This is a genomic window from Brevibacillus centrosporus, from assembly GCF_003710815.1.
Taxonomy (GTDB): Bacteria; Bacillota; Bacilli; order Brevibacillales; family Brevibacillaceae; genus Brevibacillus; species Brevibacillus centrosporus.
Window position 1 is genome coordinate 57,672 of the sequence record NZ_RHHP01000017.1, and the last position, 44,816, is coordinate 102,487.

Here is a 44,816-nt window from a genome sequence, read left to right on the forward strand (position 1 = left end):
ATCGTCTTCTGCCGGCGCTCCTGTGAAGTCGTGGAGCAGTATGATCCGATTATCAGCTAGTAATTGATAATGGGCAAAGAATCAAAAGAGGGGTATTCGTTGGTGAATAGTCATATTCACTCGCGAATACCTCTCTTTGCTGTCGATTGAACACGAAAAGAATCGAAGCAGAGCCAAGCTCTCGCAAAACTATTCAATGCTGAATAGGCCAGGCGAGTGTAATCGGCAAAGATGAGGTGGCACGAAATTTGCAGAATATTTATATATCAACGATTGAAGACACTTAGGAGGGAAAACATGAAACGATCTTTCGCCATCATGAGTGTGCTCGTTCTGCTAACTGGACTGTTTGCAGGCTGTAGCAACAACAACACGAGCCAGCCCCAATCATCCCCATCCGCTTCTCAGACTGACCAAGCCAATGCCAAGCCGCAAATCTTGCGGATGAATGCAGCGGAACCGGAAACACTGGATTCCGGCATGTCCAACGATGTGATCTCCGGAGCCTTTATCCGCTCCCTGTACGATTCCTTGGTGCGTCTGGACAAGGATGGCAAGCCGGTAAACTCTGTTGCGTCAGACATCAAGATTTCGGACGACAAAAAAGTGTACACCTTTACGCTGCGCGACTCGAAATGGAGCAACGGCGATCCGGTAACGGCAAAAGACTTTGCCTTCGCCTGGATGCGCGTACTCGATCCGAAAACGGCGAGCGGTTCTGCTTATAAATACTACCCGATCAAAAATGCCCGTGCCTTTTTCCAAGGGAACGCCAAGGCAGAGGACGTCGGCATCAAGGTCATCGATGACAAGACACTTGAGGTCACGCTGGAAAACCCGACTCCGTACTTCCTGACGCTGGCGACCTTCTACTATCCGGTCAATCAAAAAGTGGTCGAAGGAAACGCCGACTGGGCGAAAAAGCCAGAGTCGATCGTGACCAACGGGCCTTTCAAGCTGTCAGTCTGGGAGCATAAGAACAAGATCGAGCTGGTCAAAAACGATCAGTACTGGGAGAAAGACGTCGTCAAGCTGGACAAGATCGACTTCTCTATGATTGAGGATACCAATACAGAGCTGGAGATGTTCAACAACGACGATTTGGATTGGGCAGGTGCTCCTATCAGTGGTTTGCCAGCAGATGCGATCGGTCCTTTGCATGAGGAAGGCAAGCTGCAAACCATGGAGCGCGCGACGAACTACTATCTGTTGTTCCAGACGGAGAAGGCTCCATTTACGAACGAAAAGATTCGCAAAGCCTTCTCCTATGCAATCAATCGCAAAGACATCGCCGACAACATCGGTCAGGCAGGACAAACGCCGCTGATGGGCTTCGTTCCGCTGTCCGCTTCCCTGAAAAAAGAAGGCTACTTCAAGGATAATGACACACAGACAGCGAAACAGTTACTGGCAGATGGAATAAAGGAGCTGGGTCTTGCCAAGCTGCCTGAAATCACGTATCTGTACAACACCTCTGATTTGAACAAAAAGATCGCAGAAGCCCTGCAAGCACAGTGGAAGCAGGTACTGGGCGTAGATGTGAAGCTGGTCAACAAAGAGCTCAAGGTCATGTTTGACGACCAGGAGCAAGGAAACTACATGATTTCCCGCTCGGGCTGGACCGGCGACTACAACGATTCCGTCAACTTCCTCGAGCTGTTGATGGAAAAGAACAGCTCCAACAACTCGACTCTCTGGCATAGCGAGAAGTACGTCGAGCTGGTGCAAAAAGCCTACGCAGAGCCGGATGAGAGCAAACGAAACGAGTACCTGGTAGAAGCAGAGGGGATTTTGATGGATGAAATGCCTGTTACGGGTATTTACAGCAGCGTCAACTCGTGGGTGCAAAGCGAAAAAGTAAAAGGCATTACCGTCGATCCATTGGGCTACATCGACTTCAAATGGGGCTACAAGGAATCGTAAGGCACGTGAGGATTGGCCGACACTTTGCGGAGTGTTGGCCTTTTCATAGCAGCTACGAAACACATAAGCAAGGTCCAGAGTTCTTCACCACCAAAGTTGGAGGGATTGTTATGGGGACATGGCAGCAAGTCATCCAGGAAACATTGATCGACGCTCCAGGCGTGTTTGGCGTGGCAGCCACACATCTGGAAACAGGGGAGACAGCGGGAAATCTCGAGAATGAGCTTTTTCAGCTGGCAAGCGCCTTCAAAATTCCGATTCTCGTCACGCTCATGCGCGATGTAGAAGCGGGAAAGATCACACTCGACCAGCGCGTGACATTGAAATGGGAGGAGCGCGTACCTGGCTCAGGTATTCTACAGGAGCTGGATGCGGGAGCTGCCTTGACGGTAAAGGATCTGGCGACGCTCATGACAATCGTCAGCGACAATTTCGCCACGGACCTCATTCTCCAATTGGTTGGGCTGGACAATGTCAATGCGCATATGCGCGAGCTGGGTTTCTCGCAAATCCATCTGCGTCACAACTGCTGGCAGCTGCTCAACCATTGCGTTGGCATGGAAGAACCTGTAGCTTCTTCAGAAGGCTTCGCTGAATTTGAACGGCGTGAGGAGACAGACGATTATGAAATTTTGCTGGATGTTTCCCAAGGCACTCTGGAAAATAACGTAGCGACTCCAGCAGAATTAAACCGTCTTTTGGTGATGATCGGGAAGAAGGAGATTTTGACGCCCGCTTCCTGCGATTTGATGCTGGATATCCTGCGCCGTCAGCATTACAACAGTCGTTTGCCGTATTTGCTGCCGCCAGGGACCAAGGTAGCTCACAAGACAGGTACGGTAAATGAAGTCGTCAACGATGCCGGCATCATTTATTTGCCTGATAACAAAGGGGCGATCGCCGTCACGGTTTTGTCGCGCGGGATCAAAGACAAGCAGGCAGCAGAGCTGACGATAGCCAAAGTGGCAAAAGCAGTTTATGACGTAACCGTAGGGAGCAAAGAATAATGAGTCAATGGATACCTGCTTTTGAGGAATTTGCGGAGAAATTGCTAAAGGATGCGAAGGCTCCCGGAGCGGCCATCGGCATGATGCAGGATGGGGAATGGGTGTATGAGCGTACCTTTGGCTTTCGGGATGAGGAAAAGGCGCTGCCGCTGTCGATGGACACCGTTTTCGGGATCGCGTCTGTGACGAAATCCTTCACGTGCGTGGCGATCATGCAGCTGCAAGAGGCAGGCAAGCTATCCGTTCACGATCCGGTCGTAAAGTATTTGCCGGAGCTGACGATGGGCGAAGAGGCGTGGAGAAACAAGATGACGATTCATCACTTCATGACACATACGCCAGGCATGCCGCCACTGCCATTTCTGGATGGCGCGATGAGGCGCAGTATGGAAGCAGACCCCGCTATTCACGGTACGGAGTCTGAGCTGGAGCTGCAGAAGCTGCCTTATCTCGATACGTATGAAGAGGTGCTGCAAGCGATCTCCGGCTATGAAGGAAAACCGCTGGGAGACCCCGGAGAGGTGTTCAGCTACAACAACGATGCCTACGGACTCTTGGGAACAATCATCGAGCGTGTAAGCGGCAAGCCTTACGAGCAGTATGTCACGGACCATATTTTGCGGCCGCTGGGAATGACTCGGACTGTGTTTGCTGTGCAGGACTTAGATGATCAGGAGGATGTAACGATCCTGTACACCAATAAAAAGATCGAGGGTGTCAGTCAGGTAATCGCAGCCCCTTTGTGGCATGACGCTCCTGCCATGCGTGCGGCTGGGTTTCTCAAGTCGACGGTGCGCGACCTGTTGACGTACTTGAACGTCTTTTGCTCCCAGGGTGAGGGGGCAGGCTCGAGTGTCTTGTCACCGGAAAGTGTGCAGCAGATGAAAGGCGCCTATGCTCGTGTCGACGGCTATCGTTCGTACGGGTATGGTCTGATGGTCTCTCCTGCTTTTCCAGATGGTCTCCTGATTGAGCATGGCGGCTCATTGAAGGGGATTAGCTCCCACATTTTTGCTTTGCCTGAAAAAGGGCTGAGGGGCGTTGTTTTGATCAATCTGGACGGCGTGTCGGTGAGAGAGCTCGTGATGGGACTCCTGAATTCGCTCGCTTCCCGACCGGCAGCGGCAGAGCTATATCCGGTCGTGCCGATGCAATTGACCGAGGAAGCACAAAGGGCGTACATAGGCCGCTACGAGTCTGACGAATGGCTGAATGCGACCATTGACCAAAAGGAGGGGCAGCTGTTTATCGAAGTGGACGACGTTTCTTATCCTCTGATTCCGGTAGAAACGGACAGCTTCGTGTTCAAGAGAGGAAGCTCTGTGGTCTGGATCGACTTTTTCCGTTCTGAGTCAGGCGAGGTTCGCCGTATGAGCTATGCACTGCGCCAGCTGCAAAAGAAACAGACTGTACAACAACCGTAACCATTCAACCGAATAGGCTCCATAGAAGAAGGGACAATTCGCATTTCTAGCGAATTGTTCTTTTGTTTGCGTTTACCAAATTTTAGAAGAAGTGAAGAGTGCCAGATGAAGCCGGCAACTGCGACACCAAAGTGTTTGAAGAACCTGATGGCAGCACTGGACGCGATCGTAGACAAGCATATGGAAATCATGCTCTCCTTTGGAGAACCGATCTCGCGTTACTATCGGCAGTACGAGTATCAACAGCGAATGGGCATTCAAGGGCTTTTGACGAGGGAGCATCTTTGTTGAGTCCAAAGCAGGAGTGGGGACACGGGTAGATATTCACTTTCATCAAAAGCGGTAGTACGTTTTTAAATATTTTTTAAAGTGTACAAAAAATTGTTGAACTGAAATGTTCGGAATAGTATGGTTAAAGAAAATCTGCTGACAAGGAGCATACTAGAAAAAGCGAGGAAGTCATGAGAAAAACACATCCTATTCTAGCAAGCTATATCCCCGTGGTAGAAGGATTGGCGAGAACGTTCGGAGAGCATTGCGAAGTGGTTCTGCACGATCTGACAAATGATATTTCTTCGTCCATTATTGCGATACACAACGGCCACGTCAGCGGCAGGCAGATTGGTTCACCTGTCACCAATCTAGCGCTGCAATCTTTGCGCAATGCGAAGACATCGGAAGAATCGTTTGATCTCAATTACCGGAATGACACGATCAAAGGCAGACAGATCAAATCCAGCTCGATTTACATCAAGGATGAGGACGGTACGATCATCGGCAGCCTGTGTATCAACATCGATATGACACACCTCATGATGGCGCAGGCGGTCTTGGAATCAATGATGGTCATCGAGGACAAGCGTGGAACGCAGAGCAACGAAGAGAATTTTGCACCAACGGTCGCCATCCTCATGGAGCAAATGATTGAGGATTGCCTGAAGCGTACAGGAAAGCCGATTGCGCTGATGCAAAAAGAGGAAAAGATTCAGTTTATCCACCTGCTGGATGAGGTAGGTCTTTTTTTAATCAAGGGGGCCGTGCAGCATGTTGCTGATTTGCTGGACGTATCCAAGTTCACGATCTACAACTACCTGGACAAAAAAGATGGGAGATGAGCTTTATGGCAGAAGTGACGAAAGAGCAGGCACGAGAGCTTCACGACCGTTTTCACGTATTGGATGGGCATTTTGATCTGTTGATGGACGTGGAAATTCAGCGTGGCTATGGCAAGACGAAAATGATCGAGACGGAATATCTGCCGCGGTTTCAGCAGGGAGGCGTGCACTCGATCGTCGCAGCCGTGTTTGTCGAGGATGCCTTCGTACCCGAAATGAGCATGCGCAAGGCACTCAATCAGATCAGCGCCTTGCACGCAGAAGCAGCCGAATCGCCTGAACATATCGTCATTGCCAAAAGTTTGGAGGACATCCACAGGGCAAGAGCAGAGCAAAAGGTATCCTTTATCCTTTCTCTGGAAGGAGCAGAGCCGCTGCACAACGACCTGAGTCTTCTGCGCATTTACTATGAGCTTGGTGTGCGCATGATGGGACTTGTCTGGAGCCGCCGCAACTTTGCGGGAGATGGCAGCTTTTTCGCCCCGGTGAGAGAAGGGAAAAAGGGGGGCATCACAGATTTCGGGGTGCGCCTGATTGAAGAAGCAGAGAAGCTGGGGATCGTGATTGACGTGAGCCATTTGAACGACGAAGGGTTCTGGGATGTCATGGAAATATCGGAAAAGCCTGTGATAGCGTCCCATTCCAACAGCCGCGCCCTGGTGCCAACGATGCGCAATCTGACGGATGATCAAATCAAAGCAATTGCGTTGAAAGACGGACTGATCGGGTTGAACGCTTTCAGTATGTTTACAGCGAGCACGAGTGCGGAAGCGACCATCGAGCGTTTGGTCGATCACGTCGACCATATGAGAAAGCTGGTCGGAGCACAGTATATCGGCTTGGGGCTGGATCTGTGCGATGATCTGACCAAGTATTTGCCGCTGGATAGAATAGCGAAGACAAAAGAAATGCCTTTTGACGTGGTAAAGGGACATGTCTCGCTTCCGGAGATCACGCGCGAGCTGATGAAGCGCGGCTACAAGGATGAAGAAATCGAAGGAATTCTCGGCGGGAATTACCTCAGAGTCTATCAGGAAGTGTGGAAATAGAAGCAGATCTCTCAAAGGACGCGGGTGATGTTTCCCGCGTTTTTCATATGCGTGACACGAAAAAAACTTTTTCTACCCGTACAAGTAGGAGATTTCTGTCAAAGATGATAGGATAGGAGCATCATAGAAATAGCAGGAAATTATTCAGGATGTGAAACAATCATGCAAATCATTGTGTTTGACTTGGAAACGACTCTTACTCATCAAAGAGATAAAATACCGGAGATCATCGAGATCGGAGCAGCGAAGGTCGTGCCCGGCAAAAATGGCGTGGAAGTAGATACGTTTCAGCGGTACACCTTTCCTGCGATCGAGCGGAGAATTTCTGACCGTACTCGCAAGTTCATCGGGCTGGATAAAGAGAACATGCCGACGTTTATCCCCTTCCGCAAGGCGTTTGCTTCCTTCATGGAGTGGATCGGGGAGGACCAGGACTTTTATTTGTGCACGTGGGGAATGGATGACAAAAGGCTGATGATCGAGCATTGCGCTCGCTTTGGTCTTCCCTTTGACTGGATGCGCAACTACAATGATATCCAGCCTCCTATCAGCATGATGCTGGCTGATCGCAAACAAATGAGCTTGAAGGAAGCGATCGATACAGCAGGCATCGTTCAGGAAGGCCGGCTGCACTCTGCCCTCGTCGATGCGATTCATACGGCGCATCTGCTGATCAAGTTCAACAAGCAGGTCCACCTGGCGAGAAACACGCCTGAGGAAAACTACAATCTGTCCAGCTCCCTGTACATTACCTGCCGCTCGTGCAAAAAGAGCAAGTACTATACCGATTTCGGGCGAAAGAGCAAACGCTGCATAGCGTGCTTGCAGCACAAAAAACAGCAGGAGCAAGCTGCTTCCACTGTGGTGCCGCAAACATAAAGAGAATCTGATAGAGCGGAAAAACAAAAAATGCCGAGGGCGAGGAAGCCAGCGGCATTTTTATGTTTGGGTAAGATTCACAAAGCCTCGTCAAACCCCAAGCAGCAGCAAAATAATAGAGGTCAAGCTGAAGCATACGCTGATCAAGCAGAGGAAGGCAACAACCTGCTTGGGATTCAGCCCTGTGCGCAGCAAGCGATAGTGTACTTGACTGGCATCAGCCTGATAGATGGGCTTGCCTTGCAAGAAACGCTTGGTCACCACGAAGAGATTGTCAAAAATCGGTACGCCCAGCGCCAAAATCGGAATGAACAGCGAAAGAATGGTCGCTTGCTTAAAGGCTCCGTCGAGTGCAATCACGGCGAGTATAAAGCCAAGAAAGGTCGCGCCGGCATCGCCCATGAAGATTTTGGCGGGCGGCTTGTTGTAGCGCAAGTAAGCCAGTGCCACCCCGATGAGACTGATGGCCATCACAGCCGAGGTGCTCTGTCCTTTTGCCAAGGCTACCACGAACAGGGTTCCCGCCGAGATCGCCGAGAGTCCGCCGGCAAGACCGTCCATCCCGTCAGAAAAGTTGATGACGGTCGTGACACCAAAAATCCACAGAATGGTGAGGATGAACTGCAGCCAGACGGGGAGTAGGATATATTCCCCGCTGAACGGGTTGTAAAAGCCCGAGAACGTGATGCCAGATAAGTAAACAAGCACGGCTGCCGATACTTGTACGATCATTTTTGGCAAAGCCGAAAAGTCTTTCCCTTGGGTCTTGTACCAGTCATCGATTGTGCCGATGATCAGGAGCAGAAGAGAGCCTGCCAAAACAGCCAGGGTCTGTACGGTCGATTCCTTGGAAAAGAGCAGAAAGGAAGCGGCGAATCCAATGAAAATGGCGTAGCTGGCAGTCAACGGAATCGGTTCGCGATGTATTTTTCGTTCAACGTCTTTGCGGGGCTTGTCCACAAAATCCAGTCGAAAAGCCAGTTTCCCCAAAGGCGGGATCAACACGAGCACGATACAAAACGAAAGTAAAAAGGATAGAGCGTATGTAATCGTAACCATCTCCTATGAATGATAGAGAGCTGTTTTTCCACATGTTCATTATAGGGAGTATTCCAAAATTTGTCGACTCTTGGTAGAAGAGAAGTTAATGTAAGAAAACCTAACATTTACCTATGCAAACGGGTACTCCTCCCTTATAGTAAAAGAAAGAGTTTTCTGTTTTCCTAAAAAGCTAAGGGGAGTGTCGCGATGTCTGCCGAACTGGTTTTTGAGGAGATTACGGAAATGAGTATCGAGGATGCCAACGATCTGACGCAGCTTTTGGTTGATGTGGTGGCGGATGGTGCATCAATCGGGTTTTTGCCCCCACTCGATCCGCATGTGGCGCGTGTGTACTGGTCAGATGTCCTGGCAGATAACGTAGTGGTATGGGTAGCGCGGCTGGATGGAGCCGTAGTCGGCAGCATTCAGTTGCATCTCGCGACCAAGCAAAACGCCCAGCACCGGGCCGAAATCGCCAAGCTGATGGTTCATCCGACCCAGCAGCGAAAAGGAATGGGCAGGACGCTGATGGCGATCGCAGAGAAAAGGGCGCGAGAGGAAAATCGGACACTGCTCGTCCTAGATACACGGGAGAAAGATCCGTCTAATCTGTTGTACCAATCCATCGGCTATATAGAAGCAGGGCGCATTCCGTTCTACGCAGAATCGCCTGGCAAAAAATTTGACGCTTCCGTCTTCTACTACAAGATTTTGGAGAACAGGTAAGCGAAACGGTTGGAAAAGGGAGACTGCTGATGATCGGATCGGCAGTCTTTTTTGTATGGCTGGGAAGTAAACGATATAGAATAGGAATGAATTGCGCTAAAATAAGTGGAAAGGAGAAAGGGGGTACAGTAGTGTGAAAAGGCTGTATACTGCGCTTTTTTTCTGTACATTGCTCTTTTTTGCAATAAGCGGGTGTACAGATGGCGGACACCAAAATGAGCAAGTGCGGGAACCGGAACACGACAGTAAGCCTGCTGTTACTCACGGCCCCATTTCGTACGAAAATGATCCGTATGGCTTTCGCTTTTCTTTGCCAGAGAGCTGGAAGGGGTATTCGATTGTCACTGGCACATGGGAGGGCTTGGCTGCAGGCAATGAGACCGGTGAAACCATTGTAGAAACGGGCCCGCTGATTTCGATCAGACACCCCCAGTGGACTCCCCAAAACCAGCGGCAGGATATTCCCATCATGATCTTTACTCTTGAGCAATGGAACGCTCTTTTAGAAGGGAAATTCCACATCGGAGCAGCGCCTATCGGACCTACGGAGCTTGGTCGCAACAGCAAATACGTATTTGCACTGCCTGCACGCTATAACTTCGCATTTCCGGAAGGGTACGAAGAGGTAGAAGAGATCATAAAAAAGAATCCTCTTCAGGCAACTTTAAGCAATTAAGGAGAAAAGTAGCTCAACAAAAGAGCAGCAGTCACATGCTGTTCTTTTTTTATGGAACCTCATATCACTTCTCATTTGACAAACCGCCAGTCGGTTTGTATAGTAGATGTAGAAGAGGGAAAGGGCTTACGACGCACATAACAGGAGGAGCTATGCAATCGATTCATCAAAATCCGACTTTCCAGCTGCTGCTCTCGGTCACGGAAGAATTGGTCGTGGAAAAGGGCTGTCACCAAACGACTCTGCAGGACATCATTAAGCGCTCCGGGGTTTCCAAAGGAGCCATTTATCACTACGTCAAAAGCAAGGATGAGCTGCTCGGGTTCGTGCTGAGAAAGCGCTTGGACCAGATTGGCAGAGACTTTTATCAAAGCGTCGATCAAGGGAACCAGAGCCTGGAGGGTGCCTTGAAGGCCATTTCCGGTGCCTTGGGTCATATTCACGACCCGAAGGACATAACCAATCTGATTTTTATTTACTTGCTCAGCAAAAAGGAGGACCCAGCAATCGCGGAAATGCTGGAGACGCTGTATGAGCGCAGCATACAGAACTCCCAGGAGTGGATTGAGGTCGGTCAAAGAGCAGGAGAGATCCCTGCCACTCTCGATGCGAAAAAAACTGCGGCATTGTTTTCGATCCTGACTTTTGGTGTCCGCGTGCAAACGGTAGTTTCTCCCAACATAAAGGCTTTTACGGGAGAAGATGTGTTTCAGGTCATGTATGACACGTTGTCGAAGGGTTAAAAAGAAAGGGTGAAAGCTCAATGTTCTTTTTCACGCTCTTCAAGGTATTGCACATCCTTGCTGGATTTACCGCTTTGGCTGTCTTCTGGATTCCGATTGTAACGAAAAAGGGAGGAAAAGCGCACAGCCGAATTGGCTGGGTGTACGTCGCTTCCATGGCGATCGTGGCGATCTCCGCATGGTTCATGGGAATGTGGCGAATTGGATTTGACCCCGATGGAACGGTGGAGTCTGTAGCGTTTGCCTGGTTTTTGATTTTTATCGCGATTTTGAGCTCGGCGACAGCCTGGTATGGACTGCGTGTGCTGCGCTTCAAGAACCGCAAGACCGGGCATCGTCAGTGGGGGGATCTGCTGTTTCCCGCAGTCCTGCTCATCTCGGGGATCTGCATCTCCCTCTATGGAGCGAGCATCGGCTTTACGCTCCTTACATGGTTCCCGCTGATCGGAATTCTGCTCGGAGCATCACAGCTTTTGTATTGGCTGCGGCCTCCTGCGAAAAAGATGCATTGGTGGATGGAGCATTTGGGAGGCATGCTGGGCTGCTGTATTGCCACGATCACCGCTTTTACTGTGTTTGGCGCTCCCAGGCTGCTGGGCGTAAGTGCCGTGCATCCGATCGTATGGTTTATCCCAACCATCGTTCTCGTCCCTGTGATTGCTGGATTCTCCGCGTATTATCGCAGGAAGTTTAACCAAACCAAGCAAATGTAAGTAGGGAATGAAGCCGTCTGGACAGCCAGGCGGTTTTTTTGTGTGCAGAACGGACAACCATTTCAGTTTGAAATGCCTGCCATAGCAGCTTGTAATTTTCGAAGAATTCCAAACTCGCTACTATTACTTTTATACCGAATGAAATAAAGAGTGTCAGGGGGCGAGTCATCTGAAGCGTAATTCTTTGGCGAAACTTACGGAAATCAATGTGTTTGTGCTCTTATTGGCTATCTTAGCTATCTGCGTGGTTTTCACTTATATTGTACCTTCTGGTGAGTATGCGAGGGTGGAGGTAAACGGGAGAAGCGTCGTACAATCGGACTCCTTCCAATACACGGACGCATCACCGATCAGCTTTATGGGTTTCCTAAACAGCATTCATACCGGGATGGTTGATTCCGCGAGCATTATGTTTTTCGTGCTCATCATCGGGGGCTCCTACGGCATTCTGAGTGCAACGGGAGCGATGGAAGCGTTCATTGTGACGTTGGCACGAACGCTCGGTCATCGGGAAAAATGGTTGATTCCTATTATGATGCTGTTTTTCGCAGCTGGCGGCTCTTTGATCGGGATGTTCGAGGAGACGCTGCCGTACATAGCGATTCTCGTGCCTTTGGCAGTCGCACTTGGATTCGATGCGATGACTGGAGCCGCAATCGTTCTGTTGGGCGCATCAGTTGGTTTTACATCGGCAGTCATGAATCCGTTTACAATCGGGATTGCCCAAGGTATCGCTGAGCTGCCGCCCTTTTCGGGGATGGGCCTGCGGTATCGTCATCTTTATCGTCATGTACTTGACCGCCGTCGCGTTTGTGTACCGGCACGCGATGAAGGTAAAGAAGAATCCTGCCCTTGGTATTTACGGCTCCTACGATCCAGCCAATATCGACCAGATGATGAGCAAAGGCGTTGTTTTTGAAAGGCGCCACAAAGTGATTCTGACCTGCTTCATGCTGAACATGGTGACGATTGCCATCGGTGTCATCGAGTTTGGCTGGTACATTACGGAGATTGCCGGATTGTTCATCCTGCTTGGTGCCATTGTAGGGATCATCGGCCGCCTGTCTGCGAATGAGATGGTCGATGCCTTCATGAAGGGGGCAGCTGCGTTGCTTGCGGGGGCCATGATTATCGGGGTAGCAAGAGCGATTGTCGTGGTGCTAAACGATGGTCATATCATGGATACGATTCTTTATTACTCGGCTTACATGATTAAAGAGCTGCCACCGTCTCTCACAGCAGTAGGCATGCTCGGCTTCCAGACTCTGCTCAGCTTCGTCATTCCATCAGGAAGCGGTATGGCCGCTCTGACCATGCCAATCATGACACCGCTGTCCGAGCTGGTGGGCATTACCCGTCAGACAGCTGTGCTTGCGTATCAATTCGGGGATGGGATCTCCAACATCATCATACCGGGGATCGCGGTTGCTGGTGTAGGAATGGCAGGCATCTCCTATATCCGCTGGCTCAAGTGGATATTCCCGCTGATCATGATTCAGTATGGGATTGCCATTATCGCAGTCATTGTTGCACACGCCATCGGTTATGGCCCATTTTAACAAAAAGGGATGAACAACGTTGAGACGTTTTCCCCAAAAAGGAGTGAAGCAAATGCGTACAGTCGTTGATAAAGAGCTGGCCGATTGGGCGGTTGCCCATCGCCGTTATTTGCACGAAAATCCGGAGCTGTCCGGTCAGGAATACGAGACATGCGTGTACATCAGAAGGTGCCTGGAGGAGCTCCAGATTGAGATTCTGGATTACCCGGCGCCGAATCTGGTAGGATTTTTGCGGGGAACCGAAGGACAGAAGACGATTGCACTGCGAGCAGACATCGATGCCTTGCCGATCGTGGAGGAAGGGGAGAAGCCGTACCTTTCCAAAGTCGCTGGGGTGGCGCATGTTTGCGGACATGATGGACATACGGCGATCTTACTCGCTGTGGCAAAATGGTTGTCGGAAAATCGCAGCATGATTCGCCACAACATCCTCTTCCTGTTTCAGTCCTCGGAGGAGATGTCGCCTAGTGGAGCGGAAGCCCTCGTTCAGCAAGGGGCGATTGATGGGGCAGACGCCGTGTTCGGCATGCATCTGATGCAATCGCTGGAGAAAGGCAAGATCGGGTATCATTACGGAGCCATGATGGCATCCTCGGATGACTTTCGGATCAAAATCACAGGCAAAGGGGGGCATGGATCATCCCCGCACGAAACGGTAGATCCTACCTACGTAGCCGGACACATCCTGCTCGGTCTGCAGGCTATCGTCAGCCGTAAAGTGAATCCTGTGCAGCCTGCGGTGATTTCGGTGGGCCAGGTACTGGCAGGCTCCAACTACAATATCATCCCAAACGAGGCGGTCATGACGGGAACGATCCGTACGTTCTCGGAAGAAACGCGGCAGTTTATTTTTGAGGAAGTCAAAAGGCTGGCGGAGGGCATGAGTACGACTTTCGGTGCCGTAGGGGAAGTCTCGTACATTCTCGGCACGCCTCCCCTCGTGAATGACAAAGAGATGAGCCGCTTTGCAGAAAGCGTCATTCGTGAAAGCTACGGCGAGCATGTGGCCGTTGAAATCGAGCCAGTCATGGGGGCAGACGACTTCTCCTTCTACGGACAAAAGCGTCCAAGCACCTATCTCATGTTCGGCATGGGCGGGGAGAAGAGCCAGTACCCGCATCATCATCCGCGTTTTGACATCGATGAAGAAGAGATCGGCACGGCCATCGATTTGTTTTTACAGCTCGTAAGTCGGTTTGAATAAGACAGAAATCAAAGGAAAGGCAAGTGATCTGAGAAGGATTGCTTGCCTTTTTTGTGAGGATTGGGGATGATGAAAGGAAGAATATGGGTTATGGAAAGGAGTGAGGTCGTTGAAGTTTCGGAGGGTCATCCTGCAGCAGACGCCGATGCGCTGTGGCTATCCGTGCAGGAGATGGGATTGCCTATAGAAATTGACCTTCCCAATCATCCGTATCGAATCTCTCAGTAAGTCCCGGCGCCATGTGGTACGATAAATGAAACAAGCGATGCTGGCAGAGGGAAACTGAGCTGTGCCGCAGCGTTACAGCAGGGAAGCGAGTGAGTCAGCGAGATGGAGTTGCGCCATTTAAAAACGTTTCAGGTCGTAGCGGAGCAGTAGCATCGATTCGGGCATTTGTTTCCTTGGTACAGAAAGAATGGACCCAGTCGAGAAAATCAGGGCTTGTAAAATAAAGAGAGAAGCTCCCAAGCCAAGAGAGGGGAAACAGAATGAAAGTCGACTATCATGTTCATTTAGAGGAAGGGCCGTACTCGCTGCGCTGGTGGAATCGGACGGCAGATGCACTGCTTGCCTTTCGCCATACTGGTTACGAACGTCACACGCGTGAATGGATGGAGCAAATTTCAGAGTGGATGGCAAGCCGCATCCAGCAGGGAGCGTTCCACTCGCAATGGCTCGACCTCTACCGCATGCGTGCCAAGCAGCAGGGCTTGAAACAAGTCGGGATTGTCGATCACCTGTATCGCTTTCGAGAGTTCAAACCGTATTTTGAACAGCACATTCTAGTCGGCGATGATGAGCTGGGGAAGCTCCAGAGAACGTGGCTGGATCAAGTATGCACGAATTCGATCGATGAGTTCGTGTCGTTCATCGAGTCACAAAAGCCTGCGTGGGAAGCGGACGGCATACAGCTGCACCTCGGGATGGAGGCTGACTATTTTGACGGAGGTGAAGACGTACTTGCGCCCATGGTTGCTGCTTATCCTTGGGATTATGTCATTGGCTCCATTCACTTTGCCGATGGCTGGGGATTTGATAATCCGGATACCCAGGAACGCTTTGAGCAGCAAGACCTTCTGGGTCTGTACGAGAGGACCTTTCACGTGATCGAAAAAGCGATCAGAAGCAAACTGTTTGAGATCGTCGCCCATTTAGACAATTTGAAAGCCTTTGGCTATCGTCCCAAAGAGGAACAGCTTTTCCCGCTTTATCAGCGAATCGCCCGTGCCCTGCAAGAGAGCGGCGTCGCAACAGAGATCAATACGGGCCTCTATTATCGCTATCCAGTCAAGGAGATGTGCCCGAGCTACAGCTTCTTGCAAATCCTGCATGAGCATGGGGTGCCTATCACGACTTCCTCCGACTCTCATTTTCCGGATCACATTGGGAGCTATCTGGCAGGGGCACGGCAACAGCTTCGCAAAGCTGGCTACAACCAGATCGCGACGTTTGAAAAACGAGTCCGTAAGCTGGTTGCTTTGGAGGATATGGAGTAATGAGCAAAGGCATTCCTGCTATGGTAGGGGTGCCTTTATGTATTTGCATTCGTCAGGAAGTCTGGTTGCTCGCTGCAGAGAGAATAGCGTAAGATTAGGAGAATATTGGAGCGATTGGGAAAGGGGAGATGAGAGATGAAAGTGCCTTATTTCAGTCAATTCGAGTCTCGCGAGCGGGTTCTGGATTTGATATCTGGAAAAATGAATGCTGAGGATGACCCGCTGTGGCAGCTGTCAGGGGCAGCAGATCCACAAGAGTATGCGCGCTGGAGCTCTCATATTTGTGGAATGGCTTGCTTGAAAATGCTGCTCGCACATGAGCAGGGCCGTGTCATTCCCACGCTTGCGCTGATGCGTCCGTGCAGAGAGTACGGTGGCTATGTAGTCGAAGAGGATGGTTCTATCAAAGGATTGATCTATCGGCCGTTTGTGACCTATATCAACGAGCAGTTCGGGCTTTTGGCCGAAGTAAAGGAACAAACGCCGATCGAAGAAATCTACGATCTGCTCGATCAGGGCTATGTGTACATCGCTTCTGTTCATCCTGCCATTCGCACACCCGAGGTAACGCCGCCAAGACTTGGAGGTCATCTTGTGTACGTGTTCGGCAAAAACAGCGAGAGGCGGGAGCTCATTTTTCACAATCCATCCGGGCATACGGCGGCTACCCAGGAAAACGTCCATCTGGGCCTCGACGACTTTTCTCGTTTTTATGCGAAGCGTGGGGTATTGATCGCATTGTCGGATCGCAAGTAAAGCTGCGAAAGACGTGGAATCTAGCAAAGTACTAACTTTCGTTAGATGCGCTTCGCTGAATCATTTTGCTAAGGTAGAGAAGGAACTCGAATAAGCTGCATGGGAGGGGACAACCCAGGTATGTATGAATCGCTTCTTTTCTCGCTGCAATCTTATTTGCTGACTTTTGTGATGACGCCTTTTGGACTGGTTTTTATTCCACAGGGGATGAGCACGCTCTTCCAGCATACGTCCTTAGCGCTGATTTTTTACGGCTATTTGCTGATCAATCCACTTTTTTATCGATTTTTCCTCAACTGGCTGAAAAAACGAGAGCTTCGACAGCAAGCGACGTCTGCCATTCACCGGAAGCATTGGATAGTGGCGGGGGGCTGGGCGCTGTTCTCCCATTTTTGGCTGTTTCAGATTCTCCATGCCTATTTGCACAGCGGCAGAGAGGGAGAGGTGGCGTTGACCCCTTCGATGGAGCTGGTAGGGCTTTCTGCCATCGCCTTGTTTGTCGGGGCGGGGAGTACAGCGTTTTTATCCTACAAGTACACGGTGCTAGGAAAAGAAGGCCGCTACGACAGTTTGTCTTCTCTCTTTCGGAAATAGCTGTTCTTCACTACTTCAGCTTGAAAATGATCAGACCTGCGATCATGATGCCTATACCCATGACCTTGTTTAGATTCATAGGTACCTTTTCCACGCCAAAAAGGCCGAGGGAATCGATGATCAGCGCGACGAGAAGCTGCGAGATAAGCAGGATGGATACGGAGTACGCAGGACCGATTGAAGTAATCCCTTTCATCACAGCAAATACAATCAAAGCTCCGAACACGCCTCCGAGCAAATAAACCTTGTTGACCTCCCCGATTTTTTGCCACTCTCCGTCACGGACAAACAGGAAGATCGAAAAGGATACGAGAAAGCCTAAGCCATGTACGATGGCATTTGTCTGCCACAGTCCCAGCTTCTCGCTTGCTTGCGCGTTAAACACACTTTGCAAGCAAATGAATACGCCAGCCAGTAAAGAATACAAAATGCCCTGCAAGAACATGACCTCCTGAGCGTGCTATTCGTAGATACGGTTTTCCACCGGATACAAAAGATTCAGGCTCGTAGAGTTGGAAGAGGTGTACAGCTTATGACTTATTTTTTGCAGGATAAACTGGAGAAAGGGAGGATGATTCAAATAGCGCTCCTGCAAAGTCTTGTAGCTGATCGCGACCAGCAAGCTGGGGTAAACGAATTCCACCGTGTTGCGGACCTCGCAGGGGGTAAAGAATTCGATATCGCCAATGATGGCAAGCGGATTATTGAACCGCAGCAGCAACGATCGGCCATCGGGTGAGGTCGTATATATCTTGATTTTTTGTGCAAGAAGGGTACCTTGTTTTTTCTTCGACAAAGCAGAGAGAAATGTGGTTAATCATTCCAGATGCACAGGCGTAGCAGGAATAATAGAAGGATTCAGAGAAATAAAAGAGTCGGATAGAGATGAACGAAGAGGAGTGGCGAAATTGACTTTACAACCAAAAGAGACCGTAATCGGATTTGTCGGAACTGGCGTAATGGGTAAAAGCATGGCATCTCATTTCTTGAAAGCAGGCTACCAGGTTGTCGTGTACACGAGAACGAAGGCGAAGGCAGAAGACCTGCTGGAGCAAGGGGCAGTGTGGAAAGAACATGTTTCACAAGTCGCAGAGGCTTCTGATGTAATCATTACGATGGTAGGATACCCGAGCGATGTAGAAGAAGTGTATCTCGGTGCAGAGGGAATCGTTACTCATGCAAAGCCGGGGTCTTTTTTAATTGATATGACGACCTCCAAGCCATCCTTGGCGGTGAAAATTTACGAGGAAGCGAAAAAGCGCGATCTGCATTCGCTGGATGCACCCGTGTCCGGCGGAGACATCGGTGCTCGTGAAGCGCGTCTGACGATCATGGTAGGCGGCGATCAGGAAGCGTTTGACGCTGTAGAGCCGCTGCTGAAGGTCATGGGGACAAATGTCGTTCTCCAAGGAGGACCGGGTGCCGGTCAGCATACGAAAATGTGCAATCAAATTGCAATTGCCACCAACATGATCGGTGTGTGCGAAGCAATCTCCTATGCGAAAAAGGCAGGACTCAACCCGACACGCGTGCTCGAAAGCATCGCTGCTGGTGCCGCAGGAAGCTGGTCCCTCAGCAATCTGGCACCGCGCATGATCGCAGGGAACTTCGAACCGGGCTTTTACATCAAGCATTTTATCAAAGACATGGGGATCGCCCTGGAGGCAGCGAAGGAGATGGGCCTCCTGACGCCAGGTTTGGAGCTGTCCAAATCGCTGTACGATGAGCTGGCGGCAAACGGCATGGAGGACAACGGTACGCAAGCCCTGATTAAGTGGTTTGAGAAATAAGTAAGGCAGTATCGATATAGCATTAAGGAAAAGCCACTGCTGACGGTGATGGAAAACGGCCGTTCTGCTGTGGCTTTTTCTCAACGTATAGGAATTAATAAGCGTTATGCTTATTAATTCCGGAGCGCATGACGATGTGGGAGATCGTTTGGAAGCAGGCTTGGGGAAATTGAAACCTTTTCCACCTTCCTTCGTCTGATTAATAGCAAGAAGAGATGAGGGAGAGGGGACGACTGGATGAATAGAAAGATATTCACGGCCTGTACGGCCTTCCTGCTCGGTGCAAGCGTCGCGTGGCTTCCCACTGCGCAGGCAGCAAGCTTTTCCGAGGTGCAGCCGTATATCACCGACTATCAAATTGGTTTTACCGATGGGACGAAGCTCGTAACATCTCCTGTCTATGATGGATACAGCCGATATTCCAGCTACACAACTGTCACAAAGGCCGGAAAATACGGTCTTCTCGATAACAAGACTGGAAAAGAAATGACCCCAGCCATCTGGGACAGCATCGAGTTGATTCCCTCAGGAAAGATCGCCATCGTTCAAAAGGGCGGATGGTTTCAATACCTGGACCTGACCACAGGAAAACTCTCAGCCACAAAATACGCTGGAGGACATGCGTACTATTTGTCAGATGAGCATGACACTGTTGTTGCGATGATTGGTCAGACATCCACGCTGCTGGATTCGTCAGGAAAAGTGCTGATCCCGCCTTTTGCAGGCAAGCTATCGATGGTACAGCTAATGGACCCGACAATGGAGAGCGACCAGTCAGCTGAGCCGGTTCGGTACTTCCTGGGAAGTACAACTAATCAAATCACCCTGTATGATCCGGTTACATTTGCGCCAACATTTACGCTGAAAAATGCGTCGCTGATCCCCAATGAGGGTGGTCCGAAAACGGCGTATCTGAAAGTCCAATCAGGGGGCAAGGAGGGGCTGGTGGATGTCGAAGGGAAATACGCGCTGGAACCGAACTACAAAGCCTTGTATTTCCTGAATAACGGGTTTGTGCGAATAGAAGGGCCAGATGGTGTGGGGCTGTGGAAAGGCGGAAAAATGCTGGTCGAGCCGCAATACGCCGACGTTGGCACTGAGTTTAACCAACCAGATGTTTACACTACCATGACAAAAGACAGCATCACCTACCATTCCCTGTCCAAAGGAACGGCGCAAACCTTTAAAAAGGGAGCAGAAATACTGGCCAACCACCACGTGCTGGGACAGGATCCGAAAACGGGGCTCTACGGCATTGCCGAGATCGGAGGAAAAACGATCGTGCCCTATACCTATCCACGGGTAGAAGGGCCGCCGGCAGCTCGATTGCTGATTCGTGCGGATGGCAAAAAAGGGCTCATTCCCGGGTGGGAGCAGCCGATGGCAGAGCCTACCGTCTGGTTTGATTCCGTTACCACGATCGGCGGTACGTACAGTATGCTGAGCATACAAGACGGTAAGCGCATCGGCCTTTATTCCGAGAGTAAAGGGTGGATCTTTGAACCGCAGGAGAGTACGGTGATCCACTACGATCAAAAATCCAATCGGGTGATCGTTGAAAACACGGCGGATGGTACGACGGCGGCATACGGATTCGATGGCCGAATCATCAATGACACAGAGCCAAGAAAGGAAGCGCTGACGGATTATGTGACGACCGCTGGCAGCACCGAAAAAGGGTTCGTTCTCGTAGATATAAAGACCCAGCAGCCAATCAGCAAGGCATATCGCTCCCTTTATTTTGAGGGTGGAGAGATGAAGCTGATCGTCGCGATGGACGAAAAAGTGGCTGATTTGTACACGCCGCAGGGAGAGCTGCTGACAAAGGACATTCAAATTCCTTTGCAGCAAGGACAGATGGATCAGTCACCTGTTGTATTTACGAAAATGGACAATAACCTTTATTCAGCGGGCGCAAAAGCGGGTTCCGCTTATGTGGCATTGGTTCGGATCGCAGACGGTCAGCTGCAGCCGGTAAGCGATTTCGATTATGTAGGCGTTTCAGCGAGATTCACGGCTGAAAACAGTCTTATGCTGCTTCAACGACCGGATGGTACCTATGACGTGTGGACCAATAAAAATGGGCAAATAGCGCGAACGCTTGACAAAGTAAGTGCGATCGAAACGTCAACCGGATTGGATAACGTATTTGTACAGCGAGGAACTGACTGGGACGTTTATTCCCCGGAAGGTCAACGCTTGACCAGCAAAAGCTATCATGCACTGAAGTACCTGACTGCGGGAGAAGACAAATTAGGTGCGATCGTTTACCAGGATCAACAGACAGGATTGTATGGACTGTTGAAAGTCGATGGTACGATTCTGACAGAGGCCAAATTTGAGTCGATCGCTTTAATGAAGGACGTGTTTCCGGGGCTATGGAATGAGGCAGGAGTGGCGCCGACCTACGTGTACACCACAAACAAGCAGTTCGGTTATCTCGATCGGGAGGGACAGGAGCTGTTCCAGACAGCCTTCCTCACGAAAAAGCCGGCGATAACCTATCGACCGATGTCGCTGCAGAGCTTTCCTTCTTACGCGAGCCAGATGCGGCAAAATCCGCTGGAGCTGCTTTCTTTTGACAAACCGTACAGCTGGCCAGCAGATGTGCCAAGCGAGCAAAAATTCTTCGGGAATCTGGCATTGTACCTTGGGCTGCCAAAAGAAGCAGGGAAGCAAGAGGTGCTGACAGAGCTGGTGGGGAAAGGAATCATCCCAGCAAACCCGGATCGGGTGGCATTAAACGATGAAGATATGTTTGCTCTCTCCTATTTCATGGAGACTGGGCAGGTAAGCAAAATGACAGCTGCCCAACTGTGGGAATGGGCCGGCAAGCGCGGTTTGGTGGTGGAGCGAGGCAAAATGAGCTACTACCAGACGATGGACCTGTACAGAGAGTATCATGAGATGTTCTTTCGGGAGCTGCTGCGTACCACGGCAGGGAAACAGGCTGCCAAGGCAAAGAGCCTATCGGCGGCAACGCTCACTGCAGCACAGCAACAAATGCTCACCCCGATGATTCTCGTCAACGGGAAAGCATGGGAAGAGCTCGCGCTGCCTTTGCCACAGGCGGAGAGGGCAAATGTGTCAAGCACCTTGATCGACCAATACAACAAACAGGCTGCTCAGCTTCTGGCTGCCTACCTCAAGCAAAATCCATAACAACAGCCCACTTCTTTGAAGCGGGATTTAGCAGTTGTAGGAGGAACCGTCCATTCTTTAACTCTCGGATAGCGAAAGGAAAGCTTGCCTTTCCGCGAGTTGAGACGTAAGCAATCATCCAGTCAAATTCACAAGGCTGCTTGGAGCATCTCCAGCAGCCTTTTTGTGTTTGGTAAGCAAACGAGCAGAATCGTTTCAGACGAATAAGCGTTACTCTCGATAATAAGAAAGCACCCAGCATACTCCGTTTCGGTCGGAAACGATAGCCAACAGCCCATTGAACGGAGCTTCATATACTTCTGTATGCACAGTGCCATCGGTCGCAAATTCCCCGTAGATCTTTCGGAACTCTTCCTCTGTCTCTATTCGTAAAAAGACTCTCACGTAATCGCCTTTTCCTATCGGCTTTGCTGCTTGAGTATCGGCAAACTTTAGGGTAGCTCCCTCAACATGCAGGTCTGCATTTAGCACCACATCCCCTTGCTTGCGCAAAATCACAATCTCGCCGCCAAAAACGCTCTGATAGTACTTGATCTCCTCACTGCAGTTGTCCACGACAATGAACGGATTCACGATCATCCCTTACGCCTCCTCTTTGTCAGTCAGATTGTGAAGCACGGTTTTCAGCATGCCTATCAACAAATCATACTCGTCGTCGGTAATACCTTGACGGGTTTTGTTCTTGACGCGTCCTAGCGCTTCTTGTACTTCCGGCACCACCTCATGACCTGAATCTGTCAAAAAGAGCAGCTGATAGCGGTTGTCATTCGGATCGGCCTCCCTGCGTACGTATCCTTCTGCTTCCAGCTATTTTTCGGTAAAAATATCCACCATCTGATTCTTCCCGATATGGAAGGCTGTCCGTCCCAAACTGCTCTCCTGTGGGACACGCTCGAATGGGCAGGCTTGCACATTACGATGCTGAAGGATTCATCGGAGCCAATCTCCCATTATTTTTCTCCTCCTGCAGGTGTTGCTGGTCAGACGCCAGAGGCAGCACAGACTGCCATGCGCTTTGCTTTTTTTCACTGGGGGCTTCATCCTTGGGCCATTTATGCTGTCATCGCTCTCTGTCTAGCTTACTTTCAATTTCGAAAGGGTTCCAAGGGGCTCATCTCTTCCACATTTTATCCTTTGCTCGGTGACCGGGTGAATGGCCCCATCGGCAAAGGCATTGATGTGCTCGCCATAATTGCCACCGCCTTTGGTGTCGCTACCTCGCTGGGATTGGGGACCCTACAAATTAATGGAGGTCTTGCCCATCTCTTTGGGCTCCCTTCCAACCCTACCGTTCAGATCATCATTATCGCAGTCATCACTGTGCTCTATCTTTTATCCTCTACATCTGGACTGGATAAAGGAATCAAATTTCTTAGCAATACCAATCTAGTTTTGGCTCTCGGCCTCTTGCTTCTCACCCTTTTCATGGGACCGACCGCCTTTTTGTTCGACACCTTTACGACTACTCTTGGCAGCTATTTAAATAATCTAATCTCGATGAGCTTGCGCCTCACTCCTTTCACGCAAGGAACCTGGGTGGCAAACTGGACGCTGTTTTACTGGGCGTGGTGGATTTCCTGGGCACCTTTCGTCGGCACTTTTATTGCACGTGTATCCAAAGGAAGAATCATCAAAGAGTTCGTCATTTGCGTCATGCTCGTCCCCAGCCTGCTCAGTTTTATCTGGTTCTCCGTATTTGGAGGAACTGCGCTCCACCTCGAAATGTTTGACCAAGCTCCGATCGGTTCTGCCGTTCATCAGGACATTTCCACTGCCTTGTTCTTGGCCTTGGAGCAGCTCCCGCTCGGGCAAATCCTGAGCTTTGTCGCCCTCTTTTTGATTACCGTGTTCTTTATCACTTCTGCCGATTCTGCCACATTTGTGCTTGGCATGCTGTCATCGGAAGGGAATCTACACCCGACCAATCGCGTTAAGATCACTTGGGGCATTCTCCAGTCAGCTACAGCCGTAGTATTGCTTCTGAGCGGCGGTTTGGAAGGACTTCAGACGGCTTCGATCGTCGCTGCACTGCCTTTTGCTGTAATCATGGTACTGATGTGTTACTCGCTGCTGAAGGCATTAGGAGAAGAGGCTCGCCACGAACGAAAAAGGCGGAAGGAGCAGCAGAAAAAGTTGGAGAGACTTTTGAAAGAGGTGTAGAGGCATTAGGCTAGAGGACTGCCATTCAGGGAGTCCTCTTTTTTAGCTGTATGTTTGAAATTTTCCGGAAACACGATCCTAAAATCCATAATCAGTCAAAAGGCACAACACCACTTTTCCGGTGGGCTGTGCCTTTTCTTGTTTTACAACGCAGGCCAGTATTTTGCCATGATGACATAAAAGAGAACAGCCAGTACAGCCGTTGCAAGCAGAGCGATAATAAGTCCGAGCAGGGAAAACTGATCCAGCTTGTACGCGACCAGAAAAAAGACCGTAAATGCGAGATAGGCAATCAGGGTCGTTAATTCCAGCTGTGTCATATCAATCACCTCTTATATGGTGGGCTTCAAAAAGTATAAAGACTTTTGACTGTGTTTGGCAAGGGGGTGATCCGAATACAGGAGATAGAAAACAGTCCCACTCCGTGTGGAAGTGGGACGTGGTTTCCTATCGTTATGGTCACATCAGGTCTCCCAAGGTCTGGATGTTCCCAGGAGATCGGCCAAATGTTTACTGCGCGTGCGGCGCTGCTTGCGGGCATCTGCCCGTTCCGGAGCGCTTTCATGCAGGAAGATTTCTTCCTTTGTCTCAGGGATGACTTTCGGAACTGTCGTCGGCTTTCCATCTGCTCCTAAAGCGACGAATGTCAAAAAGGAAGTCGCACAAACATTTCGTTCGCCTGTGAGCAAATCCTCTGCCACGATTTTCACGAAGATCTCCATTGACGTCTTGTGCGTCCACGTGACGAAAGCTTCCAGCGAAACCTCGTGGTCGATCGGGATAGGCTGCAAAAAGTCAACGGAATCAGTCGAGGCTGTCACTACAGGGCCACGTGCAAGCTTCATGGCAGAGAGTGAGGCAACGTCGTCGATATAGGACATTAGCTTGCCACCGAAAAGAGTGTTGTGGTTGTTCGTGTCAGGGGGAAGGACATGGCTCGCCTTAAAGGTGCGTGTCTCCCGGACAAAGCGTTCTACTGTCATGCAGAGGACTCCCTTTCGAAAGCTTATTTAGAATGGGGGGAATGGCTATATTGTTTCACAACCCTATGCGCGAAGCAAGCCAGAAGCTCCCTTCTATGGTAGCATAAGGAAATAGCATGAAAGGCAGAAAGGATGCGAGATTTATGGAAGAAATCCGCTACAGAGAGCTTTCGCCAGCAGAGCTGGACGCTTCTCTGCTGCGATCCTTTAACCGCTATCAGGAGACGAAACGCGTCTGGTATATCGAAGGCGGGGAGTGGAAGCAAAAAGACGATCATTTTGTGGATCACTGGGACGACGACAAGAAGCAGCTGGTTTTGCAGGATCTGCAGCGATGTGTGCGCGAGGGCGGCGTTGTCGTGGGTGCTTTCGCTACCGATACGCTGGTTGGCTTTGCCAATATCGAGGGAGAACTGTTTGGCAGTCAGGGTGAATACGTAGAACTTCCTTATATCCACGTAAGCAACGAGCAAAGGGGCAAGCGCATCGGAGGGACGTTGTTTGCCCTGTGCTGTGAAAAAGCAAAAACTCTCGGAGCCAAAAAGCTGTACATAGCGGCACATCCATCTATCGAGACCCAGCATTTTTATCGTTCGGCAGGCTGCGTGCTTGCTGCTGAAATCAATCAGCGAATCTATGAAAGGGAGCCGCTGGATATTCAGCTGGAGCGGATGCTGTAAATAGGAAAAGGAGGTTCTCTCGGGGCAGTAGCTGCTGGAGACGTGATGGGCTCCCTGCTTGCTCGTTTTGCTTCGTCTGATTCAGGGGATCGGGATCGGCGGAGAATGGGGAGGGGCTTTGCTCTTAGCTGTGGAGTATTCTCCGGAAAGCAAGCGAGGCTTTGGCGGCAGTATTCCGAAGATGGGATCAGCTGGTAGAATCGGCGCCTTTTTATATTTTCGCGACATTCGTCCTCTCCTATGCAACAGGGCAGCTCCATATGGAACGAGGGGCGGTTTTGAACGCAGTCACACTCGGGACATTGTCCTCCGCTTTTGTCATTCCTGTCACCGGGATGCTGGCAGACAAAATCGGCAGAAAGAGAATTTTTATCATGGGCACATCTGGAATGATGCTCTTCGTTTCCCGTATTTTCAGCTGCTCTCCTATCAATCAGTCTATACTCTGACGCTGGCTACCGTTTTGGGAATGGGGCTATGGAGCGTAATCACGGCGGTCATGGGGACGCTTGTTTCGGATATGTTTGGCGCTAGGGTGAGGTATACAGGCATTTCGGTAGGCTATCAAGTAGGGGCTGCGCTTGCAGGGGAAATGGCGCCTTTAATCGCGACTACGCTTATCCATTCCTTTAACGGCTCTTGGGTGCCAGTCGGTCTGTTCATCATTGTCATTGGTGCCATTTCGCTGGTATCTGCTTTGTTCGTCCCAAATTCAGTTCCGCCGGTCTTTTCAACAAACGAGCGCATATAATGTCTCTATCGCTAAAAGAAGGTGCTTGGGATGGAATATTTGAATGTCATTTACGAGCAGCATGTCTTTATGAATCTGGAGATGTATATCCGTGTTGTCGTCAGTGCTTTACTCGGCATGTTCATCGGGTGGGATCGCTCGCATCGAAACAAGCCAGCTGGTCTGAAAACGTATATGTACGTTTCTGTCGCCTGCACGCTGATTACGCTGGTCTCCATTTATAGTGCAAAAATGTACAGTACCCCGAACAGCGGAACGATGATGGATCCGATGCGATTGGCAGCGCAAATCGTGACCGGGCTGGGCTTTTTGGGAGCAGGCGTGATCTTGAAGGATGGCTTGCAGGTAAAGGGCTTGACCTCGGCTGCGATGATCTTTTTCGCCGGGGGCATCGGCATTGGAATTGGAGCCGGGTTTTATGGAATTGTCATTTTCTCTGTTATTATTTCCTTTGTCTTGGCAAGGCTGAGCCAACGCTTTGAAGATGTCCAGCACAAGCGAGGGGAAAGCAGCGAGAAAACAAATAGCGTCAAGCAGCAAGGCGTGGGTTGAATGAGGAGAATACAGGAGGGCCCGGATCTAGGCAGGTGATCGATTCGGGTCTTTTTTGTGCGAGATCAGGAGTTTGATCGTGCCACTCATGTCTAGCTGTAACTATCTGTATGATCCTTCCGCTAGGGTTCCTTCCGTATGATCCGTAAGTATCGATCCATCTGACAGTATACTATTCTCGACTAATCCCCCTCTGCACTTTAACAAAATCTTAAGATTCCTTCTTACAGCCAACAACTAGGTTAATACTTCGCCCTTACAATCAAAAGGAAACAAAATAGTTGGGATGCAGATCTCCATATTTCCTTGGGTGACCTGACGCATGAGGGCCACCCGGAAGAGCTCGAATTCGTAATTGACTCGATCGAAAGCAGCGGACGCCCCTTTATCCACGTGCTCGGCAACCACGACACGCTATCTCTTCCTAAAACCGAAATCTCGACCATAACCGGGCAGCAGCGATACCACGCTATCGATATGGAAGAAGTCATGCTCCTTTTTATCGATACGACCAAAGAAATGAATGAGGATGACTGGGGGGGAGAGATGGATGAGGAGCAGCTGCAATGGCTGCAATCTCAGCTCGAAACATCCGGGGACAAACCGGTCTTTATTTTCGCCCATCATCCGGTATATGCGACGACAGCACGTTCTACCAATGAGAAAGGATCCATTCATCCGGACATTAATATAAAGGAAGTTTTGAAGAAGAAGGAAGGATACGGCTTCTATTTCTGCGGGCATAACCACGTGAATTTAATTGTTCAGCAGGACGGCTGGCACTACATACAAACCGCTGCATGCCTGGACATTCCAGCTTTCCGGGTAGTTGATCTTTCTGAGGGGAAAGTGAAAATCAGTCACATTCCTATTGATGACAGTAGCCTTGCGGATCATATCGCAACGTTTCACAAGGGAATGCCAGGCTTCGAGCCTACCGAGAAACTGCATGGAGAAGAGACGGATCGGAGTTTGGTGGTAGACGTTCTGCAGTCGGTTTAAGAATGAGTCTTGGGATCTGTGCTCGCGGTCTTCTTTAGACAGAAAAAAAGAAGGGGTTATCCCTCAGCCATTTTTATGGCTCTTGGGACAGCCCCTTTTTCGTTAGCAACGCTATCTACTTCTACCGATTATCGACTTTCTCCGGGTACATATCATGGTTCATCAAGCGATGCATCGCCATTTCCTCATACTTGGTCCCTGGCTTGCCGTAGTTGCAATACGGATCGATGGAAATGCCGCCGCGCGGGGTGAATTTGCCCCACACTTCGATGTAGCGCGGATCCATGAGCTTGATCAGGTCGTTCATGATGATATTGACACAGTCCTCGTGGAAGTCTCCGTGATTGCGGAACGAGAACAAGTACAGCTTGAGCGCCTTGCTCTCGACCATTTTGATGTCGGGAATGTAGCTGATGTAGATCGTCGCAAAGTCAGGCTGACCGGTGATCGGGCACAGGCTGGTGAACTCCGGGCAGTTGAATTTCACGAAGTAATCGCGGTACGGATGCTTGTTGTCAAAGGACTCCAGTACACTTGGGTCATAGGTTTGCGGGTAAGTCGTGCCTTGGTTGCCTAAGAGCGTCAAGGAAGTAAGATCGCGTTCCTGCTGGTTTGCCATATAAGATTGTCTCCTCGTTTCATTAAGGTTTTTCAGTGTCGTTCTATTTACACGCCGCGTTTGTTCCCCCACACCAGAGCGTGGAGCTGCGGCAATACTTTCACATCATTTAAATCAGGGGCAGCCATCGCCATATTGATCAGCCATTCAAACGTTTCCAGCAGCTTGGTGCGCAGCTCCTCGGTATTCGCTTCGACGAGGTCGGCATTGCCTGGCTGCAAGTAAAATGGAATGCTGGGATAGCGTCTGTGGATGCCGCGCGCGTATTCGAAGTCTGCCTCGTCGAAAATGACGACTTTCAGACTGACTCCGCTGTGTTTGGCGCAAAGCAGATTTGCCACAATCTGATCCAGCACATCAAAGTCTGTTTTCATCCCGGAGCTCGGCGGCTTCGGCGAAAGAGTGACATCGTCAATCTGAGCCAGCCAGTCCTGCCATTTGCTGCCCTGCGTCTCGACTGCAGAGCGAATGCCACGTGACTGTAACAGCTCTACCAATCCATCGATGCTCGCAAGCAATGCCGGGTTTCCGCCGGAGATGGTTACGTGCGAAAAACAGTCCCCGCCAAGACGGTAGAGCTCTTCCCAGATTTCCTCAGCCGTCATCTGTTTAATCTCATCCTTGGCAGAGCCATCCCAGGTAAAAGCAGAGTCACACCAGCTGCAGCGGTAATCGCAGCCGGCCGTACGCACGAACATCGTTTTTTGTCCGATGACCATGCCCTCTCCTTGAATGGTGGGTCCGAAGATTTCCAGCACGGGGATCCGACTCATTCGTACATCCACTCCCGTCTGGCTTCGGCGTAACTGGTGGGCGTCTCAAACAGGCGAACGAACTCCACACGCGCTCCATTGTAACGGTCACGGTAAGCTTCTGAGGCAAGCTGCTGTTCCATCTGCTCGAAAATCCAGACAACCATGTTTTCTGCTGTGGTATTCATCGGTGGGAGCATTTCATTCAAATAGCGGTGATCCAGATAAATCTCGATGTGCTCTTTCCAGATTTGCTTGATGTCACCGAAGTCGATGACCAATCCGATTTCGTCCGGATAGCCACTAATGCCAAAGACGACCTGATACGTGTGTCCGTGCAGATTTTTGCATTTTCCTTCGTAGGCGTGCAGATGGTGAGCGGCGTCAAAGGTAAATTCCTTGCTGACCAAGACGCGTTTGTTGTGATAGCGCAGCTGGGATTTTTCGATGTGTGTGCCAAGCTGCTGCATGCGGTCGACGATGCGGAAGTCAAAGTTCCCGCTCATCAGGAATGCGCTCCTTGCTGGTTTTTCTCGGAAAGATACGTGGTAAGTCCGGCTTTTCGCAGATGGCAGGCAGGGCATTTGCCGCAGCCGTCCCCTTTGATGCCGTTGTAGCAGGTGAGGGTTTTCTCGCGGATATAGGTGAAGGCACCCAGATCGTCCGCCAGCTTCCATGTTTCCGCTTTGTTCAACCACATAAGTGGGGTGTGGATGACAAATGGATAGTCCATCGCCAGGTTCAGTGTCACATTCAGCGATTTGACGAACGAATCGCTGCAGTCGGGATAGCCGCTAAAGTCCGTTTCGCATACGCCGGTGACGAGATGACGCGCGCCTCGCTGTTTGGCGAATACACCTGCAAAAGATAAAAACAGCAGGTTGCGACCGTCGACGAACGTAGAAGGAAGCTGACCTTCTTCTTGGGTGATGTCAATGTCGGTGCGGGTGAGGGCATTGGGTGCCAGCTGATTAAGCAGGCTCATATCCAATACCGTGTTGCTCACGCCGAGCTCGCGGGCGATTTGCTGGGCACATTCGATTTCCAGCTTGTGCCGCTGCCCGTAGTCAAACGTGATAGTTTCTACTTCGCCAAATTGCTGCTTCGCCCAGAACAGGCAAGTCGTGCTGTCCTGTCCTCCGCTGAATACAACGATGGCTTTTTCCTTTTTCATCGCTCTCCATCTCCTTTTCCGTAGTGGGAAGAAAGAGAGTTCTTGAACCAGACTCATAAAAAAACAAAACAATACCAAAGAAAGGTACTGTGTACACATTAGTTTTTTATAGAGGGAGTTCGCGAACCTCTCCCATGCTGTCCGCATGGATTTCGTATGTGATTGGGCACAGCCGGGCTGCACCCAAGGATAGTATACAACAGAATGCTTCCTTTATGGACTGTTGTAATTTTGCAATTCTTCATTGACGCTTGGGTAGACGCCTGCTAGTATGGCGTTGCAAAGTCGTAGTGATCCTGCTATGGAGAGGTTGACGAGGATGAAATTCAGTACATTAGTAGAAGAATTTCGCGGAGGTGTGTTGGAGAATATTCATGCAGGGATTGTATGCGGGGTAAACGATCGCGGTGAAGTGATCTATTCATCTGGGGACGACATGCATGTAGCCTTTTTGCGCTCTGCTGCCAAACCCTTTCAGGCGATTCCCGTCGCCAGAGAGAAAATCGATGAAAAGTTCGGATTAACGAGCAGAGAAGCGGCTTTGTTCACGGCGTCTCATCGCGGCGAAGTCTACCACATGGAAGCATTGGAATCGGTGCTGGCCAAGACCGGGATCAGGGAAGAGGAGCTTCTTACCAATCCCACCTACCCTTTAAATGAAGAACCGAAATTCGCTTGTTTGACGCAGGGTGTGTCCAAGCGCAGACTGTTTCACAATTGCTCAGGTAAGCATCTGGGCTTTCTGGCTTTGTCCAAAGAACGCGGTTATTCCACGCATGACTACTATGAGATGGATCATCCGGCTCAGCAGGAGGCACTCACGGCGTTTGCCGAGCTGGCGGAATATCCAAGAGAGCAGATCCAGCTAGGCGTTGACGGATGTGGGTTCCCGGTGTTTGCCTTGCCGCTCAAGCATTTGGCGATCTCCTACCTGAAGCTCGCTTGCCCGGATTTGATCGAAGACGAGGAGATGCGGGCAGCCGTGGTCAAGATTACGGGCTGGATGACGGAAAACCCAGATATCATTGCCAGCCACAACTTCACCTGCACGGCTCTTCTGGAAGACCCGAATATCATCGCCAAAGGCGGCGCCATGGGTGTTTACGGTTTTGCCTTGAAAAAGGAAAGAATCAGCTTTTCACTGAAGGTCATCGATGGGTCCGAGCAGGTGTGGCCGCTCATCATTGCCTCGATTCTGACGCAGATCAACTACGAGAACCAGGAAACGATTCAACGGCTGCACGACCTCGTTCCAACGGAAATTAAAAACGATAACCAGCTGGTCGTCGGTGAAAAACGGGCCGTATTTACGCTTGAGCGGCGATAAATTGCGCAACCATTCGATAAACTTGCACAAACCCCTCCCACCATATACAATGACCACATTATGGCAATAAAGCGGAGGAATGGAAACATGATCGTGGAAGTAATTGCGACTTCAGTGGAGGATGCCAAGCGGGCAGAGCTAGGTGGAGCAGACCGGCTGGAGCTGATTACAGGCATTTTGGAAGGTGGTTTGACTCCCAGCTGGGGCTTGATCGAAGCCGTGGTAAAAGCCGTATCCATTCCGGTTAATGTCATGGTACGTCCACATGCTCAGTCGTTTTGCTACACGCAGGATGAATGCTATGTCATGCGGGAGGACGTGCGCGTGATCCGAGAGATCGGAGCGGCTGGGATTGTGATTGGGATGCTGACCGATGATCGAAAGCTGGATGTGCGCGGGTTGGAAATGCTTCTGCCTGAGGCGGACGGACTGGATGTGACCTTTCACCGTGCTTTCGATGAGGCGACAGACCAGCTGGCAGCAGCCAAGATTTTGCTCAGATACCCGCAGGTGCGTCACATCCTGACTTCTGGTGGACAAAAGAATGCGATCGAGGGTGCCGAATGCATCGCAAACCTTGTCCAACTGACCGAGCATACCCAGCTGTCTATTTTGGCGGGAAGTGGGTTGACTCTGCAAAATGCGAAGGGGCTTGCGGAAAAAACCGGTGTGAGTGAGATTCACGTCGGTACAGGCGTCCGTGAAGAGGGCCAGGCTCTCCGCTACGTGGATGCGGGGAAAGTACGGACGTTAAAAAACAGCTTCCTTGGTTAGCCGGGAGAAGAATAAGGGAAATGAAAGCCGACGTCACTCAAGTGGACGTTTCGGCTTTTTTTGTTGTTTTTAGAAAATTCCCTTTTGTTTGACACGGAAGATTTGGAATGATAGGATGATTATGAAATGAAACGAAACTATTCGAAACAAAACGAAACGAGATAATGAAATGGAACAGGTGTCTGTCGAGATTTCATCACGAGGAGGAGCTTTATCATGTTGGCGACAGAAAGACACAGCAAGATACTGGAGAATGTGAACAAGGAAAAAACGGTAACTGTCGCGAAGCTGAGCAAGCTTTTGGATGTATCTGAGGTCACCATTCGCAAAGATCTGATCAAGCTGGAGCAGGAAGGGCTGCTGTCGAGAGTGCATGGTGGTGCGTCTATTACAAGCTTTTTGCCTCTGGAGCGAAGCTTTACGGAAAAGCAGGCAGAACGCACGGAGGAAAAGGCGCAGATCGCTCGCCAGGCTCTGTCACATGTGCAGCCAGGTGACACGCTGATACTCGGAGCGGGATCGACGACGATGGAATTCGCCAAGCTGCTCGGGCAGATCGCGGAGCTGACGATCGTGACCAATGCAGTCAATATTGCCATGGAGCTGAACAGCCAGGGAGTCCATCAGGTCATTTTGATCGGGGGAGAGATGCGGGCGAAATCATTTGCTCTCGTCGGGGCTGTCGCAGAGGACAATTTGAAAAAGCTGTCCGTTTACAAATGCTTCATCGGAGCAGACGGCATACATGAGCGCGATGGATTTTCCACGCTGTCACTGGCTGAGAGCAATGTGAACCGGGTCATGATGTCGCGCGCTCGCAAGGTGTATGTGCTGGCGGATCATACGAAATTCGGGGAAACCCATTTCAGCAGCTTTGCCGATCTGTCTGATGTGGACCGGATCATTACCGATCGGCTGTACCCGCAGACGCACGCCTCGTTTCAAGAGCTGGGGGTCAAGATTGAAGTAGCACAAGCCTAAGAGACTAGGAGTGATCCAGACATGTCATTGGTATCATCGACGGAAATGCTGAGGCGAGCCAGGAAGGAAGCGTACTGCATCGGTGCGTTCAACGTGCACACGATGGAAATGCTGCAGGCGGTAGTGGAAGCAGCGGAGGAAGCCCAATCTCCGCTGATTCTGCAGACGACGGTAGGGACGGTCAAGCATCTGGGGCCGGAGTATGTGGCAGCGATTGCGAAGGTTGCCGCAAAATCCGTTCAAGTCCCGATCGCCCTGCATCTGGATCACTGCCACGACTACGAGCTGATCGAGCGCTGCATCCAAGCAGGCTATACGTCGGTGATGATTGACGCTTCCATGCAACCGTTTTCGCAAAACGTGGAGCAGACAAAACGGGTCGTCGAGCTGGCCCATCGCTGCGGGGTGAACGTTGAAGCAGAGCTGGGGAAAGTGGGGGGAGTCGAGGACGAGCTGGTCGTTGAGGAAGAAGATGCTGTTTTGGCTGACCCCAAAGAGTGCGAAGAATTCGCTGCCTTGACAGGTGTCGACACGCTGGCTCCTGCGATCGGCACGGCTCACGGAATGTACAAAGGGGAGCCCAAAATAGCGTTCTCCCGTCTGGAGCAAATTGCGGAGAGAGTGGGTGTGCCATTGGTGCTCCACGGAGGATCGGGTATTCCGGAAGAACAGGTGAAGCGGGCTGTTGCACTCGGGATGGCAAAAATGAATGTAGCTACGGAGCTCCGTATCGCTTTTTCCGATGCGATCAAGCAGGTCTTCGGGGAAAACCCGCAGGAAAATGATCCGCGGACGTATATGAAGCGGGCGAAGCAAGCGGTAAAAGCGATTGCGCAGGCAAAAATGGCTATGTGCGGCTGCGTCGGCAAAGCCGCTGGGCAATAAACGAAAACAATATGGGAGGGTGAATGGACATGCGGGTCAATTTGGATGATCGTGCTGCAGTTGAAAAGCTCGATACCATTCTCGCGCTGCGGGATACGGATGAATACGACAAACAATTTTCAGAAGGATGGCAATTATCCGGTCAATTCGACCTTTCCTCGATTACAGCTCCGATTGATCGGATCGTTGTGCTGGGGACAGGTGGTGGGTCTGCTGCCAGTGTGAATTTGCTGAAATCCTATCTGTTTGACGAGCTGCGCGTGCCTTTGCAGCTCAACCAAGGCTATACGATCCCTGCTTTTGTCGACGAACGCACTCTCGTCATCGTCGTCAGCCACTCGGGCAATACGGAGGAAATCGTAAGCGGATACGAGCAGGCGATAGAAGCAAAGGCACAGATCGCGGTGATCACAGCCGGCGGCAAAGTGCTGGAGCTGGCGCAAATCCACGGACACGCTCATCTTTTGGTACCGGGAGGAATGATGCCGCGAATCGTGCTCGGCTATATTTTCTTGCCGATGCTCACCGTTTTGACCAAGCTGGGGCTGGTGGCGGACAAGAGCGGTGAGGTAGCAGAGACGATCCAGTTATTTTCTCGGCTGCGTGAAGAGTACGGCTTGCAAGCGCCACTGGCATTCAATCTTGCCAAGCAAATCGCTCAGCAGATGGATGGTTTGACGCCAGTCATTTACGGGACGCTGCCCTTTTTTGATGCACCTGCTTGGAGATGGAAAAATCAGCTGGGAGAAAACAGTAAAGTCATGGCGTTTTGGAACGCGATTCCCAGTCTGCACCACGATGAGGCAGTTGGCTGGGATGCGCCTGCCGCTATGCTGAAAGGCTATCATTTTACCTTGATTCGCGATGTGGAAGACAGCGACAAGACAGCCAAGCGGGTGGAGATCAGTGCGGACATTCTGCGTGAGCGTGCCGGAGCCGTGCAGGTCGTTCGCTCCCAGGGTGTATCGAGAATGGCTCGACTTTTCTCCATCGTATATCTGGCTGATTACGTATCGTTGTATACGGCGCTCATTCGCGGGGTCGATCCCACGCCAGTCGAGGTCATCAACCTGTTCAAGAGCAAGATGGGGCAGCCGCTCGTTCAGGTGCAGGTACGTTAGGATGCTGGTGACGGTTACGTTGAATGCCGCGATAGACAAAACATACAAGCTCGAGCGATTTCGGCCAGGAAAATTGCATCGGACAAAGGAACAGCTCAGTCTGCCAGGAGGCAAAGGGATCAATGTAGCGCGTGTCGCACGAACGCTTGGGGCAGATGTGATTGCGACAGGCTTTATCGCCGGGTACAACGGGCGGTTTATTGCCGAGGGCTGCGCCAAGGCAGGAATCACTCCCGCGTTTGTCGAGACAGAAGGAGAATCGCGCTGCTGCCACACCCTGCTGGATGAAGAGAGCGGCGAGGTCACGGAGGTTTTGGAGCAGGGGCCAGTTGTCACAGAAGAAGGCTTTGCCCAGCTGCAGAGCAAGCTGAAGCTTTTGGCCAGCCAAGCGAGGATGGTTACTTTCTCTGGCAGTCTTTGTGCAGGGGTGCCAGCAGATGCGTACCAGCATTTGATCGAGCAGGTGCGGCAATCAGGGGCGCTGCCCGTACTGGATGCGAGTGGACCTGCGCTTGTGCACGGATTAAAAGGCAAGCCCCATCTGGTGAAGCCAAATCGGGAAGAAGCAGAAGCGCTGCTCGGGTATGCGCTCTCGAGCGAGGAAGCGATCATTGCAGCCTTGCGAGACATTCAGGCGCTCGGAGCAGAGCGAGTTCTTTTATCGCTAGGAGCAGATGGCGCATGGTTTTCGGAATGCGACGAGCACGTGCATCTCCCCGGCACTGCGCTGGAGCAAGTCGTCAATCCAGTGGGCTGCGGCGATGCCCTGCTGGCAGGGACTGCCTGTGGCAAGCTGAAAGGAATGGAGTGGAGGGCAGCAGCGCAGCTAGGGATGGCGAGCGCTGCGGCGAATGCCCTGTCGGTAGGAGCGGGAATCGTCGACATCGACACGGTTGCGCGTTTGTTGAAGCAGTTACAGTCATAGGCAGCCATGTGGAGGCTGCGGGCTTGTGAAGGACAGTTAGGAGGCTTGCGCATGCGGCACGTAATCGGCCTGGATGTTGGCGGAACGACGATGAAAGGAGCAGTACTCGACGAAACAGGGCGCATTCTTGCTCGGGGTAGCCGGGATACGAAGCTGCACAACAATCTCCCTCTTTTGATCGAGCGGATGGCCGGATTGATCGAGGAACTGAAGAGCCGTGTGAACGTTTCCGTAGAAGCGGTGGGCGTGGGCTTTCCCGGACCGTTTGATGGACCAAACGGCTTTTCTATACACTCGCCCAATTTGAGTCTGCGTCAGGTGGACGTGCGGACGCCGCTCTTGGAAGCGGTTCGGCTGCCTTTGGCGTTCGAGAATGACTTGCGGACGGCGACGTTGGGAGAAGCAGTTTTCGGGGCAGGCAAAGGCGTCAGCCATATGACCTTTATCCCGATCGGCACAGGCATTGGAATGGGAAATATGATCGATGGGCAGCTTCTTCGCGGAGCGCATGGCATATCGGGTGAGCTGGGGCATGTAAGTGTTCCAGGCAATCAAGCTGTCTGCAACTGTGGGAAAGCAGGCTGTGTAGAGACAGTTGCCTCTGCTGCAGGGATCGTCCGACTGGCAAAGGAAAAATTGGCTAGGGCAATTCGGGAGATCCCCGAAGAAGCGAAGATGCTCCCTTTATGGCAATTGGCAGGAGGCAATCTGAATCAACTGACGGCGCATCTGGTAGCAGAGGCTGTGCAAAAGGGTGATCCAATTGCAGCGCACGTTTGGCAGGAGGTCTGCGACATTACCGGATGGGCGATTGCCTTGGTCGTGAATCTCTTTAACCCTCATATGGTAGTCGTCGGTGGAGGTGTTTCGGAGGCAGGTGAGCTTTTGCTCGATCCCGTACGGCAGAGTGCGGAGCGCTACGTGATGAAAGCCGGTCACGAGAAAACACGAATTGTTCGGGCTTCACTAGGACCAGACGCCGGAATGCTCGGGGCAGGGGCACTTGCCTTGCAGACGTTCACAGGCAGTGCGGAAGGGATATCAACACTGGTGAAGAACGAATGAACAGACGGTAACGCTTGCCAAAGAGGCAGGCGTTTTTCAATGGGAAAAGTCTTTGCAAAATAAACCTACCCATAGAGTTTTTGCAATTGTATGATAAAAAGATGCGTTTGGTTTGGCTAAAAGATCGAACGGAAGATGGGGGATGGCCGACTATGAACAAAGTGAATCTCGCTGAAAAATTTTCGAAGTTTGAAGAATGCTGGAGCCCGAAGATCGTGGGAACTGTCAACGATTCTCATATCAAGGTCGTAAAGCTGCAAGGGGAATTCGTCTTGCACCATCATGAAGCAGAGGACGAGCTGTTTTTGGTCGTTAGCGGCAGATTGCTGATGCAATTTCGCGACCGGGAAGTATGGGTGGAGGAAGGCGAATTTATCATCGTTCCCAAAGGCGTCGAGCATCGACCGGTAGCGCCTGAAATATGTCATGTCGTGCTGATGGAACCGACGAGCACGCTAAATACAGGAAATGTAACAAATGAAAGAACCGTAGCAGAGCTGGATCAGATCTGACGGGAGAGAAAGGAGGATCGGCAGATGGAGCAGTTACGTGAAAAGCTTACACAGCTGCTGGATAAAGCCGAAGGGAGCTGGGGCGTTGTTGTAGAGGATCTGGATCGCGGACAGCGCTTTGCCCATCGACCAGATGAAGCCTTTATCGCAGAGAGCGTCATTAAAGTGCCGATCATGGCAGCCGTGTATGCAGCAGCGGCGCAGGCAGCATTTCAGCTGGATGAACGTATTCCTATGCGAGCAGAGGACCAAGTAGGGGGATCGGGTATCCTGTTTGCTCTTTCTCCGGGTCTGGCACTAACCATTCGGGAATGGGTCACCCTGATGATTATCCAAAGTGACAATACGGCCACAAACGTGTTGATCGACCTCGTAGGCAGGCAAAGAATCGAGCAGACCATGATCGAGCTGGGAATGGAGAAAAGCAAATACTCCCGCAAGCTCATGATCTATCCGGTGGGCATTACCGAAAACAACATGATCACGCCAGGAGACGTGTCTCGGATGCTCGGGTCGATCGCAACAGGCGGGTTCCTTTCGCATCACGCCTGTGAAGAAATGGTGTCGATCATGAAAAGGCAGCAGGTGCTAAATGGACTGCCGTCTTTGCTCCCATCTGTTCCCGGTGCAACGCCGGATTGGGAGATCGCTTGCAAATCCGGTTGGGATAGTGGAAGACAGCATGATGTGGGGGTTTTCTTTTCGCAAGGCCGCCGGTTTTCCATCGTAGCTTTGTCGCAGGACGTCCAATCGGAGTCAGCCCTTCGCGTTCTCGGTCAGATCGGAAAAGAAGTCTATGAATACGCAAAAGGTAGCCCTCACTAAGGGGGCTACCTTTTTTCGGTTCGCTTACATGACTTCCTTCAGAGCAAGATTTTCTGGACTCATTTTGCATAGGAAGCGGTTCGGAGCGTCAGGATTCACCTGTTCCTCGAGCACGCCCATTTTCACAAAGAAGCGCAGGGAGGTGTACACGGTGGACAGCGTAATATTTGGCATTTCGGATTTCAGCGCATGATAAACGTCTTTGGCGGTAGGGGCAGGGATGGTCAATGTATGCAGCATGTAGAGCAGGACTGCTCGTCGTTGAATGGTCAATCGCTTGCCCAGATGCTTTACTTGCTGTGTGAAACTAGAGATTGGGTGTTCCAACACAGTCACCTTCTTCTTTAAAATAATTATTATGTAATTATTATTATTGCTCCCTTCTCGTAAGCCGTCAATCCTTTATTTGGCCCCTAGGAGGTTTTCTTTTATTTTGATAATTTTAAAAAAGAGGCCGAGGCTTGCCGTATGCGTATATCCGCGCATGTTTTGCATGGATTGGTAAATCTTACGTAGAGGATGGGAAGACATCATGAAATGGATCGAAAGCAAGAAAAAGTGGATTGGCTTGTCATGCGGAGTTATCTTGCTTTTGGCCTGTGCACAATGGATGGGGATTGGCAAGACGCGAGCGAGTGCAAATTCATTCCGCTTTGTCGTCATGGGAGATACCAGGGGCAATTCCGATAGTGTAAATGAGAAGACGCTTCGCTCCTTGCTGAAAAATGTGAAAAAGCTAGATCCCCAGCCTAGCTTCCTGTTGATTACGGGCGATATGGTCCAAGGTGGTTCCGATCTGGACAAGGAGCTGGATGAGTGGAAGGATATTGTGGATGATTACTACCCGCTGTCCATGTACTACCCTGCGATGGGAAATCATGAGGACGATCCTGAAGCATTCGGCAAGGCGTTTCCCCATTTGCCAAATGAGCAGGTTCCTGGCTATGGTCGCACTGCCTACAGCTTCGATTATGGCAACGCGCGTTTTATTACATTGAATACGGACCACGAAGATCAGGACGGCAATTACGTCATTGACCAGCCGCAGAGCACATGGCTGAAGCAGCAGCTGTCTGCTCCTGGTAAAGATCACACCTTCGTCATGTTTCATGTGCCAGCTTACCCGGTTGGCGGGCACTACGGTCGCTCCCTGGATGGCAACAAACCGGAGCGGGATGCTTTCTGGCACACTTTGGATGCGGCGAATGTGACTGCCGCTTTTGTCGGGCATGAGCATAACTACAACCGACGTCTGATCAACAGCGACTTTGATGCGAATGGCTATCATTTTACTCATGACATTTATCAGCTGACACTGGGTGCGGCAGGCTCACCGTACAGCAAAGTCGTGGAAGACAAGAAAAACGTGGTGAAAGGTCCGAAAGTCACATCTCATTACATGACGGTCGATGTGGATGGGAAAAAAGCGGTTTGCAATGTATACGACAAAGATGACAATCTGCTCGATTCGTTTACGGTAGAGAAAGGAGCTGTTGGGTAGAATCGAGGTGCTAGCGAGGTGGGAAATGTTGAAACGGCTGTTCCGCACGCGCGATCTGGCGGTTACGCAAGCATGCGTGACCGCTTTTTTGTTTTTGCTCATACCTTTGTTTCATTTGCTGGATACCGGTCCGTTTTGGCTGCAAGGCTTACTCCACGGGCTGGCGGCGACACTGACGGTACTGATGGGCTGCTGGACCTTTCATGCTGCATTTTTTCGATTGGGCAAGGAAAGAGGGAGCAATGCCGAGCTGGAGCGATTGCTCTGGTTAACCAATGGGCTTGTCCTGCTGGCAATTATTTCGGGCAACTGGCTCTACATGGGCTATCGCTCACCGGACGGTCCACAGTCATGGCTGCTCGCCCATACGCCTGCCGCTCACAACATCGTGATGGAATGGAAGGAGTTCGTTTCTCAGTTTCCGCTGCCGCTTGGAGTGGTGGCAGGATTCATTCTTCGCCGCTTTGGAAACAACAAAGATGCGGGATCCGTCGTACTGCTTTTAATCGCGCTGCTCTGGCTGTGTCTGGTGATCGGCCTGGTGACGGGACTAGGGTTGACGACCTTGCATCTATGAGAGGGAGAGTGCCATGCAAAAAAGGGAGCGCAAAAGCGGAGAGATGAGCGCAGCACTGGGGGCGCTTTGGCTGGGATTAGCGGGAGTGGCTGGCAGCCATTTATGGAGCACAGCGGACCCTGCAGGAAGTAAACCTGTTTTGCTCAAGCTCGGGAGCTGGGTACCTGGCTGGTGGGGAATTGGTCCGTTTGCTGGGAAAGAAGTGATCGGGCTTTTGCTATGGCTTTGCAGCTGGCTGATTCTCCATTTTCTGCTCAAAGGACGTGATACCTCGATCCGCAAAGCAGCGGTACTGTTTGTCATTGGCTTCGCGATTATCATCGTCGCGATATGGCCTCCCGTGTATCATGCCTTTTTGGGCTGGCCACCGGGTTTGCCGGAGTAGAAAGGAGAAAGTGACAACGTGAGTGATCGGAATCGCTTTCCTATGTTGATAGGGAGCACCGTGGTGCTGCTTGTGATGGCGAGCTCCTTGTTCTGGACTCGTATTCCCATAGAAGGATATGCAACTTTGAAAGAAACGGGCGGCGACAGCTTTCAGTTTGGATACATAACGAAGAAAAGCCAAATACCGGACCTTCACGAATGGATGTCTGGACAGCAGGGAAAGGCCATTTTCGCATTGCCTGATCAGCTCTACTCGCCCGATCCAGCAAAACCACTTCCCTTTGTTTATCCTATCTACGATCGTACGAGAAGCGAAGAACAGTTTAACCAGCTGTACGGATATCTTCCACAGCAGCCGACACTAGACCTCGGTCGCACGGTGTACACCGTGGATTACGGCAATGCGAGATTCCTTTTCTTGCGTTCGGATCGGCTGGAAAAAGAGCAGGCCGCTTGGGTGCATGCACAGGCTGTGACCAATCCCAAGCAGCATCATATCGCGCTTTTGGATGTACCGCCAAGTCCCGTTCTATGGCAGGCGCTGCGAGAGGCGAAGGTGGAGCTGGTGATAGCTGGGGAAAACGTTTACGGATTGGAAGCCGCTGTCATGCAGGAGCCATCGGATTTTTCGCCAAAGGACCGCGAAGGCTACGGAGTCTGGAACCCTGGGGCCTCGATTGATCAATCGTACATGCTGATGCTCTCTTATCAAAACGACGACATGGCCGTGAAAGCTACGACGGCAGATGGAGAAGCACTGGATCAGATGGAGCTTTCAGCAGGAGTGTTGGCTGCTGCAAGCAGCAAGGAAACGGTAGCCGTGGGTATTCAGCAGCTTTGGAGGTACCACCGCGGCGATGCCAGTATCAAAGCAATCATTCCGGAAGGGTTTGATGTAACCGGAGAAAATCCGATCACGGCGCCGTTTCACTTGCCGGCAGATGACTGGCGCAGTCCTGATTATTCGGACGCCGCATGGAAAACGGGACGAGCTCCCTTTGGTCATACGAATCGCTTGCAAGAGGAGAAGCGGCTGCAAACGCGCTTCAAGCCGGATCCTCCCTCTCCATCATACTATTTCCGCCATACATTCTTTCTGTGGGAGGCTCCAAAGGAATGGAAGGATCTGATCGTGAAGCTTTCCTATGAGGATGGCTTGATCCTCTATTTTAATGGCGAAGAGGTTTTGCGGGATGGAATCCGGACGGGGCTGATCCTGCCATCCTCCCTGGCGATCACGAATCAAGGGACATGGTATCGCGAAGTCTCCTTGCGAAATCATAGAAACAAGCTGCACATGGGTCGCAATACGCTGGCTGTGCAGGTGCATCGCAGTCATCCAGGCTCGCCGAACTTTCTGTTTGACATGAGCCTGTCCTATATCAAATGAGGGAGGGATAGGCATGAAGAGCAAGGTGCTATCCTGTATCACGGCGGGTCTCGTCCTCGCAGGCTGTACATCAAATGCTCCCCCTCCTGAAGCGGGCAATACGCTAATTTTGGCGGACATCGGGGCTACTCGGCAGCATTTGCTCGTGACGAACAACAACCCGTTTGTGTGGAGGAAGGTTTCCTTTGTTGTAAATGGCACGTATCGCTACCGAATGGAAGTTGTACCGAGGGGGAGCACGAGTATTACGCTGGCGTCGTTTGTGGATGACGATGGCCAACCCTTTTCTGGCACCGCAGCAGGCCTTCGCGGAGTGGACATTGCAGTAGGGGACGCTGCTGCTGGTCGACAAGGCTCGTTTAGATGGTAGGGAAGGGCTCCTGGCGGAAAAAAGGGTTTCCTTTTTGACCAGAACATGGTAGTGTAACTGAGTTTTGGTCTATGTGAATATGTCAGGAGTGGAATCAAATGGCTCGAAGAAAGCGTGCAGCCATACAACTGAATAGCCCTCAGCGAAAATCACTGGAGTACTTCATGCTGGTCGCCGGTTCGCTTGTTTTGGCTACGAGCTTCAATCTTTTTTTGAATCCCAATCAAATTGCATCAGGTGGGGTATCCGGGTTATCAACGATCTTGCATAATCTGTTTGGCTTTCCGCCTGCGATCGTTCAATGGGCGTGCAACATCCCTTTATTTTTGCTGGGGCTGAAGATGCTGGAGCGGCATTACAGCATGAAAGCAGCGCTCGGATCGATTATTCTTCCCCTGTGCGTCATGCTGACCAGTCATCTGCAGCCGCTGACAACCAATCCGCTACTAGCCAGCATATACGGCGGGATCGGTGTCGGGCTCGGAATTGGTATCGTTTTTCGCGGGAGAGGCTCAACAGGGGGCTTTTCTATCGCTTCGCAAATCCTGCATAAGTACACGGGACTTAGTCTAGGTGCCTGCGTTGCTGTGTTCGATGGGCTGGTGATCCTGTTCGCGGGAATCGTATTCGATCCGGAAAAGGCTTTGTTTGCTCTCATTGCTCTATTTGTTACCAGCAAGACCATCGATATCGTCCAGATGGGGTGGAATACCTCGAAAGTCGCGTATATCATCTCGAATGAAATCGAGACGCTGCGGGAAGCGATCCTGTACGATCTGGATCGCGGATTGACTTTGCTGGATGCGGCTGGCGGATATACGGGAGATGAGCGTAAGGTGCTGATGGCGGTCGTCAGCCAGAGCGAGGTCAGCAAATTGAAGATCATGGTACGCTCGGTTGATCCGGATGCGTTTATCATCCTTTGTCCAGCGCATGAGGTATTGGGAGAAGGCTTTCGAGCCGGCTAGTAGTGCATTGGGAAAGAAGAGAAGAGAAGAGAAGAGCGGTGAATAGAAAGTCTCACTGCTCTTTTTTTATTTAAAATGAATTATTTCTTGATTTTCTATTGCATTAAAAATAATATCATGCTATATTGAAATTCCTGAACGACACACCGCTGAAAAATGCGACCGCGAAGTTCGGGTGAAAAATAGAATGACATGCCGGTATAGCTCAATTGGTAGAGCACCTGACTTGTAATCAGGGGGTTGTGGGTTCAAGTCCTATTGCCGGCACCACTACTCAACTCAAGCGAAAATCAATCGAAATTATGGGTTGCTTTTCAAAAGAGGATGTGCTAGAGTGATAAAGCGCTGTTGAGACACAGCGAAAAATGCTCTTTGAAAACTGAACAGCGAAAGCGTTGATGAGTCTATCATGAAATGATTTGCCAGCTTTGAACCAGATACAAACTTTATTGGAGAGTTTGATCCTGGCTCAGGACGAACGCTGGCGGCGTGCCTAATACATGCAAGTCGAGCGAGTCTCTTCGGAGGCTAGCGGCGGACGGGTGAGTAACACGTAGGCAACCTGCCCGTAAGACTGGGATAACATAGGGAAACTTATGCTAATACCAGATAGAGTCTACTCTCGCATGAGGGAAGACGGAAAGGTGGCGCAAGCTATCACTTACGGATGGGCCTGCG

51 protein-coding genes, 1 tRNA gene, 1 rRNA gene, 1 pseudogene and 1 riboswitch (1 of these 55 only partly in view) are annotated in these 44,816 nt (G+C 50.9%); of the genes and pseudogenes, 43 read left to right on the forward strand and 11 right to left on the reverse strand.

From position 1 onward, the window contains the following. The 8 genes from EDM55_RS16745 to EDM55_RS16780 all read left to right on the forward strand — a co-directional run. Positions 1-60, forward strand: partial view of a DUF2325 domain-containing protein gene (locus EDM55_RS16745; protein ID WP_092275801.1) — the 3' end only. It extends 222 nt beyond the left edge of the window; only the last 60 of its 282 coding nucleotides appear in the window; its start codon lies beyond the left edge, outside the window; the stop codon is at positions 58-60. A 237-nt stretch (positions 61-297) separates the two neighbouring features. After that, positions 298-1,923 carry a peptide ABC transporter substrate-binding protein gene (locus EDM55_RS16750; protein ID WP_122960834.1) on the forward strand — a complete coding sequence of 542 codons (1,626 nt, stop codon included), beginning with the start codon at positions 298-300 and terminating at the stop codon, positions 1,921-1,923. A 110-nt stretch (positions 1,924-2,033) separates the two neighbouring features. Next, positions 2,034-2,930, forward strand: coding sequence for a serine hydrolase (locus EDM55_RS16755; protein ID WP_122960835.1), 897 nt, complete (start codon positions 2,034-2,036; stop codon positions 2,928-2,930). Continuing rightward, positions 2,930-4,354: a serine hydrolase gene (locus tag EDM55_RS16760; RefSeq protein WP_122960836.1), complete on the forward strand. Its 1,425-nt coding sequence runs from the start codon at positions 2,930-2,932 to the stop codon at positions 4,352-4,354. The genes EDM55_RS16755 and EDM55_RS16760 overlap by 1 nt, the downstream gene beginning before the upstream one ends. 105 nt (positions 4,355-4,459) lie before the next feature. Then, positions 4,460-4,645: a hypothetical protein gene (locus tag EDM55_RS16765; protein ID WP_092275789.1), complete on the forward strand. Its 186-nt coding sequence runs from the start codon at positions 4,460-4,462 to the stop codon at positions 4,643-4,645. A gap of 170 nt (positions 4,646-4,815) precedes the next feature. Then, entirely contained in the window at positions 4,816-5,469 is a 654-nt protein-coding gene (locus tag EDM55_RS16770) for a helix-turn-helix transcriptional regulator (RefSeq protein WP_122960837.1), read from the forward strand. A 5-nt stretch (positions 5,470-5,474) separates the two neighbouring features. Next, the gene (locus EDM55_RS16775) at positions 5,475-6,518 is read left to right on the forward strand and encodes a dipeptidase (RefSeq protein WP_122960838.1); all 1,044 of its coding nucleotides are present in this window, start codon (positions 5,475-5,477) and stop codon (positions 6,516-6,518) included. A gap of 162 nt (positions 6,519-6,680) precedes the next feature. Further along, positions 6,681-7,397 (forward strand): 3'-5' exonuclease, encoded by a 717-nt coding sequence (locus tag EDM55_RS16780; RefSeq protein ID WP_122926662.1) that lies wholly within the window; start codon positions 6,681-6,683, stop codon positions 7,395-7,397. 90 nt (positions 7,398-7,487) lie between these two features. Here EDM55_RS16780 and EDM55_RS16785 read toward each other — a convergent pair whose 3' ends face one another. Beyond that, positions 7,488-8,456: an MraY family glycosyltransferase gene (locus EDM55_RS16785; RefSeq protein ID WP_092275777.1), complete on the reverse strand. Its 969-nt coding sequence runs from the start codon at positions 8,454-8,456 to the stop codon at positions 7,488-7,490. 189 nt (positions 8,457-8,645) lie between these two features. Here EDM55_RS16785 and EDM55_RS16790 point away from each other — a divergent pair, with 189 nt between their 5' ends. The 10 genes and pseudogenes from EDM55_RS16790 to EDM55_RS16830 all read left to right on the forward strand — a co-directional run bounded on the left by EDM55_RS16790 (position 8,646) and on the right by EDM55_RS16830 (position 16,905). After that, positions 8,646-9,164 (forward strand): GNAT family N-acetyltransferase, encoded by a 519-nt coding sequence (locus EDM55_RS16790; RefSeq protein WP_122960839.1) that lies wholly within the window; start codon positions 8,646-8,648, stop codon positions 9,162-9,164. A 133-nt stretch (positions 9,165-9,297) separates the two neighbouring features. Beyond that, positions 9,298-9,840, forward strand: a complete 543-nt coding sequence (locus EDM55_RS16795) for a hypothetical protein (protein WP_122960840.1) — start codon at positions 9,298-9,300, stop codon at positions 9,838-9,840. A 152-nt stretch (positions 9,841-9,992) separates the two neighbouring features. Beyond that, complete coding sequence (locus tag EDM55_RS16800; protein ID WP_092275767.1) at positions 9,993-10,583, forward strand: TetR/AcrR family transcriptional regulator; 591 nt, start codon at positions 9,993-9,995, stop codon at positions 10,581-10,583. A 20-nt stretch (positions 10,584-10,603) separates the two neighbouring features. Beyond that, positions 10,604-11,296 (forward strand): DUF2306 domain-containing protein, encoded by a 693-nt coding sequence (locus EDM55_RS16805; protein ID WP_122960841.1) that lies wholly within the window; start codon positions 10,604-10,606, stop codon positions 11,294-11,296. A gap of 169 nt (positions 11,297-11,465) precedes the next feature. Then, a pseudogene (locus tag EDM55_RS16810) lies at positions 11,466-12,855 on the forward strand (YfcC family protein). 52 nt (positions 12,856-12,907) lie between these two features. Then, complete coding sequence (locus tag EDM55_RS16815) at positions 12,908-14,059, forward strand: M20 metallopeptidase family protein (protein WP_092275762.1); 1,152 nt, start codon at positions 12,908-12,910, stop codon at positions 14,057-14,059. A gap of 90 nt (positions 14,060-14,149) precedes the next feature. Next, a complete protein-coding gene (locus tag EDM55_RS30325; RefSeq protein ID WP_170184395.1) occupies positions 14,150-14,287 on the forward strand; it encodes a hypothetical protein in 138 nt (45 codons plus the stop codon). Between the two features lie 260 nt (positions 14,288-14,547). Further along, positions 14,548-15,555 (forward strand): histidinol phosphate phosphatase domain-containing protein, encoded by a 1,008-nt coding sequence (locus EDM55_RS16820; protein WP_122960842.1) that lies wholly within the window; start codon positions 14,548-14,550, stop codon positions 15,553-15,555. Positions 15,556-15,690: 135 nt separating this feature from the next. Next, positions 15,691-16,311, forward strand: coding sequence for a cysteine peptidase family C39 domain-containing protein (locus tag EDM55_RS16825; protein WP_122960843.1), 621 nt, complete (start codon positions 15,691-15,693; stop codon positions 16,309-16,311). A gap of 120 nt (positions 16,312-16,431) precedes the next feature. Next, entirely contained in the window at positions 16,432-16,905 is a 474-nt protein-coding gene (locus EDM55_RS16830; RefSeq protein WP_092275753.1) for a hypothetical protein, read from the forward strand. 10 nt (positions 16,906-16,915) lie between these two features. Here the strand turns inward: EDM55_RS16830 and EDM55_RS16835 are convergent, their stop codons facing one another. Continuing rightward, a complete protein-coding gene (locus EDM55_RS16835) occupies positions 16,916-17,344 on the reverse strand; it encodes a DMT family transporter (RefSeq protein ID WP_122960844.1) in 429 nt (142 codons plus the stop codon). A gap of 132 nt (positions 17,345-17,476) precedes the next feature. On the opposite strand from EDM55_RS16835, the gene EDM55_RS30330 reads away from it, so the two are divergent. From EDM55_RS30330 to EDM55_RS16850, 3 genes are all read left to right on the forward strand, one after another. Further along, entirely contained in the window at positions 17,477-17,644 is a 168-nt protein-coding gene (locus EDM55_RS30330) for a hypothetical protein (protein ID WP_174769291.1), read from the forward strand. Beyond that, a complete protein-coding gene (locus EDM55_RS16845) occupies positions 17,595-18,695 on the forward strand; it encodes an NAD(P)-dependent oxidoreductase (RefSeq protein WP_259676090.1) in 1,101 nt (366 codons plus the stop codon). The genes EDM55_RS30330 and EDM55_RS16845 overlap by 50 nt, the downstream gene beginning before the upstream one ends. Positions 18,696-18,932: 237 nt before the next feature. Further along, positions 18,933-21,857 (forward strand): WG repeat-containing protein, encoded by a 2,925-nt coding sequence (locus EDM55_RS16850; RefSeq protein WP_122960846.1) that lies wholly within the window; start codon positions 18,933-18,935, stop codon positions 21,855-21,857. A gap of 210 nt (positions 21,858-22,067) precedes the next feature. On the opposite strand, the gene EDM55_RS16855 is transcribed toward EDM55_RS16850, so the two are convergent. Then, positions 22,068-22,436 (reverse strand): VOC family protein, encoded by a 369-nt coding sequence (locus tag EDM55_RS16855; protein ID WP_092275744.1) that lies wholly within the window; start codon positions 22,434-22,436, stop codon positions 22,068-22,070. Positions 22,437-22,439: 3 nt separating this feature from the next. Next, on the reverse strand, positions 22,440-22,574 hold the full coding sequence (locus tag EDM55_RS31045) for a hypothetical protein (protein WP_258957909.1): 135 nt from the start codon (positions 22,572-22,574) through the stop codon (positions 22,440-22,442). A gap of 201 nt (positions 22,575-22,775) precedes the next feature. Between EDM55_RS31045 and EDM55_RS16865 the strand changes: the two genes are divergently transcribed. Continuing rightward, positions 22,776-24,017 (forward strand): BCCT family transporter, encoded by a 1,242-nt coding sequence (locus EDM55_RS16865; RefSeq protein WP_373863309.1) that lies wholly within the window; start codon positions 22,776-22,778, stop codon positions 24,015-24,017. Positions 24,018-24,160: 143 nt separating this feature from the next. Here EDM55_RS16865 and EDM55_RS16870 read toward each other — a convergent pair whose 3' ends face one another. Then, positions 24,161-24,337: a hypothetical protein gene (locus EDM55_RS16870; protein ID WP_246070938.1), complete on the reverse strand. Its 177-nt coding sequence runs from the start codon at positions 24,335-24,337 to the stop codon at positions 24,161-24,163. A 144-nt stretch (positions 24,338-24,481) separates the two neighbouring features. After that, positions 24,482-25,000 (reverse strand): acyl-CoA thioesterase, encoded by a 519-nt coding sequence (locus EDM55_RS16875; RefSeq protein ID WP_092275738.1) that lies wholly within the window; start codon positions 24,998-25,000, stop codon positions 24,482-24,484. 143 nt (positions 25,001-25,143) lie between these two features. Here EDM55_RS16875 and EDM55_RS16880 point away from each other — a divergent pair, with 143 nt between their 5' ends. The 4 genes from EDM55_RS16880 to EDM55_RS16895 all read left to right on the forward strand — a co-directional run bounded on the left by EDM55_RS16880 (position 25,144) and on the right by EDM55_RS16895 (position 27,985). Continuing rightward, a complete protein-coding gene (locus EDM55_RS16880; RefSeq protein WP_092275959.1) occupies positions 25,144-25,680 on the forward strand; it encodes a GNAT family N-acetyltransferase in 537 nt (178 codons plus the stop codon). Between the two features lie 58 nt (positions 25,681-25,738). After that, positions 25,739-26,431, forward strand: a complete 693-nt coding sequence (locus EDM55_RS16885) for a hypothetical protein (RefSeq protein WP_092275735.1) — start codon at positions 25,739-25,741, stop codon at positions 26,429-26,431. 30 nt (positions 26,432-26,461) lie between these two features. After that, positions 26,462-26,983, forward strand: coding sequence for an MgtC/SapB family protein (locus EDM55_RS16890; RefSeq protein WP_174769290.1), 522 nt, complete (start codon positions 26,462-26,464; stop codon positions 26,981-26,983). Positions 26,984-27,244: 261 nt separating this feature from the next. Continuing rightward, positions 27,245-27,985, forward strand: a complete 741-nt coding sequence (locus EDM55_RS16895) for a metallophosphoesterase family protein (protein WP_122960848.1) — start codon at positions 27,245-27,247, stop codon at positions 27,983-27,985. Between the two features lie 121 nt (positions 27,986-28,106). Here the strand turns inward: EDM55_RS16895 and queF are convergent, their stop codons facing one another. From queF to queC, 4 genes are read right to left on the reverse strand one after another with little or no spacing between them, the layout of a single operon-like run. After that, complete coding sequence (gene queF / locus EDM55_RS16900) at positions 28,107-28,604, reverse strand: preQ(1) synthase (protein ID WP_122960849.1); 498 nt, start codon at positions 28,602-28,604, stop codon at positions 28,107-28,109. Positions 28,605-28,651: 47 nt separating this feature from the next. Next, complete coding sequence (gene queE / locus EDM55_RS16905) at positions 28,652-29,377, reverse strand: 7-carboxy-7-deazaguanine synthase QueE (protein WP_122960850.1); 726 nt, start codon at positions 29,375-29,377, stop codon at positions 28,652-28,654. Further along, on the reverse strand, positions 29,374-29,862 hold the full coding sequence (gene queD, locus EDM55_RS16910; protein WP_122960851.1) for a 6-carboxytetrahydropterin synthase QueD: 489 nt from the start codon (positions 29,860-29,862) through the stop codon (positions 29,374-29,376). Before queD ends, queE begins: the two co-directional genes overlap by 4 nt. Further along, positions 29,862-30,530: a 7-cyano-7-deazaguanine synthase QueC gene (gene queC / locus EDM55_RS16915; RefSeq protein ID WP_122960852.1), complete on the reverse strand. Its 669-nt coding sequence runs from the start codon at positions 30,528-30,530 to the stop codon at positions 29,862-29,864. The genes queD and queC overlap by 1 nt, the downstream gene beginning before the upstream one ends. 98 nt (positions 30,531-30,628) lie before the next feature. Next, a riboswitch (PreQ1 riboswitch) is annotated at positions 30,629-30,666 on the reverse strand. 183 nt (positions 30,667-30,849) lie between these two features. Between queC and EDM55_RS16920 the strand changes: the two genes are divergently transcribed. The 9 genes from EDM55_RS16920 to EDM55_RS16960 all read left to right on the forward strand — a co-directional run bounded on the left by EDM55_RS16920 (position 30,850) and on the right by EDM55_RS16960 (position 38,945). Then, positions 30,850-31,857 carry an asparaginase gene (locus EDM55_RS16920; protein ID WP_122960853.1) on the forward strand — a complete coding sequence of 336 codons (1,008 nt, stop codon included), beginning with the start codon at positions 30,850-30,852 and terminating at the stop codon, positions 31,855-31,857. 87 nt (positions 31,858-31,944) lie between these two features. Then, entirely contained in the window at positions 31,945-32,631 is a 687-nt protein-coding gene (locus EDM55_RS16925; protein ID WP_122960854.1) for a copper homeostasis protein CutC, read from the forward strand. Between the two features lie 216 nt (positions 32,632-32,847). Then, positions 32,848-33,612: a DeoR/GlpR family DNA-binding transcription regulator gene (locus tag EDM55_RS16930; protein WP_122960855.1), complete on the forward strand. Its 765-nt coding sequence runs from the start codon at positions 32,848-32,850 to the stop codon at positions 33,610-33,612. Positions 33,613-33,633: 21 nt separating this feature from the next. Continuing rightward, positions 33,634-34,497, forward strand: a complete 864-nt coding sequence (gene fba / locus EDM55_RS16935; protein ID WP_122960856.1) for a class II fructose-1,6-bisphosphate aldolase — start codon at positions 33,634-33,636, stop codon at positions 34,495-34,497. A gap of 29 nt (positions 34,498-34,526) precedes the next feature. Further along, positions 34,527-35,618, forward strand: a complete 1,092-nt coding sequence (locus EDM55_RS16940; RefSeq protein ID WP_092275703.1) for a bifunctional phosphoglucose/phosphomannose isomerase — start codon at positions 34,527-34,529, stop codon at positions 35,616-35,618. A gap of 1 nt (position 35,619) precedes the next feature. Further along, positions 35,620-36,543 (forward strand): 1-phosphofructokinase family hexose kinase, encoded by a 924-nt coding sequence (locus tag EDM55_RS16945; RefSeq protein ID WP_122960857.1) that lies wholly within the window; start codon positions 35,620-35,622, stop codon positions 36,541-36,543. A 51-nt stretch (positions 36,544-36,594) separates the two neighbouring features. Next, positions 36,595-37,608 carry an ROK family protein gene (locus EDM55_RS16950; protein ID WP_092275697.1) on the forward strand — a complete coding sequence of 338 codons (1,014 nt, stop codon included), beginning with the start codon at positions 36,595-36,597 and terminating at the stop codon, positions 37,606-37,608. A gap of 152 nt (positions 37,609-37,760) precedes the next feature. Further along, positions 37,761-38,120, forward strand: coding sequence for a cupin domain-containing protein (locus EDM55_RS16955; RefSeq protein WP_092275694.1), 360 nt, complete (start codon positions 37,761-37,763; stop codon positions 38,118-38,120). A 24-nt stretch (positions 38,121-38,144) separates the two neighbouring features. Continuing rightward, positions 38,145-38,945: a serine hydrolase gene (locus EDM55_RS16960; RefSeq protein ID WP_122960858.1), complete on the forward strand. Its 801-nt coding sequence runs from the start codon at positions 38,145-38,147 to the stop codon at positions 38,943-38,945. Between the two features lie 24 nt (positions 38,946-38,969). On the opposite strand, the gene EDM55_RS16965 is transcribed toward EDM55_RS16960, so the two are convergent. Beyond that, positions 38,970-39,272, reverse strand: a complete 303-nt coding sequence (locus EDM55_RS16965) for a Fur family transcriptional regulator (RefSeq protein WP_092275688.1) — start codon at positions 39,270-39,272, stop codon at positions 38,970-38,972. 205 nt (positions 39,273-39,477) lie between these two features. Between EDM55_RS16965 and EDM55_RS16970 the strand changes: the two genes are divergently transcribed. From EDM55_RS16970 to EDM55_RS17005, 8 genes are all read left to right on the forward strand, one after another. Continuing rightward, on the forward strand, positions 39,478-40,446 hold the full coding sequence (locus EDM55_RS16970; protein WP_122960859.1) for a metallophosphoesterase: 969 nt from the start codon (positions 39,478-39,480) through the stop codon (positions 40,444-40,446). Positions 40,447-40,471: 25 nt separating this feature from the next. Then, entirely contained in the window at positions 40,472-41,023 is a 552-nt protein-coding gene (locus EDM55_RS16975; RefSeq protein WP_246070936.1) for a hypothetical protein, read from the forward strand. Positions 41,024-41,036: 13 nt separating this feature from the next. After that, positions 41,037-41,408 carry a hypothetical protein gene (locus EDM55_RS16980; RefSeq protein WP_122960860.1) on the forward strand — a complete coding sequence of 124 codons (372 nt, stop codon included), beginning with the start codon at positions 41,037-41,039 and terminating at the stop codon, positions 41,406-41,408. An 18-nt stretch (positions 41,409-41,426) separates the two neighbouring features. Then, the gene (locus tag EDM55_RS16985) at positions 41,427-42,800 is read left to right on the forward strand and encodes a hypothetical protein (RefSeq protein ID WP_122960861.1); all 1,374 of its coding nucleotides are present in this window, start codon (positions 41,427-41,429) and stop codon (positions 42,798-42,800) included. A 13-nt stretch (positions 42,801-42,813) separates the two neighbouring features. Next, the gene (locus tag EDM55_RS16990) at positions 42,814-43,170 is read left to right on the forward strand and encodes a hypothetical protein (RefSeq protein WP_122960862.1); all 357 of its coding nucleotides are present in this window, start codon (positions 42,814-42,816) and stop codon (positions 43,168-43,170) included. 98 nt (positions 43,171-43,268) lie between these two features. Then, positions 43,269-44,138: a YitT family protein gene (locus EDM55_RS16995; RefSeq protein WP_122960863.1), complete on the forward strand. Its 870-nt coding sequence runs from the start codon at positions 43,269-43,271 to the stop codon at positions 44,136-44,138. Between the two features lie 194 nt (positions 44,139-44,332). Then, positions 44,333-44,408 (forward strand) — tRNA-Thr (locus EDM55_RS17000). Between the two features lie 176 nt (positions 44,409-44,584). Then, positions 44,585-44,816, forward strand: a 16S ribosomal RNA gene (locus EDM55_RS17005); the annotation flags it as partial.

What these genes read in the sequence shown, in the direction of transcription:
- EDM55_RS16990 (WP_122960862.1), top strand. Translation starts at nt 42,814, where the DNA reads ATGAAGAGCAAGGTGCTATCCTGTATCACGGCGGGTCTCGTCCTCGCA.
- EDM55_RS16765 (WP_092275789.1), top strand. Translation starts at nt 4,460, where the DNA reads ATGAAGCCGGCAACTGCGACACCAAAGTGTTTGAAGAACCTGATGGCA.
- EDM55_RS16930 (WP_122960855.1), top strand. Translation starts at nt 32,848, where the DNA reads ATGTTGGCGACAGAAAGACACAGCAAGATACTGGAGAATGTGAACAAG.
- EDM55_RS16805 (WP_122960841.1), top strand. Translation starts at nt 10,604, where the DNA reads ATGTTCTTTTTCACGCTCTTCAAGGTATTGCACATCCTTGCTGGATTT.
- EDM55_RS16825 (WP_122960843.1), top strand. Translation starts at nt 15,691, where the DNA reads ATGAAAGTGCCTTATTTCAGTCAATTCGAGTCTCGCGAGCGGGTTCTG.
- EDM55_RS16950 (WP_092275697.1), top strand. Translation starts at nt 36,595, where the DNA reads ATGCGGCACGTAATCGGCCTGGATGTTGGCGGAACGACGATGAAAGGA.
- fba (WP_122960856.1), top strand. Translation starts at nt 33,634, where the DNA reads ATGTCATTGGTATCATCGACGGAAATGCTGAGGCGAGCCAGGAAGGAA.
- EDM55_RS16850 (WP_122960846.1), top strand. Translation starts at nt 18,933, where the DNA reads ATGAATAGAAAGATATTCACGGCCTGTACGGCCTTCCTGCTCGGTGCA.
- EDM55_RS16980 (WP_122960860.1), top strand. Translation starts at nt 41,037, where the DNA reads ATGCAAAAAAGGGAGCGCAAAAGCGGAGAGATGAGCGCAGCACTGGGG.
- EDM55_RS16775 (WP_122960838.1), top strand. Translation starts at nt 5,475, where the DNA reads ATGGCAGAAGTGACGAAAGAGCAGGCACGAGAGCTTCACGACCGTTTT.
- queF (WP_122960849.1), bottom strand. Translation starts at nt 28,604, where the DNA reads ATGGCAAACCAGCAGGAACGCGATCTTACTTCCTTGACGCTCTTAGGC.
- EDM55_RS16975 (WP_246070936.1), top strand. Translation starts at nt 40,472, where the DNA reads ATGTTGAAACGGCTGTTCCGCACGCGCGATCTGGCGGTTACGCAAGCA.
- EDM55_RS16970 (WP_122960859.1), top strand. Translation starts at nt 39,478, where the DNA reads ATGAAATGGATCGAAAGCAAGAAAAAGTGGATTGGCTTGTCATGCGGA.
- queD (WP_122960851.1), bottom strand. Translation starts at nt 29,862, where the DNA reads ATGAGCGGGAACTTTGACTTCCGCATCGTCGACCGCATGCAGCAGCTT.
- EDM55_RS16960 (WP_122960858.1), top strand. Translation starts at nt 38,145, where the DNA reads ATGGAGCAGTTACGTGAAAAGCTTACACAGCTGCTGGATAAAGCCGAA.
- EDM55_RS16875 (WP_092275738.1), bottom strand. Translation starts at nt 25,000, where the DNA reads ATGACAGTAGAACGCTTTGTCCGGGAGACACGCACCTTTAAGGCGAGC.
- EDM55_RS16920 (WP_122960853.1), top strand. Translation starts at nt 30,850, where the DNA reads ATGAAATTCAGTACATTAGTAGAAGAATTTCGCGGAGGTGTGTTGGAG.
- EDM55_RS16880 (WP_092275959.1), top strand. Translation starts at nt 25,144, where the DNA reads ATGGAAGAAATCCGCTACAGAGAGCTTTCGCCAGCAGAGCTGGACGCT.
- EDM55_RS16995 (WP_122960863.1), top strand. Translation starts at nt 43,269, where the DNA reads ATGGCTCGAAGAAAGCGTGCAGCCATACAACTGAATAGCCCTCAGCGA.
- EDM55_RS16800 (WP_092275767.1), top strand. Translation starts at nt 9,993, where the DNA reads ATGCAATCGATTCATCAAAATCCGACTTTCCAGCTGCTGCTCTCGGTC.
- EDM55_RS16870 (WP_246070938.1), bottom strand. Translation starts at nt 24,337, where the DNA reads ATGACACAGCTGGAATTAACGACCCTGATTGCCTATCTCGCATTTACG.
- EDM55_RS16855 (WP_092275744.1), bottom strand. Translation starts at nt 22,436, where the DNA reads ATGATCGTGAATCCGTTCATTGTCGTGGACAACTGCAGTGAGGAGATC.
- EDM55_RS16820 (WP_122960842.1), top strand. Translation starts at nt 14,548, where the DNA reads ATGAAAGTCGACTATCATGTTCATTTAGAGGAAGGGCCGTACTCGCTG.
- EDM55_RS16760 (WP_122960836.1), top strand. Translation starts at nt 2,930, where the DNA reads ATGAGTCAATGGATACCTGCTTTTGAGGAATTTGCGGAGAAATTGCTA.
- EDM55_RS16845 (WP_259676090.1), top strand. Translation starts at nt 17,595, where the DNA reads ATGGCAAGCGGATTATTGAACCGCAGCAGCAACGATCGGCCATCGGGT.
- EDM55_RS16945 (WP_122960857.1), top strand. Translation starts at nt 35,620, where the DNA reads ATGCTGGTGACGGTTACGTTGAATGCCGCGATAGACAAAACATACAAG.
- EDM55_RS16785 (WP_092275777.1), bottom strand. Translation starts at nt 8,456, where the DNA reads ATGGTTACGATTACATACGCTCTATCCTTTTTACTTTCGTTTTGTATC.
- EDM55_RS30330 (WP_174769291.1), top strand. Translation starts at nt 17,477, where the DNA reads ATGATTCAAATAGCGCTCCTGCAAAGTCTTGTAGCTGATCGCGACCAG.
- EDM55_RS30325 (WP_170184395.1), top strand. Translation starts at nt 14,150, where the DNA reads ATGGAAAGGAGTGAGGTCGTTGAAGTTTCGGAGGGTCATCCTGCAGCA.
- EDM55_RS16815 (WP_092275762.1), top strand. Translation starts at nt 12,908, where the DNA reads ATGCGTACAGTCGTTGATAAAGAGCTGGCCGATTGGGCGGTTGCCCAT.
- EDM55_RS16830 (WP_092275753.1), top strand. Translation starts at nt 16,432, where the DNA reads ATGTATGAATCGCTTCTTTTCTCGCTGCAATCTTATTTGCTGACTTTT.
- EDM55_RS16750 (WP_122960834.1), top strand. Translation starts at nt 298, where the DNA reads ATGAAACGATCTTTCGCCATCATGAGTGTGCTCGTTCTGCTAACTGGA.
- queC (WP_122960852.1), bottom strand. Translation starts at nt 30,530, where the DNA reads ATGAAAAAGGAAAAAGCCATCGTTGTATTCAGCGGAGGACAGGACAGC.
- EDM55_RS16925 (WP_122960854.1), top strand. Translation starts at nt 31,945, where the DNA reads ATGATCGTGGAAGTAATTGCGACTTCAGTGGAGGATGCCAAGCGGGCA.
- EDM55_RS16890 (WP_174769290.1), top strand. Translation starts at nt 26,462, where the DNA reads ATGGAATATTTGAATGTCATTTACGAGCAGCATGTCTTTATGAATCTG.
- EDM55_RS16955 (WP_092275694.1), top strand. Translation starts at nt 37,761, where the DNA reads ATGAACAAAGTGAATCTCGCTGAAAAATTTTCGAAGTTTGAAGAATGC.
- queE (WP_122960850.1), bottom strand. Translation starts at nt 29,377, where the DNA reads ATGAGTCGGATCCCCGTGCTGGAAATCTTCGGACCCACCATTCAAGGA.
- EDM55_RS16780 (WP_122926662.1), top strand. Translation starts at nt 6,681, where the DNA reads ATGCAAATCATTGTGTTTGACTTGGAAACGACTCTTACTCATCAAAGA.
- EDM55_RS16790 (WP_122960839.1), top strand. Translation starts at nt 8,646, where the DNA reads ATGTCTGCCGAACTGGTTTTTGAGGAGATTACGGAAATGAGTATCGAG.
- EDM55_RS16865 (WP_373863309.1), top strand. Translation starts at nt 22,776, where the DNA reads ATGCTGAAGGATTCATCGGAGCCAATCTCCCATTATTTTTCTCCTCCT.
- EDM55_RS16940 (WP_092275703.1), top strand. Translation starts at nt 34,527, where the DNA reads ATGCGGGTCAATTTGGATGATCGTGCTGCAGTTGAAAAGCTCGATACC.
- EDM55_RS16770 (WP_122960837.1), top strand. Translation starts at nt 4,816, where the DNA reads ATGAGAAAAACACATCCTATTCTAGCAAGCTATATCCCCGTGGTAGAA.
- EDM55_RS16755 (WP_122960835.1), top strand. Translation starts at nt 2,034, where the DNA reads ATGGGGACATGGCAGCAAGTCATCCAGGAAACATTGATCGACGCTCCA.